The sequence below is a fragment of the Murinocardiopsis flavida genome, from assembly GCF_003014485.1.
Taxonomy (GTDB): Bacteria; Actinomycetota; Actinomycetes; order Streptosporangiales; family Streptosporangiaceae; genus Murinocardiopsis; species Murinocardiopsis flavida.
Genome location: NZ_PYGA01000001.1, coordinates 396,895 through 454,140 on the forward strand (window position 1 = coordinate 396,895; position 57,246 = coordinate 454,140).

Annotated in this window: 47 protein-coding genes (2 of these 47 cut by a window edge); 21 read left to right on the forward strand and 26 right to left on the reverse strand. The window is 73.4% G+C overall.

Going from position 1 to position 57,246, the window contains the following annotated elements; all coding sequences use genetic code 11:
• From CLV63_RS01765 to CLV63_RS01780, 4 genes are all read right to left on the reverse strand, one after another.
• On the reverse strand, positions 1-1,373 hold the 5' portion of the coding sequence (locus CLV63_RS01765) for a DUF2207 domain-containing protein (RefSeq protein WP_106581047.1). Its footprint begins 346 nt before the window's first position; only the first 1,373 of its 1,719 coding nucleotides appear in the window; the start codon lies at positions 1,371-1,373; its stop codon lies beyond the left edge, outside the window.
• A gap of 193 nt (positions 1,374-1,566) precedes the next feature.
• On the reverse strand, positions 1,567-2,607 hold the full coding sequence (locus CLV63_RS01770; protein ID WP_106581048.1) for a hypothetical protein: 1,041 nt from the start codon (positions 2,605-2,607) through the stop codon (positions 1,567-1,569).
• A 211-nt stretch (positions 2,608-2,818) separates the two neighbouring features.
• The gene (locus tag CLV63_RS01775) at positions 2,819-3,697 is read right to left on the reverse strand and encodes an alpha/beta fold hydrolase (protein WP_211301092.1); all 879 of its coding nucleotides are present in this window, start codon (positions 3,695-3,697) and stop codon (positions 2,819-2,821) included.
• Positions 3,698-3,850: 153 nt separating this feature from the next.
• Positions 3,851-4,780 (reverse strand): aldo/keto reductase, encoded by a 930-nt coding sequence (locus CLV63_RS01780; protein WP_106581049.1) that lies wholly within the window; start codon positions 4,778-4,780, stop codon positions 3,851-3,853.
• Positions 4,781-5,131: 351 nt separating this feature from the next.
• On the opposite strand from CLV63_RS01780, the gene CLV63_RS01785 reads away from it, so the two are divergent.
• Positions 5,132-7,996 (forward strand): penicillin acylase family protein, encoded by a 2,865-nt coding sequence (locus tag CLV63_RS01785; RefSeq protein WP_106581050.1) that lies wholly within the window; start codon positions 5,132-5,134, stop codon positions 7,994-7,996.
• A gap of 115 nt (positions 7,997-8,111) precedes the next feature.
• Here the strand turns inward: CLV63_RS01785 and CLV63_RS01790 are convergent, their stop codons facing one another.
• The gene (locus CLV63_RS01790) at positions 8,112-8,633 is read right to left on the reverse strand and encodes an AAA family ATPase (protein WP_106581051.1); all 522 of its coding nucleotides are present in this window, start codon (positions 8,631-8,633) and stop codon (positions 8,112-8,114) included.
• Between the two features lie 135 nt (positions 8,634-8,768).
• Between CLV63_RS01790 and CLV63_RS01795 the strand changes: the two genes are divergently transcribed.
• Positions 8,769-10,061: an AI-2E family transporter gene (locus CLV63_RS01795; RefSeq protein ID WP_106581052.1), complete on the forward strand. Its 1,293-nt coding sequence runs from the start codon at positions 8,769-8,771 to the stop codon at positions 10,059-10,061.
• A 31-nt stretch (positions 10,062-10,092) separates the two neighbouring features.
• Here CLV63_RS01795 and CLV63_RS01800 read toward each other — a convergent pair whose 3' ends face one another.
• Positions 10,093-10,461, reverse strand: a complete 369-nt coding sequence (locus CLV63_RS01800; RefSeq protein WP_106581053.1) for a winged helix-turn-helix transcriptional regulator — start codon at positions 10,459-10,461, stop codon at positions 10,093-10,095.
• Positions 10,462-10,541: 80 nt separating this feature from the next.
• Between CLV63_RS01800 and CLV63_RS01805 the strand changes: the two genes are divergently transcribed.
• Entirely contained in the window at positions 10,542-10,952 is a 411-nt protein-coding gene (locus CLV63_RS01805) for a RidA family protein (protein WP_106581054.1), read from the forward strand.
• 67 nt (positions 10,953-11,019) lie between these two features.
• On the opposite strand, the gene CLV63_RS01810 is transcribed toward CLV63_RS01805, so the two are convergent.
• Entirely contained in the window at positions 11,020-12,255 is a 1,236-nt protein-coding gene (locus CLV63_RS01810) for an MFS transporter (protein ID WP_245928519.1), read from the reverse strand.
• Positions 12,256-12,428: 173 nt separating this feature from the next.
• Here CLV63_RS01810 and CLV63_RS01815 point away from each other — a divergent pair, with 173 nt between their 5' ends.
• Positions 12,429-13,418 carry a phosphotransferase enzyme family protein gene (locus CLV63_RS01815; protein WP_106581056.1) on the forward strand — a complete coding sequence of 330 codons (990 nt, stop codon included), beginning with the start codon at positions 12,429-12,431 and terminating at the stop codon, positions 13,416-13,418.
• 101 nt (positions 13,419-13,519) lie between these two features.
• Positions 13,520-14,167 (forward strand): class I SAM-dependent methyltransferase, encoded by a 648-nt coding sequence (locus CLV63_RS01820; RefSeq protein WP_106581057.1) that lies wholly within the window; start codon positions 13,520-13,522, stop codon positions 14,165-14,167.
• Between the two features lie 69 nt (positions 14,168-14,236).
• On the opposite strand, the gene CLV63_RS01825 is transcribed toward CLV63_RS01820, so the two are convergent.
• From CLV63_RS01825 to CLV63_RS01835, 3 genes are all read right to left on the reverse strand, one after another.
• Entirely contained in the window at positions 14,237-15,640 is a 1,404-nt protein-coding gene (locus CLV63_RS01825) for an Nramp family divalent metal transporter (RefSeq protein WP_146165501.1), read from the reverse strand.
• An 83-nt stretch (positions 15,641-15,723) separates the two neighbouring features.
• Positions 15,724-17,577 (reverse strand): bifunctional sugar phosphate isomerase/epimerase/4-hydroxyphenylpyruvate dioxygenase family protein, encoded by a 1,854-nt coding sequence (locus CLV63_RS01830; RefSeq protein ID WP_106581059.1) that lies wholly within the window; start codon positions 17,575-17,577, stop codon positions 15,724-15,726.
• Between the two features lie 19 nt (positions 17,578-17,596).
• Positions 17,597-18,475, reverse strand: a complete 879-nt coding sequence (locus CLV63_RS01835) for a shikimate dehydrogenase (RefSeq protein ID WP_106581060.1) — start codon at positions 18,473-18,475, stop codon at positions 17,597-17,599.
• A gap of 231 nt (positions 18,476-18,706) precedes the next feature.
• Here CLV63_RS01835 and CLV63_RS01840 point away from each other — a divergent pair, with 231 nt between their 5' ends.
• Entirely contained in the window at positions 18,707-19,360 is a 654-nt protein-coding gene (locus tag CLV63_RS01840; RefSeq protein ID WP_106581061.1) for a TetR/AcrR family transcriptional regulator, read from the forward strand.
• A gap of 16 nt (positions 19,361-19,376) precedes the next feature.
• On the opposite strand, the gene CLV63_RS01845 is transcribed toward CLV63_RS01840, so the two are convergent.
• The gene (locus CLV63_RS01845; protein WP_106581062.1) at positions 19,377-19,706 is read right to left on the reverse strand and encodes a hypothetical protein; all 330 of its coding nucleotides are present in this window, start codon (positions 19,704-19,706) and stop codon (positions 19,377-19,379) included.
• Between the two features lie 117 nt (positions 19,707-19,823).
• Positions 19,824-20,426: a TetR/AcrR family transcriptional regulator gene (locus CLV63_RS01850; RefSeq protein WP_106581063.1), complete on the reverse strand. Its 603-nt coding sequence runs from the start codon at positions 20,424-20,426 to the stop codon at positions 19,824-19,826.
• Between the two features lie 133 nt (positions 20,427-20,559).
• On the opposite strand from CLV63_RS01850, the gene CLV63_RS01855 reads away from it, so the two are divergent.
• Positions 20,560-21,696 carry an epoxide hydrolase family protein gene (locus tag CLV63_RS01855; protein WP_146165502.1) on the forward strand — a complete coding sequence of 379 codons (1,137 nt, stop codon included), beginning with the start codon at positions 20,560-20,562 and terminating at the stop codon, positions 21,694-21,696.
• 29 nt (positions 21,697-21,725) lie between these two features.
• Here CLV63_RS01855 and CLV63_RS01860 read toward each other — a convergent pair whose 3' ends face one another.
• The 4 genes from CLV63_RS01860 to CLV63_RS01875 form a co-directional block, all read right to left on the reverse strand.
• On the reverse strand, positions 21,726-23,582 hold the full coding sequence (locus CLV63_RS01860; protein WP_106581065.1) for a C69 family dipeptidase: 1,857 nt from the start codon (positions 23,580-23,582) through the stop codon (positions 21,726-21,728).
• A gap of 178 nt (positions 23,583-23,760) precedes the next feature.
• The gene (locus CLV63_RS01865; RefSeq protein WP_106581066.1) at positions 23,761-24,882 is read right to left on the reverse strand and encodes a hypothetical protein; all 1,122 of its coding nucleotides are present in this window, start codon (positions 24,880-24,882) and stop codon (positions 23,761-23,763) included.
• 277 nt (positions 24,883-25,159) lie between these two features.
• Positions 25,160-25,909 carry a hypothetical protein gene (locus CLV63_RS01870; RefSeq protein ID WP_146165503.1) on the reverse strand — a complete coding sequence of 250 codons (750 nt, stop codon included), beginning with the start codon at positions 25,907-25,909 and terminating at the stop codon, positions 25,160-25,162.
• Positions 25,910-25,928: 19 nt separating this feature from the next.
• Positions 25,929-27,011 (reverse strand): hypothetical protein, encoded by a 1,083-nt coding sequence (locus CLV63_RS01875; protein ID WP_106581068.1) that lies wholly within the window; start codon positions 27,009-27,011, stop codon positions 25,929-25,931.
• A gap of 523 nt (positions 27,012-27,534) precedes the next feature.
• Here CLV63_RS01875 and CLV63_RS01880 point away from each other — a divergent pair.
• From CLV63_RS01880 to CLV63_RS01920, 9 genes are all read left to right on the forward strand, one after another.
• The gene (locus CLV63_RS01880) at positions 27,535-28,431 is read left to right on the forward strand and encodes a S1 family peptidase (protein ID WP_106581069.1); all 897 of its coding nucleotides are present in this window, start codon (positions 27,535-27,537) and stop codon (positions 28,429-28,431) included.
• A gap of 152 nt (positions 28,432-28,583) precedes the next feature.
• The gene (gene solA / locus CLV63_RS01885) at positions 28,584-29,705 is read left to right on the forward strand and encodes an N-methyl-L-tryptophan oxidase (RefSeq protein WP_170134116.1); all 1,122 of its coding nucleotides are present in this window, start codon (positions 28,584-28,586) and stop codon (positions 29,703-29,705) included.
• Between the two features lie 88 nt (positions 29,706-29,793).
• Positions 29,794-30,867 (forward strand): ABC transporter substrate-binding protein, encoded by a 1,074-nt coding sequence (locus CLV63_RS01890; protein WP_106581071.1) that lies wholly within the window; start codon positions 29,794-29,796, stop codon positions 30,865-30,867.
• A complete protein-coding gene (locus CLV63_RS33410) occupies positions 30,840-31,763 on the forward strand; it encodes an ABC transporter permease (protein ID WP_170134117.1) in 924 nt (307 codons plus the stop codon). Before CLV63_RS01890 ends, CLV63_RS33410 begins: the two co-directional genes overlap by 28 nt.
• On the forward strand, positions 31,763-32,554 hold the full coding sequence (locus CLV63_RS01900; protein ID WP_106581073.1) for an ABC transporter permease: 792 nt from the start codon (positions 31,763-31,765) through the stop codon (positions 32,552-32,554). Before CLV63_RS33410 ends, CLV63_RS01900 begins: the two co-directional genes overlap by 1 nt.
• Positions 32,551-33,669 carry an ABC transporter ATP-binding protein gene (locus CLV63_RS01905; RefSeq protein ID WP_211301094.1) on the forward strand — a complete coding sequence of 373 codons (1,119 nt, stop codon included), beginning with the start codon at positions 32,551-32,553 and terminating at the stop codon, positions 33,667-33,669. The genes CLV63_RS01900 and CLV63_RS01905 overlap by 4 nt, the downstream gene beginning before the upstream one ends.
• A 41-nt stretch (positions 33,670-33,710) precedes the next feature.
• On the forward strand, positions 33,711-34,388 hold the full coding sequence (locus tag CLV63_RS01910; RefSeq protein ID WP_106581074.1) for an HAD family hydrolase: 678 nt from the start codon (positions 33,711-33,713) through the stop codon (positions 34,386-34,388).
• 4 nt (positions 34,389-34,392) lie between these two features.
• Positions 34,393-35,355: a D-2-hydroxyacid dehydrogenase gene (locus tag CLV63_RS01915; RefSeq protein WP_106581075.1), complete on the forward strand. Its 963-nt coding sequence runs from the start codon at positions 34,393-34,395 to the stop codon at positions 35,353-35,355.
• A 77-nt stretch (positions 35,356-35,432) separates the two neighbouring features.
• Complete coding sequence (locus tag CLV63_RS01920; RefSeq protein ID WP_170134118.1) at positions 35,433-36,077, forward strand: GntR family transcriptional regulator; 645 nt, start codon at positions 35,433-35,435, stop codon at positions 36,075-36,077.
• Between the two features lie 18 nt (positions 36,078-36,095).
• On the opposite strand, the gene ligD is transcribed toward CLV63_RS01920, so the two are convergent.
• Positions 36,096-36,968 carry a non-homologous end-joining DNA ligase gene (ligD, locus tag CLV63_RS01925; RefSeq protein ID WP_106581077.1) on the reverse strand — a complete coding sequence of 291 codons (873 nt, stop codon included), beginning with the start codon at positions 36,966-36,968 and terminating at the stop codon, positions 36,096-36,098.
• A gap of 86 nt (positions 36,969-37,054) precedes the next feature.
• Between ligD and ku the strand changes: the two genes are divergently transcribed.
• Complete coding sequence (gene ku / locus CLV63_RS01930; protein WP_245928520.1) at positions 37,055-38,128, forward strand: non-homologous end joining protein Ku; 1,074 nt, start codon at positions 37,055-37,057, stop codon at positions 38,126-38,128.
• Between the two features lie 18 nt (positions 38,129-38,146).
• Here the strand turns inward: ku and CLV63_RS01935 are convergent, their stop codons facing one another.
• Complete coding sequence (locus CLV63_RS01935) at positions 38,147-40,039, reverse strand: ABC transporter ATP-binding protein (protein WP_106581079.1); 1,893 nt, start codon at positions 40,037-40,039, stop codon at positions 38,147-38,149.
• A 335-nt stretch (positions 40,040-40,374) separates the two neighbouring features.
• Between CLV63_RS01935 and CLV63_RS01940 the strand changes: the two genes are divergently transcribed.
• A complete protein-coding gene (locus CLV63_RS01940; RefSeq protein WP_106581080.1) occupies positions 40,375-41,166 on the forward strand; it encodes a PIG-L deacetylase family protein in 792 nt (263 codons plus the stop codon).
• A 24-nt stretch (positions 41,167-41,190) separates the two neighbouring features.
• Here CLV63_RS01940 and CLV63_RS01945 read toward each other — a convergent pair whose 3' ends face one another.
• The gene (locus CLV63_RS01945; RefSeq protein ID WP_170134119.1) at positions 41,191-42,018 is read right to left on the reverse strand and encodes a siderophore-interacting protein; all 828 of its coding nucleotides are present in this window, start codon (positions 42,016-42,018) and stop codon (positions 41,191-41,193) included.
• Between the two features lie 124 nt (positions 42,019-42,142).
• Here CLV63_RS01945 and CLV63_RS01950 point away from each other — a divergent pair, with 124 nt between their 5' ends.
• On the forward strand, positions 42,143-43,141 hold the full coding sequence (locus tag CLV63_RS01950) for an ABC transporter substrate-binding protein (RefSeq protein ID WP_170134120.1): 999 nt from the start codon (positions 42,143-42,145) through the stop codon (positions 43,139-43,141).
• Between the two features lie 114 nt (positions 43,142-43,255).
• Here CLV63_RS01950 and CLV63_RS01955 read toward each other — a convergent pair whose 3' ends face one another.
• Positions 43,256-44,236 carry an alpha/beta fold hydrolase gene (locus tag CLV63_RS01955; protein WP_245928521.1) on the reverse strand — a complete coding sequence of 327 codons (981 nt, stop codon included), beginning with the start codon at positions 44,234-44,236 and terminating at the stop codon, positions 43,256-43,258.
• A gap of 74 nt (positions 44,237-44,310) precedes the next feature.
• On the reverse strand, positions 44,311-47,187 hold the full coding sequence (locus tag CLV63_RS01960; protein ID WP_245928522.1) for a helix-turn-helix transcriptional regulator: 2,877 nt from the start codon (positions 47,185-47,187) through the stop codon (positions 44,311-44,313).
• Positions 47,188-47,823: 636 nt separating this feature from the next.
• On the opposite strand from CLV63_RS01960, the gene CLV63_RS01965 reads away from it, so the two are divergent.
• Positions 47,824-48,660 carry a TIGR03619 family F420-dependent LLM class oxidoreductase gene (locus CLV63_RS01965; RefSeq protein WP_106581083.1) on the forward strand — a complete coding sequence of 279 codons (837 nt, stop codon included), beginning with the start codon at positions 47,824-47,826 and terminating at the stop codon, positions 48,658-48,660.
• Between the two features lie 54 nt (positions 48,661-48,714).
• Here the strand turns inward: CLV63_RS01965 and CLV63_RS01970 are convergent, their stop codons facing one another.
• Together CLV63_RS01970 and wrbA are read right to left on the reverse strand one after the other, a co-directional pair.
• Positions 48,715-49,656, reverse strand: a complete 942-nt coding sequence (locus CLV63_RS01970; RefSeq protein ID WP_211301095.1) for an arylamine N-acetyltransferase family protein — start codon at positions 49,654-49,656, stop codon at positions 48,715-48,717.
• A 90-nt stretch (positions 49,657-49,746) separates the two neighbouring features.
• Positions 49,747-50,388 (reverse strand): NAD(P)H:quinone oxidoreductase, encoded by a 642-nt coding sequence (wrbA, locus tag CLV63_RS01975; RefSeq protein ID WP_106581085.1) that lies wholly within the window; start codon positions 50,386-50,388, stop codon positions 49,747-49,749.
• Between the two features lie 118 nt (positions 50,389-50,506).
• Between wrbA and CLV63_RS01980 the strand changes: the two genes are divergently transcribed.
• A complete protein-coding gene (locus CLV63_RS01980; protein WP_106581086.1) occupies positions 50,507-53,896 on the forward strand; it encodes an AfsR/SARP family transcriptional regulator in 3,390 nt (1,129 codons plus the stop codon).
• Between the two features lie 245 nt (positions 53,897-54,141).
• Here the strand turns inward: CLV63_RS01980 and CLV63_RS01985 are convergent, their stop codons facing one another.
• From CLV63_RS01985 to CLV63_RS01995, 3 genes are all read right to left on the reverse strand, one after another.
• The gene (locus tag CLV63_RS01985) at positions 54,142-55,953 is read right to left on the reverse strand and encodes a SpoIIE family protein phosphatase (RefSeq protein ID WP_170134121.1); all 1,812 of its coding nucleotides are present in this window, start codon (positions 55,951-55,953) and stop codon (positions 54,142-54,144) included.
• A gap of 79 nt (positions 55,954-56,032) precedes the next feature.
• Entirely contained in the window at positions 56,033-56,716 is a 684-nt protein-coding gene (locus CLV63_RS01990; protein WP_106581258.1) for a class I SAM-dependent DNA methyltransferase, read from the reverse strand.
• 317 nt (positions 56,717-57,033) lie between these two features.
• On the reverse strand, positions 57,034-57,246 hold the 3' portion of the coding sequence (locus tag CLV63_RS01995; protein WP_106581088.1) for an SDR family NAD(P)-dependent oxidoreductase. Its footprint extends 468 nt past the window's final position; only the last 213 of its 681 coding nucleotides appear in the window; its start codon lies beyond the right edge, outside the window; the stop codon is at positions 57,034-57,036.

The window sequence follows — 57,246 nt, forward strand, 5'->3', positions numbered from 1 at the left end:
AGCGCCGCGCCGAACGCGTAGGCCGTCCCGTCCAGGACCGACCACGGCTGGGCGCCCAGCATGGAGAGCAGGCAGGCGCCGGTGCCCAGCACGGCCGCGACCTGGGCTGCGGTGATCCAGCCGAGCAGCGGGGAGCGCTCGCCGCGGAGCAGTCCGCGCCGCTCCGCCTCCTTGCGGGCCCCGGCGACGGTCTTCTGCGGGATCGACCAGGACCTGCACAGCGCGCCGAGGGTCTGGCCGTTGCCGTCCTTGCGCATCACGATGTGGTCGACCAGCGGCCGCTCGAAGGTCGCCGCCCGCTCGGACGGCTCCCCGGTGGCGTCCTCGCCGGGGCGGATGCGCCACCCCGACCCGCTGCGCTTGATCAGCACGAACCCGCGTACGTGCAGGTCCACCAGTGTGGCCGCGACGAGGCGGCGGTACTGGTCGGGGCGCCGTGCGCCGCGCGAGTCCACCATCAGCGCGACGGCCGGCGGGAGGTCCTCCAGCGACGGCGCCGCGGTGCCGTCGCGCGGCGCCCGGGGCCTGCCGAGGAGCGGCAGGAACGGGAGCGGCAGGAGCAGCGCCGCAGCGGCCGCGGCACCCCATGCGGTCGGGGTGTACGGACTGGGGGTGCCCACGCCCGCCGGGTCGACGGCGCCCTCGGGCAGCAGCAGCCGCAGCGGGGCGCCGGACCACTCGCCCGTGTCGCCCTCGACCACGGTGGCGGTGCGGCCGTCCGTGTCGGCCCGGCAGTCGCCGCCGGACCCCGTGCCGCAGCTCAGGCCGGCGGCGGGGACCGGTGTGCGCACGGTGGTCTCGACGCGTTCGATGGGCACCTCCCAGCCGTCGCCGATGAAGTCCCAGTCGAGCTCGGTTCCGGCACCGCTGTCGGCACGGGCCAGGGCGCCGGTGACGACGTAGGAGATGACGTAGTCGCGCCGCCCGCTCACCTCGGTGCCGGGGTCGCCGATGCGCAGTGTGAGGCGGTGGCCGTCGTCCTCGGTCTCGACGCCGTCGGGCGCGTCGGGGCTGGCGACCTCGATGTCGCGGTACTCGAACGACTCGCGCTGGAACGTGCCGCCGCCGCGCTCGCGCAGCAGCAGCCGGAGCAGGCCGTGCCGGTCGGGGGCGTCGGCGAAGTCGTAGGAGATGCGCTCCGTGACGCGCATGGAGCCGTCGCGGCGGACCTCGGCGTCGACATCGTAGGAGGTGATGCGCTCAACGCCGGGTTCGGCCGCGGCGGGTGCGGCCTGGGCGGCCTGGGCGGACGGGGCGGCCTGGGCGGACGCCGGCCCCGCGAGGGCGGTGGCGGCGACCACGGCGAGAGCGGCCGCGCCGCAGGCCCCGCGCAGCGTTCGCCGGAGCGGGGCGGAAAGGACGTGCAGCGGCATGTGGGATCGGTACCCGGGGTCGCCGGCGGGTCGGCTCGGCCGCCGATCCGCCGTCGGGCGCTGGAACAGTACCCGGACCAGCGGGGCCGCGGCCAGCCGCCGAACCGCATCCGGCCACCCGCGCCCGCGCACCCCGCTCCGCCCCCTCCGCCGACCGTGTACTCCGCGCCGCGGTCGCCGCCGTGCGGCCGCGTCAGGGCGTGGGCCGCGACCGCTCCCCCTCGCGCGCGGCCAGACCCGTGTACAGGACGCAGAGCAGGACGCACACGGGCGGCATGACCACCACCGGCAGCACGCAGGCCGCCGCCGCGGCGGGGATGTGCTGGGCCAGTGTTCCGGCGGTGTGGACGTTGCCGCCGCTCAGCCACATCATGGCCGCACCCGCCGGACGGGCGAGGGGCGTCGCCGCGTACCAGAGGAGGGCCGCGGCGAGGGCTACCGCCGCGGTGATCGGCAGCCAGGCGCGGAACACCCGGGCCGGGGAGCCGCGGGTCAGCGTCCAGGAGCGGCGCAGCGCATCGCCCGCGGTGGAGTCCTCGAACACCACCGCCGCGCCGGCCAGGGAGAGGCGGATGAAGACGAAGGGGCCGACGCATGCCGTGATGAGCGGCAGCCCCAGGCCCGCCACCCAGTCCAGTGGGCTGAAGCCGGTGAAGGGCGAGCGCGGTCGGGTGATCCCGGGCAGCAGGTCGCGGGCCAGTGCCTCGAACAGGTCGACACCCGCGACCAGGGTGATGGCGACGCCCAGCACCATCAGCAGCTGGATGCCGAGCACGCGGGCGAGGTAGGGGCGGATGCCCCGCCACAGCCCGCCTGCACCGGGCGGTCCGCGGCCGTCCAGGGCGGTGCGGACGGCGACGGCGTGCGCGCTGTATTGCAGGGCGAGGACCAGGGAGAGGAGCAGGAGCAGCAGGACCACGACGAGGACGGCGGTCAGCCCGAACGCGGGCTCGGTCTCGCCCGTGGCGGAGAACGGGGGGTCCTCCGCGGCCTTGTTGCGCGCCACGATCTCCCGGAGGGTCCCGAACGCGTCCCACGCCAACGCGAACCCCAGCGCCGCGATGGCGCCCACGGCACCGGCCGCCAATGCCGACACCGCGAAGGAGAAGCCGTACAGGGGGCGGCGGAGGCGGCCGACGAGCGCGAACGTGTCGGCAAGGGGGCGCCACCCGTCGCCGCCGCCCGGCCGCCTGCCGTTGGCCGCTATCTCGTCGCCACCGGGTTCGGCGGTCACCGCATCGACTCCTGTCCCGTCGCGGGTTCCGGTCCCGCGTTATCGCGCGGTGCCGAGTGTGCCGGCGTCCCGGCGGGCCGAGGTCGGCACGCCCCGGGACGACCGAGGAGCGGCCCGCCCCGTACCGCCCGCGTCCTCGCCGCGCATCAGTATGGCCCAGGTCGGCCCTCGCGGAGCGTTCCGGGCTCGCGGCCACGCCCTGGCGGCGCGGTCATCGCGTGGCGCCGCGCGGCGGGAGCATGCGGGTGATCTCGCGGACGACGATCTCGGGCTCACTGAACATGACGTAGTGGCCGGAGCCGGGCGCCGCGACGAACCGGCCCTGGGCGAGGTGGGCGGCGGTGGTCCGGTGGGCGCGGTTGATCGCGGGGCGCTGCGCCCTCTCCAGGAGGCCGGCCTTCGTGCCGCTGACGACGGCGGTCTCGATGCCGTCCAGCCGCGGCCGCCGTTCGCGGAGCGTGCGCATCGCGGCGAGGAACTCGCGCATCTCGGCCCCCATGGTGCGCGCGCCCCGGACGCCGAAGTCGTTGCGGCGGAGGTCGGCGTAGACATCGGGCGGTTGGCTGCGGCCCACGCGGGAGAACGGCCGGTACAGCCCGGTGCGGGCCAGGAGCAGCGTGAGCGACGCGGCCTGCACCGTGCGCTTCTCCATGGCCGGGGTGAAGAACTCCGGCGCGTTCTCGTCCGACTGGTCAACGAGCACGAGCCCGCGGACCGCGAACTCGCCGGTGGCGGCGAGGGTGCGGATGATCGGCCCGCCCCAGCTCGCCCCGACCAGCACCAGCGGGCCGGGGAACGCGCGCAGGAGCTGCGCGAGGTCGGCGACGATCCGTGCCAGGGTGCGCGGCGCGCCGTCGTCGTCGCTGCCGCCCGTGCCCGCCCTGTCGTACACGACGGTCGTCGCCCGTTCGGCGACCGCCGGTTGCACGAGGCCCCAGATCGAACCGGAGAGGCCCATGCCCGACTCGAACACGACGGTCGGGGCGCCGGTGCCGCGGATGCGGTAGTGCAGGCGGCGGCCGTCGTCGAGGGTCGCGAAGCGCGACGCGCCGAAGGTGTGCCCGGCGCCGGTGCCCTGCGGTGCGGTCATGTCGCGTCCTCGCGTCCTCGTCGCCGTGCCCTTCGGAAATGGCGGCCGCGTCGGCGCGGGCGCCGTGCGCCGCTCGCCGCGGTGGCTGCCTGGGAGCGGGCGGGGCGGCGCCGTGCCGGGCGGTGCCGGCCCCCGGCGCCGCCGCTCCCGCTCCTACGGCAGCGTGTGGCCCGCTGCGCGGAACAGCCGGTACCACTCCTCCCGCGTGAGCGGCACCTCCGAGCCCGCCGCCGACTCCGTGACGCGGCCCGGCTTCGTGGTGCCGAGCACCACCTGCATGTCCGCGGGGTGCCGGGTGATCCAGGCGACGGCGATCCCGGTCGGCGTGACGCCGTATGCCGCGGCGAGCTCGTCGATCACGTCGTTGAGCTCCGCGTACTCCTCCCTGTCGCCGAGGAACACGCCGTCGAAGAAGCCCTTCTGGAACGGCGACCACGCCTGGAGCGTCATGCGGTTGACCCGCGAGTAGGGCAGCAGCCCGTTGTCGCGGTCGACCGACTGGTCGAGTCCGCCCATGTTCGCCGCGACCCCCGCGGCGATGAGCGGCGCGTGGGTGATGCTCAACTGCACCTGGTTGGCGACCAGCGGCTGGGTCACGGCGGTCTTCAGCAGCTCGATCTGGCCGGGCGTGTGGTTGGAGACGCCGAAGTCGCGCACCTTGCCCGATGCCGCGAGCGCGTCGAACGCCGCGGCGACCTCCTCGGGCTCGACGAGGGTGTCGGGCCGGTGCAGCAGCAGGAGGTCGAGGTAGTCGGTGCGCAGCGCGGCGAGCGACTCGTCCACCGAGCGGAGGATGTGCTCGGCGGAGAAGTCGAAGAACCCCTCCCTGATCCCCACCTTGCTCTGGATGATCACCCGCTCCCGCTCGGCGGGGGTGAACGACACCGCCTCGCCGAAGCGCGCCTCGCACTGGTGCCGCCCGTGGCCGTAGATGTCGGCGTGGTCGAAGACGTTCACTCCGGCGTCGCGCGCGGTCCCGACGAGGTCCCGGATCTCCTCGTCGCGCATCGCGCCGATCCGCATGAGCCCGAGGACGACGTTGGACGCCCGCAGTTTGGAGTTCGGCAGGTCGAGCATCTTCATCGCTGCTCCCAGTGTGAGTCGGGTGGACGGGTGCGCCTCCAGTGGCATCATGCCGCCGCGCCGCGTGGCCGCGCCGGGCGGGGCGGCGAATGGCGCGCCCGCCCCGCCGACCGCCGTGGCCGGTACCGGCCACGGCTCTTGCGCGGTCGCGGGCACGGGTATTCGCGCTGGCCGGGTGTCGCGTGCGGCGGGAGTGCCGTCGTGGGCCGCATGAGCAGGCCGAACCGTCGAACGTGAAAGTCTTTCGCAAAAGCGGACCGGCTGCGTAACCTGCCGACGACCCGCCGTGCACGACCCCCGCACTCCCCGCACTCCCCCACCCCTCGCGTCCCCCCGATCGAGGTGCGACACATGGCCCCCCACACACTCCGCCGTACCGCGGCCGCCCTGGTGGCGATCGCCTGCGCCGCCCCGCTCGCCGCGAGCACCCCCGCGGCAGCCGACGAACCCGATGCCGCCGCGCTCATGGCCGCCGTCGAGGACTACTGCGGCGACAACGGATGCCACGACATCCTCCCGCCCGGGCAGAACGGAAACGCCACACTCGTCGAGATCCTCGGCAACCAGGCCTTCGGCACCCGCCCCAAGCACTCCTCCGACCAGCTCGACATGTACGACGACCTCGTGCACGACTACGAGGACCTCGACGACGCGAAGCTCGGCGAGTACTTACAGGACGCCTCGTTCGGGTCGCCCGACGGCAAGCCCTACAGCCCGCGCGACGACGTCTCCATCGTCCGCGACGACGCCTACGGCGTCCCGCACGTCTACGGGGAGACCCGCTCGGGCACCATGTTCGGCGCCGGGTACGCGGTCGCCGAAGACCGCCTGTTCGTCATGGACGTCCTGCGCAACCTGGGCCGGGGCAAGGTGACCCCGTTCGCCGGCGGCGCCGAGGGCAACCGCGCCTTCGAGCAGATGCTGTGGTCGACCGCCCCCTACACCGAAGAGGACAAGCAGGCCCAGATCGACCGGGTCGCGGCGTCCGGCGAACGCGGCGCCCAGGCGCTGGAGGACGTCGGCTCCTACATCGAGGGGATCAACGCCTACATCGACGAGTCCCAGGACGACCGGGACTACCCCGGCGAGTACGTGCTGACCGGCCACAAGGACGCCATCACCCAGAAGGGCGAGATCGAGCCGTTCACCCGGACCGACGTGGTCGGCATCGCCTCGCTGGTCGGCGCGCTCTTCGGCGGCGGGGGCGGCGGCGAGGTCCAGTCGGCCGTCGTCCGGCTGTCCTTCCAGAACCAGTACGGCGAAGAGAAGGGCGACCGCCTCTGGGACGCCTGGCGGACGGAGAACGACCCCGAGGCCACCGTGACGGTCGACGGCGACTTCCCCTACGGCGCCAGCCCCGACGTCGCCACCGGCGTCGCGCTGCCCGACGCCGGGTCGGTCGAACCGTACGACATCGTCCACGACGAGCAGGGCTCCGCCGCCGGCGACGCCGGGGCCGAGTCCGCGCCGAAGGCGTCGGCGGCGAGCACCTCCGAGGGCGACAAGACCCTCGCCGACCTCGGCAAGGGCGACCGCGCCGCCCTCGCGGACCGCGCCGAGAAGGGCGACCTGGCGGCGGTCGAGGGGATCTTCAACGAGGGTGTGCTGCCCGCCGACCTCGCAGAGCCGCGCGGCATGTCCAACGCCCTGCTCGTCTCCGGCGAGCACACCGCCAGCGGCCACCCGGTGTCGGTCATGGGCCCGCAGACCGGCTACTTCTCGCCGCAGCTGCTCATGGTGCAGGAGTTGCAGGGGCCCGGCATCAGCGCCCGCGGCGCGTCCTTCCCCGGCACCAGCTTCTACGTGCAGATGGGCCGCGGCCCCGACTACGCGTGGAGCGCGACCTCCGCGGGCCAGGACATCACCGACACCTTCGCCGTCGAGCTGTGCGAACCGGACGGCTCGGCGCCCGACACCTCCTCCCGCGGCTACGTCGACACCGACGGCTCCTGCGCCGCCTTCGACGAACTCACGGTGAAGAACGCCTGGAAGCCGACCGTCGCCGACCAGACCCCGGCCGGCTCCTACCGGCTGACGGCCCTGCGCTCCTCCTACGGACTGGTGGAGTCCTTCGCCACCGTCGGCGGCGACCCCGTCGCCTACGTGTCGCGCCGGTCGACCTACCAGCGCGAGGTCGACTCGATCATCGGCTTCCAGCAGTTCAACGAGCCGGCCGCCATCACCTCTCCGAAGGCGTTCCAGGACGCCGCCGCCGACATCGGCTACGCGTTCAACTGGCACTACGCCGACGCCGACACGATCGCGTTCCAGAACTCCGGCGCCAACCCGGTCCGCAGCGCCGGCACCGACCCGAACCTGCCCATCTCCGCCGGTTCCGACGCCGGCTGGCAGGGCTGGGACCCCGCGGACAACGGCGCCGACTACACCCCGGCCGCCGAGCACCCCAACACCGTCGGCCAGGACTACCTCGTCAACTGGAACAACAAGGTGGCCCGCAGCTACAGCAGCGACTGGGGCAACGGCTCGGTACACCGCGGCGACCTGCTCGACGGCCGCGTCGCCGGGCTCATCGACGACGGGCACTCCTTCACCAAGTCCTCGCTCACCCAGGTCATGGCGGAGGCCGGGCACACCGACCTCCGCGGCGAGCAGGTGCTGCCGGTGCTGCTGGACGCACTGGCCGACGCGGACACCGGCGACCCCGATGTCGCCGCGGCCGTCGAGGCGCTCACCGCCTGGCAGGAGGCCGGTGCGCCGCGGCGCGAGGCCGAGCGGGGCGACGGCACCTACGCCCACGCCGACGCGATCCGCATCATGGACGCCTGGTGGCCGCTGCTCGTGTCGGCCCAGTTCGAACCCGGCCTGGGCAAGGACCTGTTCACCGAGATCACCCGCTCGGTCGCCATCGACGAGACGCCCTACGGCGACGGCGAGCACAAGGGGTCATCATTCCAGTACGGCTGGTACTCCTACGTCGACAAGGACCTCCGCTCCGTCTTCGGCGAGGACGTCGAGGGCGGGCTCGGCGCGAAGTACTGCGGCGGCGGCGACCCCGGCGCCTGCCGGACGGTGCTCACCGACACCCTCGCCGAGGCGGCGGGCACACCGGCCGAGGACGTCTACCCCGGCGGCGACCAGCTCGGCGCCGACACCGTGCAGCAGCGGCCCCTCGGCGGCATCAACATGTGGCCCATCGCCTGGCAGAACCGGCCGACCTACCAGCAGGTCGTGGAGTTCGAGGGCGGCCGCGACTGACCCGCCCGGCCCACCCGCGGCGCCCGTGACCCTCCCCCAGCGCGGAGAAGGGTCACGGGCGCCACCGCCCACCATGGTCGGTTCAGCGGAGCGCGGCGGTGCCGGCGCCAGGCGGTCACCAGGCGGCGGCGCGGCGGGCCTCGTGGGCGATGTCGGCGACGGAGCGGCCGTCGGTGCGGATGCGCACGGTGCCTCGGGGGGCGTTCTCGGCGAGGTGGCCCGCCATCCAGGCGCTGCGTTCGACGTGGTGGTCGAGCTGGGAGCCGATCTCGCGCCGGGCCAGGCGCGCGCGGACGGTCGCCGGGTCGGCCTGGAGCAGCACGGCGGTCACCGCCACGCTGCCGCCCATCGCCCGGACGACCAGGTCGGCGTCCAGGACGGCGGCCGTGTTGGGGTAGACCAGCAACCGCCGGCCGAGCGCCGCGTAGTTGGCCCAGACCGCGGCCAGGTTGCGTTCGGTGATGGCCGAGCGGTGGGGGTCGCCGGGCGGGGCGGGGTGGATCTGGTCCATGGTGTCGCCCTCGATGTGGCAGTGGGCGCGGCCCTCGCCTTGGAGCTGGGCGGAGACCTCCCAGGCCACACTGGACTTGCCGACCCCGGCGCAGCCGCCGATGAGCAGGACTTCGTAGTCGGTCACAACCGCGCATCCTCGCACGGGGCGCCGGGAGGCGCACCGGGTTTTGCGCCGGGGACCACTACCGTGGACGGGGTCCTGGAGCGCCGCACATCCGGGCACCCGACCCGACTCACGACACTGGTAGGTGCATTTCCCATGCTCGATCGGCTGCGGTCGCTGCTGTCCAGCACAGGCGGGCGCGGATCGTCCCCGGACGACCCACGGACCGCCCCACCGGCGGGGGACGCGCCCGCTCCGCCGCCGACCGCGCGCTCCGCCCGGACGTCGTCCGCGACCAGGGTCGACGGCGCACTCGGGGTGGTCGCCACGTGGGCGTTCCGGGTGATCGTCATCGCCGCGGCGCTCTACATCGCCGGCTGGTTGATCCAGCAGACGTGGTCGCTCCTGCTGCCGCTGGTGCTCGCGCTGCTGCTGTCGACGATCCTCTGGCCGCTGATGCGGCTGGCGAGCCGCGCGCTGCCACCGAGCTTCGCGGCGTTCGCGGTGCTGCTCGCCTTCGTCGCGCTCCTCGTCGCGATCGTCTCGCTGCTGGTCCCCCGGGTCGCGGCGGAGGGCGAGGGCCTGGTCGACCAGCTCTACAAGGCGGCCGACGACCTCCGCAAACTCCTCAGCGGCCCCCCGCTGAACCTCGACGCGGACCGGCTCGCGGAGATGATGGACGGGGCGCTCGGCCAGCTCCAGCAGCACCAGCAGGCCATCGCGACCGGTGTGCTCAGCGGGGTGAGCTCCCTCGGGACCTTCCTCGTGAACTTCGTGCTCGTGCTCTTCCTGGTGTTCTTCCTGCTCAAGGATGGCCCCAAGTTCGTGCCGTGGCTGCGCCGGTGGCTGCCCAGCCAGGGCGGTGCGCACGTCGACGCCCTCGCCGGGCGGATCTGGGCGATGCTGACCGGCTTCATCTGGTCGCAGGCCGCGGTCGCGCTGATCGACGCGGTGGTCATCGGCATCGGGCTGTGGGTCCTCGACGTCCCGTTCGCGTTCCCGCTCGCCGTGGTGATCTTCTTCGCCTCGTTCATCCCCATCATCGGCGCGATCGCGACCGGTGTCCTCGCCGTCGCGGTCGCACTCGTGGACCAGGGGGTCTGGGTCGCGCTGGCGGTGCTGGCCATCGTGCTGGTCGTCCAGCAACTGGAGGGCAACCTGCTCCAGCCGTTCCTGGTCGGCAGGGCGCTTTCGCTGCACCCCGCCGTCGTCCTCGGCGCGGTGACCATCGGCGGCACGGTCTTCGGCATCGTCGGGGCGTTCCTCGCCGTACCGGTCGCGGGCGCCGGGGTGACCGTCCTGCGCTACGCGCGTGAACGGGCCGTCGAACCGGAACCCGCCGCCGCGGACGGGCCGGTGACCACCGCCGGGGCGGCGCCCGAGGAGGCGTCGGACGAGGCGGCCGCCGCCTCCGACACCCCCGCCCAGGGGCCCGAGGCGCGGGACTGAGCGGGCCGGGGGCGCAGGTCCCCCTCGCCTGCTATGCCTCGGCGTCGAACCGCGCCCGTGCGCGCTCGACGTCGGGCATGGTGGCGGTGGTCCAGTCCAGCAGCGCGTCGATGAGGTCCTGGAGCGTCTTTCCGAGCGGCGCGATGCGGTACTCGACCGCGACGGGCCGCGTGCTCGTGACGACGCGCTCGACCATCCCGTTGCGCTCCAGGCGCCGCAGCGCCGCCGTGAGCGACTTCTGCGTCACGCCGGGGATGGCCCGGCGCAGCTCGTTGAACCGGGTGGGCCGCTCGCACAGCTCTTCGAGCACCTGAAGCGACCACTTGTCGAGGACCTGGTCGAGCAGCTCGCGGTGCGGAGCGGTGATCTGGGAGCGGTCGGCGGGGGCGGTTTCCGGCATGACACCTGGTCTCGTTGAAGTTCCCTTTCAATACCAGGTATACCTCGGATACCAGTCCATCGACAAGCAAAGGACGCTCCGTGACCGTGCAACTGCTGTCTCCCGAGGGCATGTTCCAGCCCGTCCCCTACCACCACGTCTCGATCGGCACGGGCTCCCGCCAGGTGCACGTGGCCGGCCAGATCGCGCGCGACGCCGAAGGGAACCCCGTCGCAACGGGCGACCTCACCGGGCAGGTCGCGCAGGCCCTGCGCAACACCGCGCGCGGCCTGGCCGGCGCCGGGGCGGACTTCTCCGACGTCGTGCGCCTCAGGTTCTTCGTCACGGGCTGGCGCCCCGAGAAGATGGCCGGCTTCATGGCCGGCATCGAACGCGTCACCGGCGAACTCGGCATCCCGCAGCCCTTGCCGCCGGTGTCGCTCATCGGCATCGACTACCTGTTCGAGCCCGACGTGCTCGTCGAGGTCGAGGCGTTCGCCGTCCTCGACTAGACCGCAGGTCGGCCCCTTCTGCGTCTCGCTGCGGGCGCGCGCCGCCGCTGCACCGACGGCACTGCCGTCAGTCGGCCGCGCTCGCGCTGAGACGCGTGATGGGGCGGCCCGCGACGCACACGAGTACCAGGATGACGGCCGCGGTGAGGGCGTAGGGCAGCCTGAGGGCGTCGCTCTCGGCGAGCCGGCGTTGGGCGAGGCTGACAAGGGCGCCGCCGGCGCCCATCCCGACGGTCGCGAGGCCCCACGACGCCGTGCCCGCCGCCGCGTTGACCCGGCCGAGCAGATGGGCCGGGACGACGCGCTGGCGCAGCGAGGACGCCGAGACGGTGTAGGCCAGCACGCACGCACTGGACACGAAGAGCATGGCCGCGACCACCGGCACCACGGGCGCGGCCGCCATGACGAGGAAGCAGCACCCGGTGGCGGACAGGCTGGCCATGGGGAGCCACCCGGCCGGCAGGCGCGCGGCGAGCACGCCGCTGACCTGCCCCCCGACGACACCGCCCGCTGCGGCGGCGAGCATGAGCAGGCCGAACTGCGCGGCGTCCAACCCCAGCGTCTGCTGGGCGAACAGCACCTGGGTCGCGAGGATCGTCGCGTAGGCGACGTTGAAGGCCATCGTCACCCCCACCAGGCGCCGCAGCAGTGGGGAGGCCCAGATCGCCGCGACCCCGGCGCCGGCCCGGCGCCACCCGGACTGCCGCTCGCCGGGGTCCGGCGGCTCCCGGCGCTCGCCCTTGTGCAGGCGGGCCAGCACGACCGCGACCAGCGCGCAGATCCCTGCGCTGCCGAACAGGGCCGGGGCGATCCCGGCGGTCAGCGCGAATCCGCCCACGGGGCGCCCGAGGAACTCCTGCGCGGTGATCTCGGCCGTGCGGAACTGCCCGTTGGCGGCCTCCAGGCGTGCGCGCGGGACCAGGTCGGGTATCGCGGTGACGGCGGCGGTGTCGTAGCACACCTCCGCCAGCCCGAGTGCGAAGGCGGCGGCGAGGAGCACGTCGAGGCGCAGGCCGCCGGTGAGCGCCAGCGCCCCAAGTCCGCCCCACAGCACCGCCCGGACGACCGCGGCCGCCGCCATCGTCGGCAAGCGCGGGTGGCGGTCGATCACGGCACCGGCGGGGATCGCGGCGATCAGCCACGGCAGCCGGCCCGCAGCAGCGACCGCGCCGACCCAGAACGCCTCGTCGGTCACCGTGGTCGCGATCCACGGCAGGGCGATCAGCGCGATGCCGTCGGAGAGGTTCGAGGTGAACGACGCACCCCAGAAACGCCAGAACCGCCGCCCCAGACCGGCAGCCACCGGGTCCCTCCCTCCCCACGACGCCAGGGCGGCGAAATTACCAAGCGCCGACCGTACGCCGCACGCTATTATCCGGGCCGCCCCGCATGCCGCGGGGCCCACGACGTGTGCGCCGTCCCGGCCCGGCATCGCGCGGCCGCCGGGAGCGGCCCACCTGCCGGCAAAGGAGCTCCATGACCCGGGCGGACGTCATCGCCGTTCTCGACGAGCACTACGACCTGCACGTGCGCGACCTCGAACCGGTCGCGGCCGGTGCCGACCTCGCGGCCTCGCTGTGGCGGGCGACCGATCGGGACGGCCGGGGGTTCGCGGTCAAATGGACCGGCGGCGGGTCACCGGCCGGCCTGGTCCTGCCCGCCGCGCTGAGTGCCGTCCGCCCCGGGAGCACCCCCCGCCCGCTGCCGTCGCGGACCGGTGCGCTGTGGGTCGACACCGGCGGGCGGCGCCTGTCGGTGCTGGAGTGGGTCGCCGGCCCCGGCGCCATGGACGCCGCGCTCGACCGCGACGGCTGGACCGCAATGGGGCGGCTCCTCGCCGCGCTGCACGCCCTCCCCGTCACCGGCGAACTGCGCCGATCGGTTCCCCGCGAAGGCTTCGACCCGTCCCGGTGGGTCGACCTGTTCGACCGCGTCGACGCGGCGGTCGACCGGCCCGCCGACGGCGCGGCGCGGCGGCTGGCCGAGGCATGGCGGGAGCGGCGCGCCGACCTGCGCGCACTGCGCGAACACACGGCCGGCCGCGCCGAGGCCCTGCGCGCGCGGACCGACCTCCCCGGATTCGTCCCGTGCCACGCCGACCCGCACCTCGGCAACGTCATCCGCGCCACGGAGGGCGGCCTCGTCCTGATCGACTTCGACGACGCCGTCATCGCACCCCGCGAACGCGACCTGATGTTCGTCATCGGCGGCGGCGTGCTCGCCGACATGCCCGCGACACCCGAGCAGCAAGCCTGGTTCCTCGACGGCTACGGCCCGCACGACATCGACCGCGACCTGCTCGGCTACTACCGGGGCGTGCGCGTGCTGGAGGACGTCGCCGAACCCGCGTCGGTCGTCCTCGACCCCGGGAGCACAGCAGACGACCGGACCACGGGCCTCGGCTACGTCACCGACGTCCTGTCGCCCACCGGCCTGCTGGCCCAGGCGCTCGACGGCCACTCCTGAGGGCGCGCGCCCCGCCGGTCCGGCGCGCGCGTAGTATCGGCTGTCCACCAGCGGGAGCCGCGGCGCGGCCGCCGTTGCCGACCGCATCGGAGGCCATCGCCATGGACCGGTCCAGCAGCGGCCCGAACGACCGGATCCGCCGGCATTGGGACCGGCAGGCGGCGCGCTACGACGCGGCGATGGACCGGCTGGAGCGGCTCGTCTTCGCCGACGGGCGGAGCTGGGTGTGCTCCCAGGCGTCCGGGCGCACCCTGGAGGTCGCCGTCGGCACCGGCCGCAACCTGCCGCTGTATCCCCCGGACGTGGAGCTGACCGGCATCGACCTGAGCCCGCGGATGCTCGACATCGCCCGGGAGCGCGCCCGCCGGGACGGCCATGCGGTGGACCTCCGCGAAGCCGACGCCCAGGACCTCCCCTTCCCCGATGAGCACTTCGACACCGTGGTCAGCACGCTGTCGCTGTGCTCGGTGCTCGACCTCGACGCCACTGTCGCCGAGATGCGGCGGGTCCTGCGGCCCGGCGGCCGCCTGGTGCTGCTGGACCACGTGCGGCCGAGCGTGGCACCCGTGCGCTGGGCACTGACCGCCGTGCAGTGGCTGATGAACCGGCTCGATCCGGGCAACGGCGAACAGCTGCTGCGCCGGCCGCTGACAACGGTGCGGGCGCACGGGTTCGCCGTCGAACGGCGCGAACGCTCCAAGGCCGGCGCGGTCGAACGCCTCGCGGCACGCCGACCCGCCGAGCAGTAGCGGCGGCCTACCCGCCGCGGTCCCGCCCGCCGCGGCGGGCGGGACCGGACAACGGGGCCGGGCAACCGGTCAGAGGTAGCCGCCGATCTGGCTGACGAGCGTGGCGACGGCGAAGAACCCGTAGAACCCGATCGCCAGCAGGATCCCGACGAGCCGGACGCCCTTCATCCGGACGGCCGTCGGCACGTCCCTGCGGTTCAACCGGACGAGCAGGATCGCGTACGTGAGGGTGACGATCGAGGCCGCGCAGGTGGAGATGAGCAGCAGCTCGACGGGCTGGTCGATGCCCGAGAGCAGGATCAGCGAGCCCAGCAGCACCTCGGCCCAGATGACGGCGAGGTAGAGCTTGCCCTCGGTCCAGAACGCCGAATCCTCCAGGTAGTTGCGTTTGACGAAGTCGCTGATCACCCGGCCGATGATGTCGAGGAGGCCGAGGGCCGCCGCCCACAGGGAGACGGTGGCGACGGCGAAGAACAGGATCTCCATCCAGTCCCCCACCCGCGCGCCGAGGAGGTCGCCCTGGATGCGCAGGAACTCGGGGCTGTTCTCGACGTCGTCGCGCCCGAAGAGCGTCTCGTAGGCCAGCAGGCACATCAGTCCGATGGTGACCATGCAGACCAGGAAGAACGAGACGAAGTGCTCAAGGTTCGCCCGGCGCCACCACACCTTCCACCGTGCGAGGTTCCGCTCGTCCTGCGGGAAGGTGTACAGGTCCGCACCGGTGGGCTCGGTGCGCCCGGTGATCGGCGAGACCAGCACCGGGACGTGGGCGCCCATGCCGTAGCCCTTGTCCCTGATCCAGTTGCTGAGGACCAGGTTGTGCACGCCGCCGGCGCCGGCGGCGCCGATCGCGCTCAGCATGAGCACGAACGGCACCTGCCCGGGGACCTGCGCGAAGTCGGTGACCGTGTGCGTCCCTGCGGCCGACCACGACTGCCAGGTGATGACGGCCACGACGATGACGGCGAGGAAGAAGAGCGTGAGCCCGACCTTGAGCAGCTCGACCTTCTCCACCGTCCGGTACACGACCGGTGACGCCGTGAGCAGGATGCCGATCACGAACAGCGAGCCGATCGTGATCCACAGGACGTTCCCGCCGCCGATCGCGAACGTGAAGACCGTCGCCGCGCTGCTGGCCCAGCCCGGCCAGACGTACTGGAACGCCCCCGCCGCGCAGATGAGGATGCCCCAGCCCTTCCACCACCGGGAGAACCCCGCGACGACCGTCTGGCCGGTGGCGAGCGTGTACCGCTCGATCTCCATGTTGATCACGGATTGGAACATCACGGTGACGATGGCGAGCCAGAAGAGGCCGAACCCGGCGATGGAGGTGATGTAGGGCCAGAGGATGATCTCGCCCGCTGCCAGTCCGATCCCGGCGGCGACGACACCGGGGCCGATCATCGAACGCAGGGGTACGGGCTCCGGCAGGTCGCGCGTCAACGGGGCTGTTCGCCGCTCGGTGGTGGACATGGGGGCTCCCGGGGTGGGAATGGGCGGACGGGGCGGCACCTCGGGACCAAGCGGTGGCGGGTGCGCCTGCGGACCCCGCGGGGTCAGGGTGTGCTGTCGTGCGCCTGCTGGGCGGCCCGGCGGACCGGTGTGTTCGCCGCCCCGAAACCGGCGTAGCGGTCGATGCGCTGCACGAGCTCGATGAACACGCGGCCCACGGCGAGCGTGTAGCAGTGCAGGAACGCGCCGTTCTCGTCCCGGTCGTAGAGCAGGCCGAGGTCGCGCAGCTCGCGGCTGAGCGCGGGCGGCAGGTCGTGGCGTGCGTCGGCGTCGTCGTAGTAGTTGTCGGGGATGGGCAGGAAGGCCGCGCCGTTCTCGCGCGCGCTGCGCACGTCGGCGGCGATGTCGTCGGATCGCAGCGCGATGTGCTGGAGCCGCAGGTGCGGCCCTGCCGCGTGCTCGCCGACGTTCTCGATGCTCAGCGCGAGGCGGACGCCGCCGTCCTCGCTCTCCATGGCGCGGCTGCGCACGAGCCCGAACGGGTCCGCGAGCTCCAGGCTCTCGCTGGGGCGCAGGCCCAGGACACTGCGGTAGAACAGCGCCGCCTCGTCGTAGTGGTGCGGCGGCTGGGTCAGGCCCAGGTGGTCGATCCGCAGCGGCCCCGCCGCTGTCGGGGCGTCGGCGGGGGCGAAGTCGCCGGTCCAGGACGGCGCGTCCGCGTGCCCGGTCCGGCAGAAGAAGACCTGGGTGCCGTCGGGCGCCGCGACGGCGTCGAGCGGGGCCTCGTCCGCCTCCTTCGCCCGGGGCAGGACCGGGGCGAGCAGCGCTTCGGCGCGCGCGACCGCCTCGGTCGGCGCCGCGGTCTCAAGTCCGATGGCCGTGACCTCCGCAGCGGCGCCGGACTCCCCTGCCGCCGCGTTGAGGAGGACGCGGGCCTGGCCCCGCTCCCAGAGGGCGACCGGCTTGGAGGCGTGGGTCCCGGTGCGGGCGAATCCCAGCGCGGTGAGCAGCGCGGCGACGCGCTCGCCGCCGACCGGGGAGACGGCCACTTCCGCGAACGCGAACCCGGTGGCGGGCACCGGCGGGGGCGGGACGCGCAGGTCCACCGGCGCGGCGGCGCCGCGCGTGCGGGGCGCGGCGGACGGCAGGCCGGCGGTCTGCTCCTGGAGCGCGATGAGGGACCGCATCGCGTCGACGGCGGCGCGTTCGGGCTCGGTGCGCCGGTACACGTCGTTGAAGACCTCCAGCGACGCGGGCCCGGTGTAGCCGGCGCGCAGGGCCGCCGCGAGGACCCCGGCCACGTCGAGCCCGCCCTGGCCGGGGAAGCACCGGTAGTGCCGGCTCCATTGCAGGACGTCCATCGCCAGGAGCGGGGCGTCGGCCAGTTGCAGGAAGAAGATCCGGTCGCCGGGGATGGACTCGATGGCGGCGGGGTCGGCCCCGCGCGAGAGGATGTGGAAGCTGTCGAGGCAGGTGCCGAGCGCCGGGTGGTCGGCTGCGCGCACGATGCGCCAGGCGTGGTAGTAGTCGCTGACGTTGCGCCCCCAGGCGAGCGCCTCGTAGGCGACGCGGATCCCGTGCTCGGCGGCGAGCCCGGCGAGCCGGTGGAGCTGCTCGGCGGCGAGCGCGTCGTCGTCGACGGACCACGCCGCGGTGTTGGAGCACACCAGGACCTGGTCGACACCGAGGCGCCGCATCAGCGCGAACTTGTGCCGGGCCCGGCGCAAGCTCTGGTCGAGCCGGGCGGGCGGCGCCGCCTCGAAGTCGCGGAACGGCTGGTATAGGGCGATGTCGAGGCCGAGGTCGGCGGCGCGGGCCCGGATCTCCTCCGGCGGCGCGGTGGAGGCGACCAGATCGTTCTCGAAGACCTCCACCGCGTCGAAGCCCGCGGCGGCGATGGCGTCGAGTTTGCGGGTCAGCGGGCCGCTGATGGACACGGTGGCGATTGAGGTGCGCATGTCGGCCTCCTGCTGCGGCTCACGGGGTGGTGGACGGGGCGAGGAGCGCGGCCATGTCATCGAGCATCCGCTCGGTGTCGGGCTCGGCCCCGGTGATGAGGCGGAAGGCGTCGGCGGCCTGGAACACGGCCATGCCCGTGCCGCCGAGGGTCCGGCAGCCGAGCGCGGCCGCGTGGTCGAGCAGGGGGGTCAGGGCCGGGCGGTAGACGACGTCGGCCACCCAGGTGCGGGGGTCCAGCAGGCCGGGCGGCACCGGGGTGCCGGGCTCGGCGGCCATGCCCACCGGTGTGGTGTTCACGAGTCCGTCGGCGCGGGCGAGCAGGCCGGGGAGCGCGCCGCGGTCGGCGCCCGCCACGCGGTCCCCGCCCGGGTGCGCGCGGAGGGCGGCGGCGAGGCCGCGGGCCCGCGCGGGTTCGGCGTCGACGACCGCGATGTGCTCGGCACCGAGGCCGAGCAGGGCGTAGGCGACGGCGGCCCCGGCGCCGCCGGCGCCCATCAGGACGACCGTGCCGAGGGGCGCGCCGGGCAGCCCGCGGGTGAAGGAGTGGGCGAACCCGGACCAGTCGGTGTTGTGGCCGACGGCCTGCCCGCCGGTGAACAGCACCGTGTTGACGGCGCCGAGGAGGGACGCCTCGGCGGAGAGCCGGTCGAGGTGGCGGGGCGCGGTCCGCTTGCACGGGTGGGTGATGTTGAGCCCGTCGAACCCCAGGCGCGCGGCCGCACCGATGAGCGCGCCGATATCGTCCGGGCCGCGCCCGGCGGCCGCGACGTCGATGGTCCGGTAGACGTAGCGCAGCCCGTGGCGATCGGCCTCGCGCTCGTGCAGCTCGGGCGTGAGGGACGGGCCGACTCCGGCGCCGATGAGCCCCACGAGGTAGGAGCGGCGGTCAGGTGGCATACAGGTCCCTACGTCGGGCTGCCGGGGGCCCGCGCGCCGCAGGGGGCACGCAGGCGCTCATGTACTAACGGCACTTATGTACTAACTAGTACGTTAGTAATCCACATCACCGTCCTCCTGTAAAGACCCGGCGGGGCACTTTCGTCGGGACCGGCACCCACGCAAGCGCCGGGGCCGACCGCCGCGCCGCCGCTAAACTGGGCGTCCACCCCCGGTGACCCGAGGAGCCGAATGCAGGACCCGCCGCCCCCCGCCCCGTACGGCAGCGGCCGTGCGCGGGACCCGGTCCGGACCCAGGCGGAGATCATCGAGGTCGCCGTGCGCGAGTTCGCCGACCAGGGCTACTCCGGGGCGCGCGTCGACCGCATCGCCGAGCGCACCCGCACCACCAAGCGGATGATCTACTACTACTTCGGCGGCAAAGAGGGCCTGTACACCGCGGTCCTCGAACACGTCTACTCCGGCATCCGCCAGCGCGAGCAGGCCCTCGACGTCGCCGGGCTCAGCCCCATCGACGCGATCAGGCGGCTCGCCGAACTGACCTACGACCACCACGTCGCGCATCCCGACTTCATCCGGCTGGTCAGCATCGAGAACACGCACCGCGCCGAGCACCTCGCCAAGTCCGAGGCGCTCAGCAACCTGCGGATGCCGGTCCTCGACCTCATCGCCGGGATCCTGGAGAAGGGCCGCGCCGACGGCACCATCCGCGCCGACGCCGACGCGGTCGACGTGCACATGCTCGTCAGCTCCTACTGCGTGTTCGCGGTCGCCAACCGGCACACCTTCGCCACGATCTTCGCCCGCGACCTGCTGGACCCCGAGCGGCGCGGGCACTACCGGTCAATGGTCGGCGAGCTGCTCGTCCGCTACCTGACCCCCTGACCCGCGCGCGGCAGGGTCAGCCGCGCACGTACCCGGTGACCCGGCTCCCGGGCGCACGGGTGGTGTCGGCCGCGCGGCGTTCGCGGGCGGTGTCGACCCTGCTCAGGTCGTAGATCCCGCCGATGCACACGGCCGTGCCCGAGTGCGAGAGCACCGCGCCGCCGCCAGCGGCGCACTGGTCCGCCGTGACGTCCTTGCCGCGGTGCGGGTGGTCCGCCGTCCGGACGTCGAGGCCCTGGTCGACCGGCCAGTCCCAGCGCGGGTCCTCGGCCGCGGCCGGCACCCCCGACAGGGCCAGGGCCCCGGCGGCGCACGCGATCAGGGCGGTGGCGAGCAGGCGCTGCATGCGTCCTCCGTAGCTCGGTGCCAGCGGCTCGGGCCGCCACGGACAGACACAAAGAGTAATGCAAAAACTACGAAGAGCGAGAATCGAGGTATCGGCCGCGGTTCGGCCGCCCGCGGTTCAGCCGCCCGCGACGGCGCGGTCCAGCAGGACCCGCGCCGCGGCGCGGGCCTCGGCCGCCGCCCCGCGCTCGCCGGCCATGGAGTACGCGACGACGGCGCCCTCGTGCAGGCTGAGGAGCTGCACGGCGAGACCGTCCGGACGCGCGGCGCCGGCCTCGGCGAGCAGGGCGCGGAAGCGGTCGCGCAGCCAGGTCTTCTCACCGATCACCACGGCCCGCGCGGGATGGTCCGGTTCGGGGAGCTCGCCGAAGGCGTTGAGGAAGGCGCAGCCCCGGGCGCTGGGCGGCGGCGCCGTCCACTCGGCGAGGGCGTCGAACGGCGCGAGCACGCGGGCGGGCGACCCGGCGGGCACCGCGGCGATGCGGGATTCGACGAAGGCCCGCCACCGCTCGTCGCGGGCGCCGAGGTAGGCGGCGACGAGGGCCTCCTTGGAACCGAACCGGTCGTAGAGCGTGCGCTTAGTGATCCCGGACTCGGCGGCGATGGTGTCGACGCCGACCGCCCGGATACCCCGCTGGTAGAACAGCTCCGACGCGACGTCGAGGATGCGCCGTGCGGCGGGGGTGAGCCCGCCGTCCCCGGCGGCGGTGGCATCGGCCATGGGTCTCCTCCGCGGCATGTTCACAGACCGGTAAGCTCAGTGATGTTCACAGATCAGTGTAGTGATCGACGGTGAACCCGGGACGCCCCGCGCACGGGCGGCCACCGCACCCGACCCGCTGAGGGACCGCAGCATGGACGCGACGACCGCGGCACAGCCGTTCACCATCGACATCAGCGCCGACACACTGGCCGACCTGCGCGCACGCCTCCGGCGAACCCGATGGCCGGACCCCGCACCGCGCCCGGCGTGGCACAGCGGCATGGACTCCGACCTGCTCGCCGCGCTCGTCGCGCACTGGGCCGACGGGTTCCGCTGGGACCGGGTCCAGGCCGACCTCAACCGCCTGCCGCACTTCCTGGCCCCCGTCGACGGCCTCGACGTGCACTTCGTCCACTGCCGCGCCGACGCGGCCGACGGCGTGCCCGTGCTGGCGCTGCACGGCTGGCCGGCGACGTTCGTCCAGATGACCCGGCTCATCCCGCTGCTCACCGCCCCCCGGCCCGGCGCGGGCCGGGCCAGGGACGTGGTCGTCCCCTCCCTGCCGGGGTTCGGGTTCTCCGCGCGCCCCGGCGAACCGGGGTGGAACATCGACGCCATCGCCCGCGCCATGCACCGGCTGATGACCGGGGTACTCGGCTATCACCGCTACGCGGTGCGCGGCAGCGACTTCGGGCTGGCCGTCGCCCTGCGCCTCGGCGCGCTCTACCCCCGCCACGTGGCGGGGGTCCACGTCGGCGGCACCCACCTGCGCGTCGACGAGGTGCCCGGCGACCTCACCGGCGCCGAGCGCACCTTCGTCGCCGCCGCCCGCGCCTGGTACGCCGAGGAGGGCGGCTACATCGACATCCAGTCCACCAAGCCGCAGACACTGGGCCACGCCCTGGCCGACTCGCCGGCCGGGCTGCTCGCCTGGATCGTGGAGAAGCACCGGACGTGGTGCGCGCGCCCGGCCGACCTGCTGTCCGTGTTCTCGCCCGACGACCTGCTCACCACGGCCACCGTCTACTGGGCCACGAACACCGTCACCTCGTCGCTCCGCCTCTACCAGGAGGAGCGGATCTCCCCGGCGCCGCACGACCCGGTGGCCGTGCCGCTCGCCGTCAGCCAACCCGCCGAAGAGGAGTACCGGACCCCCGTCGAGTGGTGGGAGCGGCGCCACCCGGTCGCCCGGTACAGCGTCCTGCCCGGCGCCGGCCACTTCCCCGAATGGGAGGCGCCCCGCGCGTTGGCGGCCGACCTGCACGCCTTCCTCGCCGCCCTCGACTGAGGGCGACCGGTCGGCCGCCGCGCGCCGGGTCAGTTCTCCGCGGACTCCCCGGCGGACTCGCCGGCAGGTTCGCCGGTGCGCCTGCGTCGGATCAGGAAACCGATGGCGAGCCCGACCGCACCGCTGACGGCGATGGGGATCCACGGCACCGCGGCCATCCCGCTCTCGTCGGAGGCCGCACGGAAGTCGGGGACCTTGTCGGGGTCTCCCACCTGGCCCTTGCGGTCCAGGGTGCTGCCTTCGGCCCAGCCGCCGCCCATGTCGCAGTTGACCCGGTCCCTGGAGCTGACGGCGTCCTCGGGCAGCGCCATGTCCTGGCTCCGCTCGGACGCGGTGGTACCCGAGGGGACCTCGCGCTCCGGCGCGCGGATCCCCCACGTGTCCTTGGTCCGCTGCTCGACGTCGTCGACCAGGTGGTCGCCGAGGTCGAGTGCGTCCATGGCCCAGGTGTTGCTGGACTCGGTGAGGATCTCGCGGCCCTTCTCGTCGTCGCCGGACTCGTAGGCGTCGAGGGCCCGCTTCTCGACGTCACCGAGGTCCGCCGAGATCTGCGCCTCGTAGCCTTCGAGGGCGTCGGTGACCTCGCCGAGGAACTCCTCCGGGTGGTCGCAGGTGTAGTACATGAGCCGTTTGAAGGTCCGCACCGGATAGCGCGTGGCCTCCTGCGGCGCGAACTCGGGATCGACGTAGGAGTCGGCGGCGCCCGACGTCAGGTACCGGTGCTGGCTGTACTCCGGCGGGATCTCTTCGGTGCCGATGTGGTACGGGATGTACGGCGCGGTGACCGACGCGGTCGGCGCCACCCAGAGCGTGTTCAGGTCGGGGTGCGCGACGTCCTTGTCGAGAGCGGCGGCCTGGCCGTAGCCCGACCGGTCGTCGGACCAGCGGGGGTCGCGCACCAGCCGCTTCATGTCGTCGAGGCTGACCGGTGCGAGCTGCCGGAGCTCCTTCTCCAGCCGCGGCGGGTACCGGTACGGCGCCTCGTCGTCGTCGCCGGGTTGGCCGGGGAACGGCAGGGCGTAGGCCTTGTGCAGGTTGAACGGCTCGCCGCTGTCGGGGTCCCACCACTTCTTCTCGACCGCGTGGTCGACGATGTTCGCCGACCCCATGTAGTCGGGGTCGTCCTCGAAGTCGGTCGGGAACTCCCCGATGTAGCCGGGGTAGGAGACGCGCACGTCGTCGGGGCCGAGCCGTTCGGCGGCCCAGAGGCCCTCGCCGCCGGGGTACTCGGTGAGGACCCAGCCCTCCTTGCCGTCGGCGAAGAGGTGGGAGTTGCCGCCGTAGGTGGTGTACCCGTACTCGTCGATCAGGCCGCCGACGATCTCAACGGCCTCCTCGGCGGTGTGCGCCCGCTCCATGGCGATCCTCGACAGGTCGCTGTACTGCGGCCCGGTCTGCGGGGTCTTGGTGTCCTGGACGAGCTCGTCGCGGCCGTCGAGCCAGACGTCGCGGGCAGCGACGCCGTGCTCGTTCAACCCTCCGTTGGTCAGCGGGGCGGGGAAGCCCGCGAACTCGGAGTAGTTCATCGTGATGTACTTGGCGGTCTCTTCGACCTGGGGGATCTTCGTGAGCTTGCCGGGGATGTCGGCTTCGCCGGTGGCGCCGACCGTGATCTCGGCGTCCTCGGCGTGTTTCCGGCGGGGCACGACCTCCAGCCAGTGGCTCGACGGTTCGTGGCCGAATCCGCCGAGCAGGACGGAGCCGTCGTCGGTGAGGTTGCTGCCGACGTAGAAGGCGATGCTCTTGTCGCGCGGGTCGGGGGGCGTGATCCGCTGCTCTGGCTCGGCCTTGGGCGGTCGCTCGTCGGCCGCCGCAGTGGGCGTCGTCACGGCGGCGAGCGCGAGCACCAGCGACACGGCCGCGGCGGCGGTGCGCGCGGGGAACATGGTCCTCCAAAAAGGATGAATTGGTACAAAGGTAGTACTAACGTAAGAAGTACCTAAAGACCAAACCGAGGACCGGGCGCCGCCGCACGACACCGCCGCAGGTGCGCCCCGGGCCCGCGCCGCACTCGGCGGTGGACGGGGCGGGGGCTGAGGGCGACCGCGGCACGCGCCCCCGCTGTCAGGTCTCCGAACCGCAGCTCCTGATCCAGCGCTCGCCGTTGCCGAGGTGGTTGGTGTTGACGAAGTCCACGCCGGCCTCCTGCTGCGCCTCCCAGAAGTCGCGGCGCGCCTCGCCCTCGCACTCCTGGCGGCCGGGGGTGATCTGGCCGTGGCAGGGGATGAACTCCCCGTTGGAGCCGTCGCGGTACTGCTCGTCGGGGCCGCCCCAGAATCGCGTCTTCAACCCGGACCGGTGCGCCTGGTCGACGAGCCGGTTCAGCTCCTGCTGCTCGCGGTCGTCGATCTTGTTGTTGCCCTGGTCGCCGCAGTGGCCCTTGCCCCATTCGCCGTTGAGCATGGAGAAGTTCGCGGCGTACTCGCGGTCGTACTCGGGGCTGTCGATGTTCACCTTGGGCGGCAGCTCGCACCCGTTCACCGGGGCGATGTCGAAGCTGACGTTGCCGGGCCTGTTCGCCAGGACGTAGTCGTCGCTGGGCCGGCCGCCGCTGAAGACGACCTCCACATCGGGCGGCAGGTCCTCGATCTGCTCCAGCGTCGCGTCGTAGGCGCGCCGCTTGTCCTCCTCGCTGTCCTGCCCCTTGATCTCGACCACGAGCTGGAACGGCTCCTCGCGCCCGGGGTAGATCTCGCCGCCGTTCTCCGCCGCCCGCTCCTTCAGCGCGTCGACGTAGGTCTGCTTGAGGGAGCCGCGGGGCCGGTCGGTCGCGTCGTGCTTGAGCACGAGGTCCCCCTCCTCGTACCTCAAGGGGTCGTGCTCCTTGCCGAACCAGGTGTCGTCGTCGCTGTAGGGCCACACGTCGGCCTCGACGCTGGTGGCGCCGTGCCCGAGCGCGTCCTCCAGCGGGTTCTTGTTCTCGTAGTCGTTGTGGGCGTGCAGCCCCTCGGCCCACTCGGCGTCGGGGTCGGCGCAGCCGGGCTTCTCGATCGGGTCGCGCGGCGGCAGGGGCACCAGCGGATCGGGGCGGACGGCCTTCGCCTCGACGTCCGACCGCGGGCCGCCCTTCGCGCAGTCGGCGCCGCCCATGAGGCTGCACAGCGCCTCCTCGCACGCCGCGAGGACCCGCCCGGGGATGTCGGTGAAGGTCAAGCCGGCGAACACCGCGCCGACGAGCACGACCACAGCGGCGTATTCGGCGATGGAGGCGCCGCGGTCGGCCCGGCGCCGCGGGCGTCGAGGGGGCGAGAGGCGAGGGGATAAGTGTCGAGGGGGTAAGAACGGCATCCTGACCACTCCGGTTTCCGGGGGCACTGCGCTGAACGGCACTGCGCGACTGGGTGGCGCGAGTGCGGCGCGCCGTCTCAGGCCCCATCATCCCCGGCCCCTGCCGGGACCCGGCAGGGGCCCCGGAATCAGCGGGGTCCCGTTCCATCGGGGGCGGCCGCGTGCCGCGCCCCGCTCAGAGGGAGACGGGGGTGGGGAGGTCGTCGGCGAGGGTGTCGACGTTGTCGTCGACGGCGCCGTCGGGGCCGAAGGCGATGGTGTGGCGTTGCAGGGACATGCCGTACACGGTGTAGGCGGTCACGGTGTACTCACCGGAGGAGCCCTCGGCGGCCTTGGGGGGATGGACGTCCTCGCCGTGCTCCCGCTCGATGCGGGGGCGCTCCTTCTCCTCCTCGGACTTGCTCAGCTTGATGTCGTCGGTGCCGTCCACCACGTAGGAGTGGAAGTCGGTGGGACGGGTGGCGTAGAGGTAGTCGCGGGCGATGGTCTCGGCGGTGGTGCCGCTGTCGATCTCGACGCCGTCCTCGGCGAGCATCCGGGCGAAGGAGTCGGGGTCGGCCCGCAGGAACAGGGCTTCGTCGGGGCCGTCGCCGACGATGTACTCGAGGTCCTGGGCGGGGCCGCGGTGCGCGATGCGGTAGAGGGTCCAATCGGTGAGGTAAGGGGCCTCCAGTGCGGTGACGTCGGTGTTCTCGCGGTCCTCGACGATCTCGGCGATGTTGTCGCGGCCGAGGTCGGCGAGGTGCCCGGCGAGCCGGTCGATGTCGGTGTCGTCGGTCACCGGTTCTCCGCTTTCGTCGGCGATGCCGGGTTCGGTGGAGGGGGCGCCGCCACCGCCGCAGGCGGCGGTGGCGGCGAGCAGGAGTGCGGTGACCAGTGCCAGGAGCACACGGACCGGCGCTGTCGGAGTGGGGTGGTGTGTCATGGTGTCCGCCTTGTCCCTGTCACCAGCACTCGTGCCAGAGGAACCCGCCGCAGCCGCCGCCTGAGTCGCCCTCGCCATGCGCTTCGTCGTACCGCCTGTCCCACACATCGATGTACGCCTCCCCGGAGTTGGAGCCCACCGCGTCGCCGTCGAGGAAATGGTCCATCATCGCGTCGTACCTGGCGTCCTCGAAGGCCCTGTCAGCGGCCCTTTCGGCGGTCCGTTCGGCCGCCGCGACGGCCCCCTCGCGGTTCTCACCGTAATTGCCGCTCTCGACCTGCTCCTCCAACGCCCGGTTGTACTCCTCCTCGTATGCGGCCTTGGACGCCTTTTCCGCCTGCGCCATGAAGACGCGCTCGTACTGCGCCTGCCGCGGGGGCTTCACCCAGTCGTCGCCGCGGGCCTCCTCCAACTGCTCGAACATCTCCAACTCGTTGAGCTGGGCCTGCACCTCGAAGTCGGCCATCGCCTCGCGGTACTCCTCGCGGGAGTCGAAGTCCTCGGGGTCGATATGGCCCATCTGGTCGTGGGTGAGCTCGTGGATCACCGTGGACGCCCGGAACTCGGGATCCCATGAGCCGTCGATCTGGATCTTCTCGCCGTTCCAGTACCCTCCCTCGCCGTCCTCCCAGGTGACGTCGAGGTCGCTGTCTTCCAGGTACTCCAGGTACTCCCGGCCGATCTCGGTCTCTTCGAGGATCGCCTCGGTCTCCTCCCGGACCTCCTGATCGGGGTCTTCGGGCTCCGGCGGCGCGGACGGCGGCGGGCCGGGGCTGGGCGAGGGCTCCCGGTCGTCGCGGTCCGGCGGGTCCCCCGGGTCCGAGGGGGTCGGGCCCGGGCTGTCGTCCGGCCTGGGCTGCTCGTCGCGCCCTTCCTCGTCCCCGGGATCCGCCGGGTCTTCGGGGGCGCCCGCCTGGGACTCCGGAGGCTCGCACTCGCCGCCGGTGAGCGTGCAGACCGCGCGGTCGACTCCGGCGAGCATGCCGCCACCGGAGTTCAATGCGAAGACGAGCCCGCCGAGCAGCGCCGCCACCAGGATCACCACGGCGCCGTACTCGATCGCCGAGGCTGCGCGGTCGTTGGGGGAACGCGGCCGCTGCATGGGCGCCTCTCTTTTCAAGAATGGGGTCTCACGCGTTGGGAGCCGAACCCAGCCTTCCAATGGAGCCGCGCCCTTGAATAGTCCCAATCCGCCCTTATGTAGTCCTTATTTATCTCGGACATATGGGACCACAGTCCCGGTCGGGTCCCGCCGGTGCCGCACCCAACGTGATTCCCGCGGGCCACAGGCGGTCCCGGCCCCGGGCCCCCAGAGCGGCGGCCTCTTCGGCGGGCCGGGCATCCCGGGAACGGACGGGACACCGAAAGCCCCTGACCGCCCGCTTCCGCAGCGGCAGACGGCACGCCCGGACGACAATTGGCCGGATTGCCACGACACGGCTTAGCAATTCATCCGAAAAACGGTAACCTCCGCGCGGAATCGAGCGCTTCGGACATCGCGTCCGGAGACCTCGGTGGCACCGCGGTAACGCAACGGCACCACCGAGGTGCCGTACCGGCGCTCAACATCAGGGCCGCCCCGGCGTTCCGGGGCGGCAGCAGACGAACTGGGCGGAAACAACAGAATGACCACGGATCTCCACTCCTCCCCCGGCGCCTGGAGGCGGGCGCTGACCCGCGCGGCCCTGGGGGCGGTCCTCGCCGGCGGCCTCCTCGCCGGCGCCGGCACCGCGCACGCCGACACGTCCCCCGCGGACGCCACCCCCAAGATCATCGGTGGTGAGCCGGCCGACCAGACGTACTCGTTCATGGCCTCGCTCCAGTACGAGCGCGACGGCGACCCGAACTCCCACACCTGCGGCGGCGCCCTCGTCGACAAGGAATGGGTGCTCACCGCCGCCCACTGCGTGACCGAGGCGGGCAAGGACGGCGCGCCCTTCACCGTGAAGGACCCCGAACTGTTCCACGTCCGGGTCGGGACCACCGACCGGACGTCGGGCGGCAGCGTCGCCGAGCTCGCCGGCATCGAGGTCCACCCCGGCTACCAGTGGCTGGAGGACCGCGAGCTCGGCAAGGACATCGCGCTGCTCAAGCTCGACACCGAGCTGGCGGAGCGGCCGATCACCCCGGCGTCCGAGGACGCCGAACCGGGCACCGAGGTGCGCGAGGTCGGCTGGGGCTACACCTCCAACGACGACGCGGGCGACCCGACCAAGCTGCCCAAGGGGCTCCGGCAGCTCGACACCGCCATCATCCCGCCCACCACCGAGAAGTGCCGCGTGGACGAGGACGGCGACGACTCCTGGGGCATCCGCGACGGCGACGTGTGCGCCGACAACCCCGGTGGCACCTTCGGCCCCTGCGGCGGCGACTCCGGTTCGCCCCTGCTCCGGCGCGACGGCGACGACTGGGAGCTCCTCGGCGTCGACAGCCGCGGCGTCGGCGGCGTCTGCGGCGCCTCCCCCGACATCTACACCAGCGCCGGGTCCTACGACGACTGGATCGCCGGAGTCATCGGCTGACACCCCTTTCGAGCCCGGTGGCGCGGCACGCGGCCGCGCCGCCGGGCTTTTGTACGCATGTGAGCAGGATCTCTGTCAACTGTTGACAGAAGACAATGCACTCTGCTGCCATGAACCGCACACGTCGGGACTCCTCCTCGAAAGGAACGGTCATGCCGCGGCTCAGGGTGGGCGTCGTCGGAACCGGGACCATGGGCGCGCAGGTGCTGTGGCAGCTCAGCAAGCGCGGTGTCGACGCGACCGGGTTCGAGACCCATGCGCCGGGGCACCCCAGGGGCGCAGCGGGCGGCGAGACCCGGCTCTTCCGCACCATCGAGATCGAGGACCTCCGCTACGCCCCGATCGTCACCCGGGCACACGAGATCTGGGCCGAACTGCACGAGGCCACCGGCCGGGAGCTCCGGGTGCTGGACGGCTCCCTCGTCCTCGGGTCGCCCGCGGACCCGCAGATGCGGACCGCACTGGAGTCCGCGCGGCGGTCCGGGCGGCCCTACGAGGTCTACGACGAGGCCGAGCTGCGGGCGCGGCACCCGCAGCACGCGCCGGACCCCGGCGACATCGCCATCTGGGAGCCGATCGGCGGCACGATCAAACCCGAGTTGACGGTCGCGGCGACCGCCGGGCTCGCCGAGCGGAACGGCGCGACGATCCACCGCCACTCGCCGGTGCGCGAGATCCGCGAGACCTCGCGCGGTGTCACCGTGGCGACCGACTCGGGCGAGTCCGAGTTCGACCGGGTCGTCGTCGCCGCCGGCGGCTGGACGAACCAGCTGCTGCCCCGGTTCGCCGACCTGCTCACCGTGCGGCGACTCATCTCCGCCTGGTTCTTCGCCAAGGAGGCCGGGCACCTCGACACCATCCCGCCCTTCATCCGCACCGTCCCGAACTACTGCTACGGGCTCCCCGTGCCCGACCGCACCGCGATGAAGATCGGCCTCGGCTACGACCACCACATGGCGGCCGACCGCCCCGACGAGGTCGAGCGCGTCGCCCGGCCCGCGGAACTCGCGCCGTTCCGGCGGATCGTCGAGCGCTACCTGCCCGGCCTCGACCCCGACCCGATGCGCACCGACACCTACATCGAGACCTACACCCCCGACCACCGCGAATGGGTCGGCGCGCACCCGGACATGCCGAATGTGATCGTCCTCGCCGGGTTCTCCGGGCACGGCTTCAAGATGTGCCCCGCGATCGGCGAGGCAGGCGCCCAGCTGGCGATCGACGGCGCGCCGGCACTGGACGTCGGCTTCCTGCGCAACCCCGGCTCCGGCTGAACCCGCCCCTCCCCACCGATCGCTGGCGTCCGCGGCGACCCTGACGAAACGAGGTGATCGATCAATGCCCCATCCACCGGTCCGACGTGTGGAACCCCCGAGTCGCACGCTCGACCGCCGACAGCTCCTCCGGCTCGCCGGCCTGACCGGCCTCGCCGGAACCGGCGCGCTCTCGCTCGCCGGCTGCGCGTCCGCCTTCGGCACGCAGCGGGCCGACTCGGTCGTCTTCGTCTCCGACGGCGGCGAGTACCAGCAGGCGGAGCGCGACGTCTGGCTCACGCCGTTCCAGGAACTCCGCCCGGACCTGCGGGTCGCCGAGGACGTCCCGAAGAACTACGCCAAGTTGCAGGCCATGGTCGCCAGCGACAACGTCCTCTGGGACCTGGTCACCGCGACCGGCGACTTCGGCTACGGCGGCGACCGCGACTTCCTGGAGGACTTCGCGGGCCACGGCCTGCCCCTCGACGAGCTGATGCCCGAGTACACCAACGAGTCGATCGTCGGGCACACCATGTTCTCCAACGTGCTGGCGTACCGCACCGACAAGCTCGGCGGGAAGAAGCCCGAAGGCTGGGCCGACTTCTTCGACCTCGACAAGTTCCCCGGCAAGCGCGGCCTCCGGAACTTCCCGTCGGGCGCCGTCCTCGAGATCGCGCTGACAGCCGACGGCGTCGCGCCCGGGGACCTCTACCCCCTCGACTTCGACCGCGCGTTCCGCAAGCTCGACACCATCAGGCACGAGACCGTCTTCTGGACGACGGGGGCGCAGTCGGCCCAGCTCATCGCCGACGGCGAGGTCAGCATGACCCAGGTGTGGAACGGGCGGGTCTTCAACCTGCAAAAGGAGGGCGCCCCGATCGAGATCCAATGGAACGAGCATTTCATCCAGGCCGACTCGATGGTCGTCCCGCGCGGCTCCAACGTCGAGCACGCGATGGCACTCGCCAAGCACTGCCTTTCGGCGGAGAACAACGCGAAGCTGTCGCGGCACATCCCGTACGGGCCCACCAACCTGGAGTCGCTGAAACTGGTCGAGAAGTCGATGCTCGACCACCTGCCGACGAGCTACCTCGACATCGGCATCGACTTCGACAACAAATGGCTGAACGCGCACCGCGCCGAGGTCGACTCCAAATGGCAGAACTGGGTGAGGTCGACATGAGCGGCGCCACCAATGCCACCAATGCCACCGCCACCACCACCGGCGCCGCGGCCGCCCCCGCCCGGCGGCGGCCCGGCGGCACCGGGTGGAACCTCCTGGTGTGGCCCGCGCTGGTCTTCCTCGCGGTCCTGTTCCTGCTGCCGTTCTTCCAGACGGCGCTGCGCTCGGTGACCGACCCCGGCCCGGCGAACTACGCGATCTTCTGGACCGACCCGGTCTACGCCCGCTCGCTCGTCACGACCTTCCTGACCGCGCTCGTGGTCACCGTGTCGGCGCTGCTGATCGCCTACCCCTACGCGTACCTGATGTACCGGTCGACGCCGGTCATGGCGGGCGTGCTCACGCTCCTGGTGATCCTGCCGTTCTTCACCAGCCTCCTGGTGCGGACCTACGCGTGGACCGTGTGGCTCCAGCAGACCGGCGTCATCAACTCCGCGCTGCTGGACCTCGGGGTCATCGACGCGCCGCTGCCGCTGATGCGCAACCTGCTCGGGGTGGCGATCGGCATGACGCACTCGCTGCTGCCGTTCATGGTCTTCCCGATCTACGCGTCGATGCGGCGCATCTCCCCCGCGCTGGTCCCCGCCGCGCGGAGCCTCGGCGCGACGGGGGCGTTCGCGTTCCGCACGGTGTTCCTGCCGCTGACCGCCCCGGGCGTCATCTCGGGCAGCCTCATCGTCTTCGTGATGTCGCTGGGCTACTACGTCACACCGGCCCTGCTGGGCTCGCCGAACAACGCGATGCTCTCCGAACTCATCGTCAACCAGGTCGAGCAGCAGGTCGAGTTCGGCATCGGGTCGGCCATCGGCATCGTCCTCCTCGCCCTGACGCTCGTGTTCCTCTTCCTCGGCACCCGCGTCGTCCGGTTCAAGGACATCGTCACAGGAGGCCGCTGATGCGCGGAAAACCGTCTCCCGGCCTCAGGGCCTACGGGGTCGTCGTCGGGACGCTGCTGATCCTGCCGACGCTCGTCGTCATCCCCATGTCGTTCTCCGCCAGTGAGTTCCTGAGCTTCCCGCCGAAGGGCCTCTCGCTGGTCTGGTACCGCGAGTTCTTCGCCGACCCCGTGTGGATGGCGGCGGTCGGCCAGAGCCTCCAGGTCGCGGCATGCACGACCGTGCTGTCCGTGGTCCTGGGGATCATGACGGCGCTCGGCCTGATCCGCGGCCGGTTCCGCGGCAAGAGCGCCCTCCAGGTGCTCGTCCTGAGCCCCATGATCATGCCGCTCGTCGTGCTCGCCGTCGGCCTGTTCTTCGTCTACAGCGACTGGCGAATCCTCGGCTCCCTCGGTGGCCTGATCCTCGCCCACACCGTGATCGCCTACCCGCTCGTCTACATCGCGGTCTCGACGAGCCTCCAGGGCATGGACCAGACGCTGGAGCAGGCGGCCGCCAGCCTCGGGGCGAACCGGTGGTACGCGTTCCGCACCGTCACCCTGCCCCTGATCGCACCGGGGGTGCTCACGGGTGCCCTGTTCGCGTTCACCACGAGCTGGGACGAGCTGATCCTGTCGATCTTCCTGTCCAGCCCGATCGTCAAAACACTCCCCGTCGTCATGTGGCAGCAGGTCCAGACGGAACTCTCGCCGACGCTCGCCGTCGCCGCGACGCTCGTGATGGTCACGACGATCGTCCTCGTCGCCGCGGCGGCCTGGGTCGCCACCCGCAGGAAGGTTGTGCAGCCGTGACCGAGAAGACCCTCGGCGGAGAACTGTCCCTCACCGATGTCCGCAGGTCCTACGGCGGGCAGCGCGGCGTCGACTCCGTGAGCCTCGACGTGCGCTCCGGCGAGTTCCTCACCATGCTCGGCCCCTCCGGGTCGGGCAAGACCACCACGCTGAACCTCATCGCGGGGTTCCTCGACACCGACTCCGGGTCCATCACCCTCGACGGCAGGGAGCTCGCCGGGATCCCCGCGCACCGCCGCGAACTCGGCGTCGTCTTCCAGCAGTACGCGCTGTTCCCGCACATGACGGCGGCGCAGAACATCGCGTACCCGCTGCGCGTCCGCGGCGTCAAAGGCGCGGAGCAGCGGCGGCTCGTCGCCGAAGCCCTCGACCTGGTGCACCTCGCCGAGTACGGCGACCGCACCCCGGCGCAGCTGTCGGGCGGCCAGCAGCAGCGGGTGGCGCTCGCCCGCGCCATCGTGTTCCGGCCGCGGCTGCTGCTGATGGACGAGCCGCTGGGCGCGCTCGACAAGAAGCTCCGCGAGGCCATGCAGATCGAGATCACCCGGATCTGCCGGGAACTCGGCGCCACCGTGATCTACGTGACGCACGACCAGGAGGAGGCCCTGGCCATGAGCGACCGGATCGCGATCTACAACGCCGGCCGGATCGAGCAGCTCGGCACGGCCGAGGAGCTGTACGAGCGGCCCGCCTCCCTGTTCGTCGCCGACTTCGTCGGCGAGTCGACCGTGCTGCACGGCACCTACTCCGCCGGCGCGCTCGCGTTCGGCGGCGCGCGGCTGACCGCGGCCGCGGCGGGCACCGCACCGGCGGACGGCACCGCTGCGGCGCTCGTCCTGCGCCCCGAGAACGTCGCCGTGTACCCGGCGTCGGCAGAGGGCGACGTGCCCGAGGGCCACAACCGGGTCCGGGCCACGGTCGAGGAGTGGATCTACCTCGGAGTCGCGAAGAAGTGCCTGCTCGCGTGCTCCGACGGCACGGTGGTGACGGCGCGGACCGCCACAACGGTGGACGAGGGCCCCCTCGGCCCCGGCGCCGAGGCGGTCGTCGCGTGGGACCCCGAGAAGTCGGTGGTCGTCCCGGACCACCGCGAGACAGCGGCAGCGAACCAGTGACCGCAGCACCCACCTTTTCTCGGTTAGGGGAGATCAGGACAATGGCCCACAAGCCCGTAGTGACCTTCGACTGCTACCGGACCCTCGTCGACTTCGACCTCAACCGCGCCACGCTGCCGATCGTGCGCGACCGGCTGGACGAGGTCGGCGTCGACCACGCGGAGTTCCTCGACAACCTGCGGGTCATGCGCTTCCAGGGTGTCGCGCAGCCCTACCGGCGCTACGCCGATATCGTCAGGGAGTCCCTGGAAGTGTGCATGCTGCTGCACGGTGTCGTGTTCCGCGACGAGGACTTCGAGCGGCTCATGGCGAGCGCCCGCGAGTTCCCCGCGTTCCCCGAGGTGCCCGGCGCCCTCCGGCTGCTCAAGGAGAACGGCTACGAGATCGCCATCATCACCAACAGCGACGACGACCTGATCCCCTACCACGTGGCCAACATCGGCGTGGAGTTCGACTACGTGGTCACCGCGGAGCAGGCCGGCGCGTACAAGCCCCGCGACCAGGCGTTCCAGCACCTGTTCTCGGTGCTGCCACAGTCCATGGACCGGATCACGCACGCCGCCCAGGGCTGGGAGTACGACATCATGCCGACCAAGAAGTACGGGATCCGGCGGGTCTGGGTGAACCGCTACAACCGCACGGGCAGCGCCGCCTACCAGCCCTACGACGAGATCCCCGACCTGGCGGGGCTGCCGCCCCTCCTCGGCGACGCCCGGTGACCGCATGGCACCCCTGACCCTCGCCGTCGCGGTCGAGGACACCCGGCCGGACCTCTCCGCCATCGCCGCCGGCGCCGACGTGGCGATCCGGTACGCAACCCCCGCGGAGCTGCCCGACGCGATCGACGGCGCCGACGCGCTGCTCGTGTGGGCCTTCACCGCGGGCGGGGTCGCCGACGCGTGGCCGCGCGCCGCGGCGCTGCGGTGGATGCACGTCAGCAGCGCCGGTGTCGACCGCGTCCTCACCCCGCAGGTCGTCGCGAGCGACGTCGTGGTCACCAACGTCCGCGGCGTCCTCGACGACGCCATCGCCGAGTACGTCCTCGGCCTGGTGCTCGCGTTCGCCAAGGACCTGCCGGGTACGCTGCGCCGCCAAGGCGAGCGGCGGTGGGAGCACCGGCCGACCGAGCGGCTCCGCGGTGCGCGGGCGCTGGTCGTCGGCCCGGGCGCCATCGGCAGGGCCATCGGGTCCCTGCTCGGCGGGGTCGGAATGGGCGTCGACGCGGTCGCCCGGTCGCGCAGGGACGGCGACGCCACGTTCGCGGCGGTGCACGGCCAGGCCGACCTGGGGGCCGTCATCGGCGACTACCACTATGTGATCGTGGCCGCACCGCTCACCGACGGCACCCGCGGCATGCTCGACGCGGGCGCCATCGCCGCGATGGCGCCCGACGCGCGGCTGATCAACGTCGCGCGGGGGCCCATCGTCGACGAGGAGGCCCTGACCGCCGCGCTGCTCCGGGGTGACATCGCGGGTGCGGCGCTCGACGTCTTCCACGACGAGCCGCTGCCCGCCGAGCACCCATTGTGGCGGTGCCCGAATGTTATTATCTCGCCGCATATGGCCGGTGATTTCGTCGGCTGGCGCGATTCCCTGCTCGGCGTCTTTCTCGACAACTTCGCACGCTTCAGGTCCGGCAGGCCGCTGCTGAACGTCGTCCGCAAGGAACTGGGATTCGTCGTGTGAACGCGATCCACGACGGAACGCCCCGGCCGACCGCTGGGAGGAGAACAACGATGGGCGGGCTGGACTCCGTTGGACCGATGAAAGCCCAAGGCACCGCCGACCTCATCGCCGATCTGCTGCGCGAGCGGATCCTCGACGGCGTCCTCGCCGCCGGAGAGCAGATCAACGAGGTACACCTGGCCGCGCGGCTGGAGATGAGCCGGGGGCCGGTGCGCGAGGCGGTCCAACGGCTCGTGCAGGAGGGGCTGCTCACCTCGGTGCGCAACCGGGGGACCTCCGTCGTCCAGCTCGGCATCGAGGACATCGCCGACGTCTACCGGGCCCGGCTGGCGGTCGAGCGCGAGGCGGCGCGCGTGGTGTTCACCGGCGACCACGTGCGGCTCGCGGCGGCCCTCGAGCGGGTGCTCGGCGACATGCGCGTCGCGCTCGACAACCGCGTGTGGGCCGACGTCTCCCGCGCCGACCTCACCTTCCACCAGACCATCGTCGACGCCGCGGGCAGCCGGCGCATGAGCAAGATGTTCGGCACCCTGGTCGTCGAGACCCTCCTGTGCATCCACAAGTTCGAGAACATCTACGACCCGCCCGACATCATCCTCGACCACCACCGGCGCCTGGCCGACCTGCTGCGCGCCGGCGACCTGGACGACTACCTGCGCGAGATCGACTGGCACCTCCAGAACTCCGTGCAGACGATCTCCGCGGCCGACCCCGCGCCGTGACCCCCGCCCCGGGCCCGCTCAGCCGGGTAGGCGGTCGATGGCCTTGCGTGGCGAGCGGGCGTGGCGCGCCATGCCCGCGAACGGGCAGTGCTCGCGCCGCGACGCGATGGTGAAGTCCCCCGCCGTGGTGAGCGCGTCCAGTTCGGCCCAGGTCACGGGCGCGGCGATCGGCGCGCCCGGGATCGCCCGCACCGAATAGGGCGCCACGGCGAGCTGGGCGCGCCCGTTGCGCAGGAAGTCGACGAACACGCGGCCGCGCCGCGCCTGCTTGCGGAACCGCGTCGTCAGCTCCGCCGGGCGCCGCGCCACCGCGAGCTCGGCGATGATGCGGGCCAGGTCGCGCGCCGACCGGTCGGTGAGCTCCGGGCGGATCGGCGAGACCACGTGGACGCCGCGCGAACCCGTGATCATGGCGAACGCCGCGAGCCCCAGGTCGTCCAGTACCGCGCGGACGTCCAGCGCCGCCGCGCGGGCCGCATCGAACGCCGCCGCGCCCTCGCCGGGCGGGTCGAGGTCCAGGACGAGGCGGTCGGGGCACCCGAGGCGGGGCGTCCGCGACAGCCACGTGTGCAGCGTGATCGCCGCCTGGTCGGCCCACCAGACGAGGGTGGCCGCGTCGTCGCAGACCACCATGGTCCGCTCCCCGGCGAGCACCGTGCGCACCCATTCCGGTGTGTGCGGGTGCTTGGCGTAGAACCCGTCGCCGCCGATGCCGTGCGGGAAGCGCTGCGCCGCCATCGGCCGGCCGCGCACCAGCGGCAGCATCAACGGTGCGACGCGGGCGTAGTAGCCGGCCAGGTCGGCCTTTGTCGCCGATCCGGGACCGAACATCTCCTTGCCGGGACGGTGCACGGCCACCGTGCGGCCGCCGACGGTCCACTGGGTCTCCATACCCGGGGCTTTACCCGCTGACAGGAGAGTTTTACCTGGTGAAGGGCACGAGTAAGGGGTGAGGACCGTGAGGGGGGAGGACGGCCGTGGCGGCTGGGTCGGTGTGGAAGGGAACGCTGTCGTTCGGGCTCGTCTCGCTGCCCGTGCGGCTCGTCAACGCGCACCAGCGCCACGGCCCCCAGTTCCACCAGTTCGTCCGCGACACCAACGCCCGGGTGCGGTACCGCAAGGTCAACGAGGAGACCGGCGAGGAGGTCCGGACGGCCGACATCGTCAAGGGCGCGCCGATCGACGACGAGGACGAGTACGTGGTCCTGGAGAGCGAGGAGCTGGAGGAGATCGCGCCGGGGCGGTCCAAGGCCATGGAGGTCGAGCGGTTCGTCCCCGCGGGGGCGGTGGAGGCGCGCTACTTCGACGGCGCCTACTACCTCGTGCCCGACTCCAAGGCCGCCGCGAAGCCGTACACGCTGCTGTGCTCCGTGCTGGAGCGGCAGGAGCGCCTGGCGCTGTCGACGCTGGTGCTGCGCGACCGCCAGCACCTGGTGCTCATCGGCCCGCAGAGCGGCGTCCTGACCCTCAGCACACTGTGGTGGCCCGACGAGATCCGCGACCCCGCCGAGATCGTCCCCTCGTTCCCCGACGTGTCGGTGGCCGACCGCGACCTCGACCTGGCGGGGCAGCTCGTCGACGCCATGGCCGAACCCTGGCGGCCCGAGGAGTACACCGACGGCTACCAGGAGCGGCTGGAGGAGCTGATCCAGGCCAAGGCGTCGGGACGGCGGATGCACCACCCCTCGCGGCCCGCGCCGCGCGAGAACAAGGTCGTGGAGCTGACCGACGCCCTGCGCGCCAGCCTGAAGGACGACCGCAAGGGCGACCGCCCCGCCAAGGGCACCAAGGGGAAGAAGACGGCGGGCAAGTCCTCGGAGCCGAGGTCGAAGGCGGGGTCGAAGGCGGGGTCGAAGGCCGGGGCGGGGGCCGGCGCGAAGCGCACGCGGTCGGGGCGGACGAAGTCCTCGGCGGCGGACCTCGAATCGATGACGAAGCGGGAGCTGATGGGCGAGGCGTCGAAGGCCGGGATCCCCGGCCGCTCCACGATGACCCGCGACCAGCTCCAGGACGCGCTCGCCGGGTCGCGCCGCTTCGCCGGGGCGTCCTGACCCTGCCCGGCGGGGCCGTCACCGCCGCGGCGGCTCGGCCACCACCGCCTCCGGCGGCTCGGCCGGCGCCGCCCCGGTGTGCGTGTAGGCGTCGGCCTGCATGCGGAACAGCTCGGCGTACAGCCCGCCGCACGCCATCAGCCGCGCGTGGTCGCCGTGCTCGACCACCCGGCCCTTGTCCAGCACATAGATCCGGTCGGCCATGCGGACCGACGCGAGCCGGTGCGTGATCAGCAGGACCGTGCGCCCCTGGGCGTGCGCGTGCAGGCTCTCGAACAGCCGCTTCTCCGCGCGGGCGTCGAGGGCCGCCGTCGGCTCGTCGGCGATCAGCAGGTCGGCGTCGCGGTACAGGCCGCGCGCCGAGGCGATGCGCTGCCACTGCCCGCCCGACAGGTCCGCACCGTTCACGAACCGCTTGTCCAGGACGGTGTCCCAGCCGTGCACGAGCTCGGCGACGACCTCGTCGGCGCCGCTGAGCCGGGCCGCCGCACCCAGCCGGGCGTCGTCGGCCGCGGCGGACATGGCGACGTTGCGCGCCGCCGACAGGGGCCACTGGGCGTACTCCTGGTTGATGAGACCGATACGCCCCCGCAGCGCGTCGGGGTCCATCCCGGCGGTGTCGGCCCCGTTCCAGCGGATGGCGCCGGCCTGCGGCGTGTAGAGACCGGCGAGCAGCCGGGCGAGCGTGGACTTGCCGGACCCGTTCTCCCCGACGAGCGCCACCACCTCGCCTCGGCGGATGTCGACGTCGACCCCGTCGAGCGCGGGCGCCTGCTCACCCGGGTACGCGAACACCACCCCGCGCGCCCGCACCTCGACCAGCGCACCGGGGGGTTCGGTGTCCGGTGCGGGGGGCAGCCGGCCGCCGGCCTGGCGGGAGAACTCCAGGAAGTCGGAGAAGTACAGCCCGGACTCATAGGTGGTCGACAGCGAGAACAGCAGGGTGGCCAGCGACGCCTGCGCGGTGCGGATCGCGAAGACCGCGGTCCCCGCGACGGCCAGCGGCATCGCGCCCGTGACCAGCAGCGCCCCCAGTGCCGCGAACGTCGCCGCGGTGGCGACCCCGCCCGCGGCCTCGCCCACGAGCCGCGTCGTCGTCTGCCTGCGCGCCACAGTGAGCATCGCCGCGCGCTCGATGTCGGAGATGCGGGTGTACTCGTCGATGAGGAAGCCGCGCATGGTGAACGCCCGCAGTTCGGCGGCCGAGTCGCGGGACGCGAGCATGTCGCCCAGCGCCCATTTGCGGCGCCGCCCGGTGGTGAGCTCGCGGATCCGCTCGTAGCGCATGCGCGCGGCGCGGGCCGCCGCCCACCCGTCGGGCACAACGGTCAGCACCAGCAGCGGCAGCAGCACGGGGTGCAGCACAGCGAGCACTCCCGCCGCCGCGACGATGCTCACCAGCCCGGTCAGCACGTCGACGGCGGAGGTGATGACGCGGGACACCTCGAACTGGCCCCGGTCGCGCGCCCGGTACATCGTGTCGTTAAAGGCGGAGTCGTCGAACGCCTCCAGCCGGATCCGGCTGGTGAGGTCGAACAGGTGCAGTTCGGTGCGGCGCTCGACCTGCGGGCGCAGCCGGGCCTGCGCCCACCCCGCCCCCGCCTGGAGCAGCGCTCGGGCGGCGTAGGCCGCCGCGACCAGCGCGAGGGACGGCAGCGCCGCCTGGACGCGCTCAGGGGTCGGGCCGCCGGTGAACAGCGGCTCCAGCACGCCGGTGACGGCGAACAGGCCCACGGCGGTGAACACCCCGGCGGCCAGGTTCAACCCGATCGTCGCCGCGGTGTCCCACCGGTCGGCCCGCCACGCCCAGCCGAGCGCGAGTCCGATGAGGCGGGGCAGCCGGGTGGCCATGCGCCACATCGAGGTCGAGGTGAGTTCGTCGAGGAACGGCAGGTACTTCGACACCGTCATCTGCGGTTGCGGTGTCGGGGCGGGTGCGGGTACGCGTTTCCTGCGGCGCGGCGCAAAGCGCATGGGTCTCCCATCGCGGGCATCGTCGGAGCAGCGATGATGTCCGCTCGCGCCGGGGACCGCCAGCGGGTTTCGGCGCGTTCGGGGTATCGGACGCGTGTTCGACCGGCGTCTTTCGGATGCGCCGCCGGGGGCGTCGGGCGGCCCCGCGCGTCCGCGGCCGCGCGCCGGGGATACGGTCACACCCCAACACCGCCGGATGTGGCCGCGCCCCGCGCAGCGCGGGGCCGCCGTGCGCGGCTGCGGCGGGCCGCGGGGCCCGCCATACTGCTGCGATGGCGACCATCGTGGCGTTCCACGCCCACCCCGATGACGAAGTCCTGCTGACCGGGGGCACACTCGCCCGCGCCTCGGCCGAGGGGCACCGGACCGTGATCGTGGTCGCCACGGACGGCCTCATGGACGAGGCACCCGAGGGGGACACCCCCCGCATGGGCGAACTGCGCGCGAGCGCCGCGGTCCTCGGTGTCGAACGGGTCGTGCACCTCGGCTACGCCTCCAGCGGGCACGGCCCGGTGCTCTACCCGGACCCGCCGGACCGGGCGCGCTTCGTGCGCGCCGGCACCGAGGAGGCGGTCGGGCGGCTCGCCGAGGTGCTCCGCGAGGAGGACGCCGCGGTGCTGCTCGGCTACGACCCCAACGGCGGCTACGGCCACCCCGACCACGTGAAGGTGCACGAGGTCGGCAAGCGCGCCGCGGAGCTCGCCGGGGTCTCACGCGTGCTGGAGGCGACGATGCCGCGCGACGTCGTGGCGCGCCTGGTCCGGCTGATCCGCGCACTGCGGATCCCGTTCCGCTTCGACACTGAGGCGCTGCTCGCCGCTTACAGCCCCGGCTCCGCCATCACGCACCGGATCGCGGTGCGCGGGTACGCCCGGCAGAAGCAGGCCGCGCTCGCCGCGCACCGGTCCGAGGTGACCGGCAGCGGACGGGTCGCGCCGGTCATGCGGGTGCTGGTGCGCCTGCCCGTGCCGCTGTTCGGGCTGCTGCTGGGGCGCGAGTGGTTCGTCGAGGCCGGCGCGACCAGGTCGGGCGCCCCGGCGTCGGACATCGCCGAGCGCGCCTGAGCAGGCCCCTGCCGCGGGCGGGCGCTACTGGGCGCGCCAGTACCCGCAGAAGTAGATCCGGTCCTTGGCGAATCCCCGCTCGTTGACGAGGTGCCGCCGCACCCCTGTGGCGAGTGACGACTCCCCCGCCGCCCACACGTAGGGCACACCGCCGGGCAGGGCCGTGCCGCGCACGAAGTCGACCGCCGGCGCGCCGAACGGGCGGTCGCCCCGGTGCAGCCAGGTGAGGTCGGCCCCCGCGGGGACGTCGATGGGGATCTCGGCCGACCGGTCGGCGACTTCGAGGACGACGATCGCGCGCACCCCGGGGTCGAGCGCCTCGGTCGCCGCGGCGACGGCGGGGAGGGCGGTCTCGTCGCCGACCAGCAGCTGCCAGTCGGTGTCGCCGGGCGGGAGGTAGCGGGCGCCGTCGCTGAGCAGGCCCAACCGGTCGCCGGGCCGGGCGCGCAGCGCCCACCGCGACGCCGGCCCGGCGTCGCCGTGCAGGACGAAGTCGATGTCGAGCTCGCGGCTGGCGTAGTCGATTCCGCGGACCGTGTAGTTGCGCACGACGGGGCGGCGGTGCTCGGGCAGCGCCTTGACCTCCGGCCACCACTGCTCGCCGCGGGGGAGTTCGAGCGGCGCACCGGGCTCCGGGGGCAGGAAGATCCGCACGAGCTGGTCGGGGCCGCGGTAGGCGAAGCGGTCGAGGTCGGGGCTGGTGAGGGTGACGCGGGTCATGTGGGCGTTCAGCGCCCGGTTGGCGACGACCGTGGCACCCATGGCGCGGTCGGCGTCGCGGGACTGCTGGAGAGGTGCTGCGGTGCTCATGTGCTCCAACTCGGGGTCGAACCGGACCGAGGAATACGCCAAGGTTAGGCTAACCATATTATCGAGGGCGGGGTCAACGGCCTGCCGCCGGGTACCGGCCGACGCGACCGCGGCGCCGCGCCCGGCGCCGCTCCCGTACCCGCTCCCCCTCCGACGGAAGGCGGCCATGAGGCCAGCACCGAGACCGACCCGGCGCACGGCACGCGACCTGCTCGCCCTCGCCGCGTGCGGCACCCTGCTCGCCGCCTGCGGGGCGCCCGCGCCGGAGGACCGGTCGGGCGACTGGCGGTTCGGCGACAGCGGTGACGGCGACGTCGCCGTGGAGCTGCCCGAGCGGCCGACCCGCGTGGTGGCCTACTCCGGGGTCGCCGCGGCGCTGTGGGACTACGGCTTCGAGGTGGTCGGCGTGTTCGGCCCGGTGAAGGGGACCGGCGACGACCGCGCACCCCAGATCGGCGACGTCGACACCGAGAAGGTCGAGGTGCTCAGCGAGACCTACGGCGAACTGGGCATCGAGCGCCTCGCCGAGGTCGAACCCGACCTGATCGTCACCCACGCCTACGACGACCTGCTGTGGTACCTGCCCGAGGACAAGACCGCGCAGATCGAGGCGGTGGCGCCCATCGCGGCCATCCAGGTCACCGGCGTCGAGTCGGAGAAGTCCCTGAAGAAGACCGCCGACCTCGCGGTCGCACTCGGTGTCGACGCCGAGAGCCCGAAGATCGTCGCCGCCCGCGACTCCTTCGAGGACGCCCTGGCGGGGCTCGACGACGCCGTCGACGCGAACCCCGACCTGCGCGTCACGGCGGTCTCGGCGAACGAGGCCGACTTCTTCGTCGGCAACGCCGCGGCAAGCGCCGAACTCGGCCTGTTCACCCGCCACGGTGTGCGCTTCCCCGAGACCGACGCTCCGGTGAAGGACTCGTTCGAGCAGCTCAGCTGGGAAGAGGCCGACAAGTACCCGACCGACCTGCTGCTCCAGGACTCCCGCCCCGGCAAGGTGACCCCCGCGGAACTCGCCGACATCGGCACGTGGCGCAAGCTGCCCGCGGTCGAAGCCGACCAGGTCGGCGCATGGGAGGTCGAGACCCCCTACAGCTACGACAGGTACGCGGGGGTCGTCACCCGGCTGGCCGGGGAGATCAACGACGCCGACCGCCTGTAGTCCCGCGCCCGGCCCGAGGACGTGCCGTTCCGGGCCGTGGTCTTCGGGAGCGGGGCACTCTCCCCCGGACGTCTTCGGGCCGGACCGGGGGCGCGTGGCCGGGCCTCGGCCGTACTACGCCGGCGGTCCGGCAGCGGTGTGCGCCAGGATCAGTTCGGCGAGTTCGGCGTGCGCCTCCTCCGGCAGCGTGTGCCCCATCCCCTCGACGATGTGCAGCCGCGCCCCGGCGATCTCCGCTGCGATGCGGGCGCCATGCCCCGGCTTCACCGGCTCGTGCGACCCCTCGACGACCAGGGTCGGCGCGGTCACCGCACCCAGCGCGCCCACCGGCTCGCAACCGGGGGCCGCGCCCGCGGCGCGGCGGTGGTTCCCGAACGCCCACGGGTCGCGGGCTCGGTCGAACAGGCGCTCCTCCACCCGCCGCTGCGCCTCCTCGTCGAAGGGCAGGGCCGTGCCGTGCAGCACCCGCGCCGCCTCGACCTGGAGTTCGACCAGCTCGGCCCGTGTGGCGGGCTGCGGAGCCGCCGCTGCACCGGCGAACAGCTCGGTGAAAGCGGGGAGGGGCGCCGGCAGGCTGCCGGAGGGCTGCTCCTCCCCCATGAGGGCGCGCACGAGCACCTCGCCCTCGCCTCGGCCCAGCGGCGAGGCGGCGATGGCGGTCAGTGTCGCCACCCGCTCGGGGCGCTCCGCCGCGACCCATTGGGCGAGCAGGCCGCCGGCGGAATGTCCGACCAGGTGGGCACGCTCGATACCGAGCGCGTCCAGCAGGCCCAGGACGTCGTCCTTGATGTCCACCCAGGTGTAGGGGGCCGCCGCGAAGTCGCACGCGGTCGACCGCCCGGTGTCGCGGTGATCGTAGCGGATCACCCGGCGGCCGCCCGCGGCGATCCGCCCGACCAGCCCGTCCGGCCACATCGGCCCCGGCGCCATGGACCCCATGATGAGGAGCAGCGGCGGGTGCGCCGGATCGCCGAACTCCTCCGTCCACAGTTCGATGCCCCGCGTCCGGACCAACCGCTCCTGCACCGCCATGTCCGCGTCCTCCCGTGCCGCCGTACCTGCCGTACCTGCTGCGGTGTTCCCGTTCGTCCTCATGGGACGACCTTGGCAGCGGATGCCGGGGCCGCCATCCGTAGGACCACTGGCGTCGGACACCGGTGCGCCCCGCCTCACGCGCCCGCAGCGCCCAGGCGCGCCAGCAGCAGGGACAGTTCGGTACGGGAGGCCACACCGAGCTTGGGATACACCTTGTACAGGTGGTACTCGACGGTGCGCGGGCTGAGGAACAACCGCGCCGCGACATCGCGGTTCGACGCGCCGTCCGCGACCAGCCGGGCGATTCGCAGCTCCTGCGGGCTCAGCGCGTCGAGCGCGGCGGCGCCGTCCGCCGCCGCGGCGCCGCCCGGGTCCGCTGACCCGCCGGCCGCCCGCAGCTCGTTGCGGGCCCGCTGCTCCCACGGTCGCGCGCCGATCCGGCCGAACGCCTCCGCTGCGGAGCGCAGGTGCGTCCGGGCGGCGCCGGTCCGGCGGGCGCGGCGCAGCCGCTCACCGAGCAGCAGCGCCGTACGGGCGCGCTCGTATTCGGCGCCGCTCTCGCCCGCCAGGAGCGCGAGCGCCTCCTCGAAGAGCGGGACGGCAGCGGGGTCGTCGGCGCAGATGGCGCGGCATCGGAGCAGGAGGGCACGCGACCGCGGGGCGGCCGTGCCCGCTGACCAGCGCTGGAGGAACCCGGTCGCCTCGCGGGCCGCGGCGGGGTCACCGGCCGCGGCCGCGGCCTCGACCCGGTCGCCGGCCGCCGTCCACGCGATGACGGGGTGGCCCGTGCCGGGCCCTGCCTCGGCGAGTGCGGCCAGGCGCTCATGGGCGCGCGCGAACCGGCCCGCGCCCAGGTCGAGCAGGCCCAGCGCGTAGGACGCCGCGCCGACCCGCAGGCCGACCCGGTGCGGTATGGCGATGGCGAGCGCTTCGTCGGCGGCCGCGCGGCACTCGTCCTCCCTGCCGCGCAGCGCGGCGACCACCGCGAGGTTCGCCAGGTGCGCCGCCGCTGAGTTGGCGGCCCCGGACTCGCGCGCCAGCGCCAGCCCCTCCGCGGAGATGGCGGCGCTCAGCGCGAACCCGCTGTTCATCCGCTCCCCCGTGGCGGCGTACTCCAGGACCGCCGGCAGTGTGCCGGTCATCCCGGAGACGCGCGCCACCCGGCCGGCCCGTGCGGCGAACCGCGCCGCGCTGTCGAACTCGCCGAGCAGGCTCGCCGCAGCCGCCGCCCACAGCAGCTCCGTCGCGCCGACCGGTGCGGTGCCGGTTCCGCCGGGAGGGTCACCGCTCTCCCGGATCCTGGCGAGCGCCGTCCGCAGCCGCCCGGCGCCGCGGGCGGCCGCGCCGCTGTGCATCTCGCCGACCCCCACCAGGACCGTGCGCAGGAAGCGGGGATCGGCGACCCTGCCGGCCCCCGCCCCTCCGGTGTCCTCGTCCTCGTCCGGGAGTGCCGCCGCGTACCCGCCGATGGCGGCGAACGTGGCCAGGTCGCCCACCTGCGAGGCCGCCTCACCGGCATCGCTGAGCAGGGAGACCAGCAGCGAGGCGCGCCCGGGACGGGGGCCGCCGCCGGTGTCAGCCGGGGCGTCCGCAAGGCGCACCGCGGCATCGAGGAAGACCCGCTGCGCCTCGGCGGCGTCACCCGAGATGAGCTCGAATCGGCCGCCGAGCTGGGCGGCCTCGGCCACCAGGCCCGGCTCCGCCGCGGTCTCGCGCGCCTCGGCGAGCCGGCTCTGGGCGTGTCCGACGCGCCCGCCCAGCCAGGACGCCTCGGCCGCGGCGACGAGCCTGAGCGCGCGTTCGCCGGGGTCGGGGGTCAGGTCGGCCGCGCGACCCAGCGCCTCGCCCGCGTCGGCGTAGCCGCCGCGGGCCCTGGCGCGCGCGGCCGAGGCCGCGAGGGCCCCGGCGGTCGCCTCGTCGGGTGCCACCGCCGCTGCGGCGCGGTGCCGGGCGCTCCGGTCCTCATCCGCCCCGCTCAGCAGGTCGGCGAGGACGCCGTGGACGTGCCGCCGCCGGGCGGGGTCTGCCTGCGCCGCCACGGCCGCGCGGATCAGGGGATGGCGGAACCGCAGCACGCCGTCCGCCACCGACAGGAGTCCGACGGCCTCGGCGGGGGCCAATGCCTCGGGGCCCGAACCGAGCCGCCGGGCGGCGTCGAGGACCACGGCGGAGTCGCCGCGGCCGTCCAGCGCGGCGGCGAGCAGCAGTGTGCGGGTGTCGGCCGGCAGGTCCCGGATCCGGTCGCCGAAGAGCGCGCCGATGGCATCCCCCGCGGGGAGCGGGTCGGGCAGCGGGGCGCGGCCGGCCGCCTGCTCCGCGGTCAGCAACCGCGCGATCTCACCGATGGCGAGCGGGTTGCCGCCGGTCGCGGCGGCGACCCGCGCGGCAACGGGGTCGGCGGGCGGTGCAGCCGCGCGCGCCGCGAAGAGTCCGGCGGACTCCGCCGGCCCCAGCCCGTCCGCGTGGATCTCGGGGACGCCGCGAAGGGTGTGCCGCGCCGCCGGTGTGTCGCGCACCGCGATGAGCAGCCCGGCACCGTCCGCGCCCAAGCGGCGGGCCGCGAACAGCAGGGCATCCGCCGACGCCCGGTCCAGCCACTGGAAGTCGTCGACGAGGCACAGCAGGCCGCTCCCCGCAGCGGCGTCGGCGAGCAGCGAGAGGACGGCGGCCGACACCAGGAAGCGGTCGTCGCTGCCCGACCCGCCGAGCCCCAGCGCGCCGCGGACGGCGTCGCGCTGCACCGGGGGCAGCCCGTCGACGGCCCCCGCGACGGGACGCAGCAGTTGGTGCAGGCCGGCGAACGCCAGACCGGACTCCTGCTCCGCACCCGCCGCGCGCAGGACGGTCATGGGGCCGGCGAGGCCTGCTGCGAGGTCGAGCAGCGCCGTCTTGCCGACACCCGGCTCGCCGCGCACCACGAGGGCACCGCCGGATCCGTCCCGGACACCGTCGAGGAAGCGGCGGATCGCCGCCGCCTCGGGACCGCGCCCCACCAGTCCTGCGTGCTCCACCGCGGTCCTTTCGTCCCTGCCCGTACGGCGCGGGGCGGCGCCCGGAGCAGCCTACCCTTCGGCGGCACGCGCCGACCGGCCGGTTCCCGCATGGCGGAACCCCGGGGCGGGGGCGGCGCTCGCCCGCCGGACGGGGCCCGTGCCGGTCATCGCCGGATCGGTGGCGCTGAGCGGCCGGACCGCCTCCGGTCGCGGACCGCTGACACAGCTCGGCCGCCGGGGTTCGTGCGATCACGAAACCCGGCGGCCGATGGCACTCGCATGCGGCGCCCATGGCGTTTGAGGCGCCGCCCGGCTCAACGCGTTCCCCCCAGTCCGCGGAGCCAGGGCGGGCCTAATGTGGATCTGCCCGATCAGCCGGTGGGAAACCTGCCAGTTCGGTAAAGGATCGGGCAGGAACTGGTATAGCCGCCGCTCGTCGGCCCGCCTGCCCCGCCCGACCGGGCGGGCCGCCCGCGGGAGGCGCCCATGATCGGCGGTGCTGCCGCCGCTGCGCCGAGAACACATTCCGTGTGCGATCCCGTGTGCGGCTGCCGCACGGGTCCGGGTGATCGTCCGCACACCGGGTTGACCCTCACACCAATGTGAGGGCATACCGTCGGCTCCGACCGAGCGGGGCCAGTAGAACGGATCGCCATGGAACTCCACGTCGTCCTCCCGGACGAGTCGCCTGCGATGGACCCGGGGACGCTGATCGGCCTCGGCACCGCTGCCGAACGGCTGGGATACGCCGCCGCGTGGCTGCCCGACCACCTCCTGCCGCCCGTCGAGTACAACGACTCCTACGGCGGGGTGTACGAACCGCTCGTCACCCTGTCCTACCTGGCCGCGGCGACCAGCACGCTGCGCCTCGGCACCTCCGTCCTCGTGCTGCCGATGCGCAGCCCGTTCGTCGTGGCGAAGCAGGCCGCAACACTCGACCGCCTCAGCGGCGGGCGGTTCACGCTCGGTGTCGGTGTCGGGTGGGACCGCACGGAGTTCGCGTCCGTCGGGTCCGACTTCGCCACGCGCGGCGCCCGCACCGACGAGGCGATCACGCTGCTGCGGCACCTGTTCCGCGGCGGCGGCCCGTTCACCGGCCGGTACTACGGCCACGACGCCGGGGCCTTCGCCCCGATCCCCGCGTCCGGCGTCCCGATCATGGTCGGCGGGATGTCCGACCGCGCGCTGCGGCGGGCCGCGGAGCACGCCGACGAGTGGCAGGGTGTCGGCCTCGCCCCCGCGGAGTTCGCCCGGCACGTCGGCCGGCTCCGCGAGCTCACCGACCGCCCCCTTCGGGTGGGCGCCCGGATCGCGTGGCGGGGCGGTGCGGCGGAACTCGCGGAGCGTGTTGCCGAGGTGCACGCGTTCGCCGAGGCGGGCGCCGACTCCGTGGCGGTCTGGTTCGGCCCCGAGGCGGGCGCCCACGACCGGATGGCCGAGTTCGCCGAGGCGAGCCGGTACGCGGGCGCCGAACGCGGGCCTACCGGCTGACGCCACTGGGGCCCGCCCGCGGGCGGGCCCCAGCAGCCCATCACCTGCCGCCCGTCAATCGCCGCCCGTCAACTCCTGCCCGTCGGGTGCCTCGGCGACGACGCGGACGAGTTCGCGCTCCTGCCACTCCGCCAGGTGCAGGCCGAAGATCGACCGGAGGACGTGCGGCAGCTCCTCGGGGTCGATCTCGCGCTCCCGCTGCTCGCTGTCGGCCGGGGTCGTGATCAGCGTGCGGCCGGCGAGGCCGTAGCGGACGTCGGGCCCGTTGCGCTGGGCCACGACCATCCTGGTGAACGGCGACCTGGGGTGGGTCGAGGCGATGTAGTTGTGGTCGGCGAAGTCGGCGCGGTAGTAGCGCTCAAGGGTGAACTTGTACAGGGTGAACCACCCGCCCGGCTCGCGCACGCTCAGCATCCACCAGCCGCCGGGCGACCGGTCGACGCGGTACGTCCACCCGCCCTGGCGCGACTCGGCGCCGTCGGCGAGCGGCACCGGCTCCAACGGGCCTTTGCCGCCCACGCCCACGTCGACGATCCAGTCGGCCCCGTCGATCTCGATCCGCAGGATCGTGTGGCCGACCGGCCGCAGCGCCTCCGGCTCCGCGCCGAACAGCATCCGGGCGCTCAACCCGGTCACGCGGAACCCGATCCGGTCGAGCACGGTGCCGAAGAGGGTGTTGTGCTCGTGGCAGTAGCCGCCGCGGCGGTCGCGGACGAGCTTGGCCTGGAGGCTGCCGATGTCGATCCCGATCGCGCCGCCGAGCATGATGTCCAGGTTCTCGAACGGGACCGCCGCGGCGTGGGCCCGGTTCAGGCCCCGCAGCGTCTCCAGGTCCGGGGTCAGCGGCCCGTTGTAGCCGATGCGCGCCAGGTAGGCGCTTAGGTCGAGGTGTTCGGACTCCCATCGGTAGTCGGCGCCGTGCGCCGGGTCTGCTCCGGGGTCGGTGGTCGTGGCGGTCATAGTGGTCGTGGCGGTCATAGTGGTCGTGGCGGTCATGCTGGCTCCTACGGGTGTGGGTCGGCCGGGTGGGGCCGGAACCGGGTGCGGTCCGATGTGCGGCGAGGGGCGCCTTCGCGGCGCGCGGGCTCAGCCGGTGGGGGCGGCGCGCATGGCCGCCATCGCCGCGGCGGCCCGCGCGAGCCGGCCGCCCTGGGTTCGGGCGGCCTCCAGCACCGCCTTGGCGTACTCGGCGTCCGCCGCGGCCAGTCCCTCGGTCTGGCTGACCCCGTAGGGGTTGCCGCCTGCGGCGCTACTGATCTCGTAGTCGACGTATCCGGTGGGCACCACGACGCACCCCCAGTGGTACATCGTGTTGTACAGCGAGAGCAGGGTGGATTCCTGGCCGCCGTGGACCTCGTAGCTGCCCGTGAACGCGGTGACGGCCTTCTCCGCCATCTCCCCCGCCTCCCACAGCGCCGACGTCGTGTCCAGGAACTGCCGGAGCTGCGAGGCCATGTTGCCGAACCGGGACGGCGTCCCGAACGCGTACCCGTTAGCCCAGGTGAGGTCCTCATGGGCGACCGCGGGAATGTGCGCGGTGGCGTCGAGATGGGCGCGCCACGCCGGATTCGCGTCCACAGCGGCGTCCGGCGCGAGCTCGGCCGCCCGGCGCAACCGCACCTCCGCCCCCATGTCCGCGACACCATCGGCGAACGCCTCGGCGAGCCGGTGGATGTTGCCGGTGGAGGAGTAGTAGATGACCGCGATCCTGGTGTCTTCGATGGCCATGGTGTCGCTTCCCTTTCGCTGTCGTGGTCCGGTTCCACCGTGTCCCGCGGCGCTTACCGCCCACTGACCGCCGGCTTACGGTCGGCCGACCCGGCCGCGGTCGGCTAGCGTTGGCGGCATGCGATTCGGGGTGCTCGGACCACTCGCCGTCTGGGGTCCTGACGAAGCGCCGGTCCGGGTACCGGGCGCCAAGGTGCGCGCCCTCCTCGCCGACCTCCTGCTGCACGAGGGGCGGCCGGTCCCCGCCGACCGGCTCATCGACGACCTCTGGGGCGACGACCTCCCCGGCAACCCCGCGGGCGCGCTCCAGGCGAAGGTCTCGCAGCTCCGGCGGGTCCTCGACGGCATCGAGCCGGGCGGCCGCGCCCTGGTCGAGTCGCGGCCGGCGGGCTATGCGCTGCGCGTCGCGGCCGAGGCGGTCGACACCGGGCGGTTCGCCGCGCTCACCGCCGCGGCGGGCGGCGCCGAACCCGCGGAGCGCGCGGCACTCCTGGCCGAGGCGCTGGCGCTCTTCCGCGGGCCCGTGTGCGCCGAGTTCGCCGACGAGGAGTTCGCGCGGGCCGCCGTCACCCGGTGGGAGGAGCAGCGCATCACGGCGGTGGAGGACCTCGCCGAGGCGCGGCTCGAACTCGGTGCGCACCGGCTCCTCACCGGCGAACTCGGCGCGCTCATCGAGCGGTACCCGCTGCGGGAACGGCTGCGCGCCGCCCAGATCCGCGCCCTCTACCAGTCCGGGCGGCAGAGCGAGGCGCTGGCGGAGTTCGACCGGCTGCGCGGCCACCTGCGCGCCGAACTGGGCGTCGACCCCGGCCCCGAGCTAATGCGGCTCCACCAGGCGGTCCTGGAGCAGGACCCCGGACTCCAGGCTGCGCCCGCTCCCGCCGCCCGCCCCCGGACCAACCTCCCGGCACCGCTGCTCGCCGAGCCGCACGGCGGCCTGGTCGGCCGCGAAGGCGCCATGGCCGATGTGCGCGCGCGGCTCGCCGCCGGGCGGCTGGTCACCCTGTCCGGGCCGGGCGGCGTGGGCAAGACCCGCCTCGCCGTCGAGACCGCGGCCCAGGCCGCGGACGACTTCCCGGACGGTGTGTGGCTCGTCGAGCTGGCGTCGCGGCGCCATGGCGCCACCACGGTCGAGACCCTCGCCGGGGCGGTGTCGGCGGTGCTGGGGATCCGCGAGGACGCGGGGCTCGGCGTCCCGCACGGCGGCGAGTACATCGGGCCGGTCGACCGGCTGACCGGTGCGCTGCGCGCCAAGAGCCTCCTGCTGGTCCTGGACAACTGCGAGCACGTGGTCGAGGCCGCGGCCGCGCTCGCCGGGTCGCTGCTCGGCTCGGCGCCCGAGGTGCGCGTCCTCGCCACCAGCCAGGAGCCGCTGGGGCTGCCCGGCGAACTCGTCCACCCGGTGCAGCCCCTGGACCTGCCCGATCCCGCCGCCGGTCCCGAGGCGCTCGCGCGGACGCCCGCCGTCCGGCTGTTCACGGCGCGCGCGGCGGCGGCCGCCCCCGGGTTCGCCCTCGACCCGGGAAACGCGCACGCCGTCGCGGCGATCTGCCGCCGGCTCGACGGGATCCCGCTCGCGCTGGAGCTCGCCGCGACCCGGGTACGGGCCATCGGAGTCCACGACCTCGCGGCCCGGCTCGACGACCGGTTCCAGCTGCTCACCGCCGGAAACCGCAACGCTCCGGCCCGCCAGCAGACGCTGCGGGCCATGATGGACTGGAGCTGGGAACTCCTGCCGCCCGAGGAACAGGCGGTCCTGCGCCGACTCGCGGTCCACGCCGACGGCTGCACGCTCGCCGCGGCCGAGGAGGTCTGCGCCGGCGGCGAAGTCCCCGCCGCCGACGTCCTCGACCTGCTCGCGCGGCTGATCGACCGCTCACTCGTCATCGCCGTCGACACCGCCGAGCCCCCGCCGGCCGAGGACGGCGGGCGATCGGGAGAGAATTCCGCGGCGCCTCGCGCCCCCATTGAGGGTGGTGGCGGGCGACGGGAGGGCGGCGGGCGACGGGAAGAAGATGCCGTAGCGCCTCGCGCCTCCGTTGCGGGTGGACGGGTGGGAAAGCGCTACCGGCTCCTCGAATCCGTCGCCGCGTACTGCCTGGGCCGCTTGGACGAAGCCGGGGAGGCCGACGCGGTGCAGGCCCGGCACGCGGAGTTCTACGCGCGGCTGGCCGAGCGTGCGGAGCCGCTGCTTCGCGGCCACGGGCAGCGCGAATGGTTGGAGCGGTTGGACGCGGAGGAGGGGAACCTGCGCGCGGCGATCGACTCTGCGGTGCGGCGCCGATCCGTGCCGCTCGCGCTGCGGCTGGTGAACGCCCTCGCGTGGTACTGGCTGCTGCGCGGGCGCCTTGGCGAGGCCCGCAGGTCGCTGTGCGCGGCGCTGGGCCGGGACGGCGATGCGCCCGATTCCGCGCGCGCCGCGGCGATGTCGTGGTCGGCGGGTATCGCGTTCATGACCTACGAGTCCGATCCCGTCCCGCAGGCCCAGGCGGCGCTGGAGTGCTACGACGGGCTCGACGACCCGGACGGCCGGGCGCGGGCGCTGTGGCTGCTGGCGTTCTGCCGCTCGGGTTCCGGGGACCTCTCGGGCACGGTGCGGCTGGTGGACGAGGCGCTCGCGGTGTTCAGGGCGCGTTCGGACCGGTGGGGGATCGCGGCGGCGCTGAGCACCCGGGCCGATCTCGCGCTCGTTCAGGGCGACCTCGCGACCGCGGGCCGTGACAGCGAGGCGGGCGAGTCGCTGTTCCAGGCGCTGGGCGACCGTTGGGGCCAGGTGTACGCGGCGAAGCCGCGCGCCACGCTGGCGGAGATCACCGGCGACCACGCGTTGGCAGCGGAGCTGCACCGGCGGTCGCTCACCATGGCCGAGGAGCTGCGCTTGTGGCCCTCGGTCTCCGAACAGCTGGCCAAGCTGGGGCGGCTGGCCCTGCTCGCCGGGGACTTCGAGAGCGCCGACGACCTCCACGAGCAGGCGCGGCGGCTCGCGGCGGAGCAGGCGGACGGTTCAGGTACGGCGTTCGCCGAGACCGGCCTCGCGCTGAGCGCCCGGCGGCAGGGGCGGTTCGACGCCGCCGAGGAGTATCTTCAGCGGCTCCTCGACTGGAACCGCCGCACGGCGTACCAGCCAGGGGTCGCCCTGACACTGACCGAACTGGGATTCGTCGCCGAACTGCGCGGCGACGCCGCTGCCGCCGAGGGGTGGCACGCCGCGGGGCTCGCAGTGGCCGAGGAGAGCGGCGACCCGCGGGCGGTCGCGCTCAGCTTGGAGGGGGCGGCCGGGGTGGCCGCTCTGACGGGTGCGTACGAGCGGGCCGCGCGTCTGCTGGGCGCCGCCGCGGCCGCACGCGAGTCGGTGGGCGCGCCGCTGCCCGTCGAGGAGCGCGGCGACGTCGACCGCGTCTCGGCGGCGGTCAACGAGGTGCTCGGCGACACCGGGTTCGCGGCCGCCTTCGAGCACGGCCGCGCGATGGGACCTGAGGAGCGGACGCGGGCCGGCACGGGTCCATGACCGCACGAGTGTGACGGCGTTTCACGACCCTGGTGCCCTCTGGTGAGGGGGGAGAGCTGCCGCCGCGCGAAGCAAGCGCAGACGTCCGGAGGCGAGGGCGTCCCTTACCCCAGGAGACGGCGCCCAGGTCCGCTGGGGAAAGGGCGCTCTTGGCCTGTACCCCGGCGCGGAGCTGAGGCCGCAAACCCGGTCTGCACCGGGCCGAAACCCGCCCCCCGATGTCAACGCATCGCGGCGGGCGTCGCTCACAGCAGGGGGTCGGACGACGGCAGGTGCTGCTCGAACCAGACGACCTTGCCGCTGGGGGTGCCGCTGCTGCCCCACCGTTCGGCGAGCCTGCTGACCAGTTGCAGGCCGCGCCCGCCCTCGTCGGTGTCGGCGGCGTGGCGCAGGACGGGACGGCGGTGGTCGTCGTCGGTGACCTCGCAGAGCAGCGCGTCGGTGCGCAGCATCCGGAACTGGATCGGCTTGGTGGCGTGCCGGACGGCGTTGGTGACGAGTTCGGTCGCGAGGAGTTCGGTGATGTCGCTGACCTCGGACAGGTCCCACGCTTCGAGCGTGGAGCGGACGATGCGGCGGACGCGGGCCGGTGTGGTCTCGCGGGGCTGGAGGAACCAGCTCGCGACGTTGCCCTGCGGGACCCCGCGCATGCGCGCCGACAGGAGGGCGATGTCGTCCTCGCGCTCGCGGCCGTCGAGTGTGGCGAGCAGGTCGTCGCAGATCACGTCGAGCGAGCGGTTCGGCCCGCTGAGGGCGTCGCGGAGCGCGGAGAGGCCCTTGCCGAGTTCCTCGCCGCGCACCTCCACGAGTCCGTCGGTGCACAGGACCAGGACGTCGCCGTCCGCCACGGCGATGTCGGCCGACTCGAACGCGACCCCGCCGACGCCGATGGGCGCCCCTGTGGGCGGTTCGAGGATCTCGGCCCGGCCGTCGCGGCGCAGCAGCAGCGGCGGGATGTGCCCGGCGTTGGCGATCGTGCAGCGCCGCGACACGGGGTCGTAGACGGCGTAGATGCACGTGGCGAGGTGGTTGGCGCCGAGCTGCTGGGCGAGGTCGTCGAGGTGCCGCAGCACCTGTTCGGGCGGCAGGTCGAGCGCCGCGAGCGTGCTCACGGCCGTACGGAACTGGCCCATGACGGCGGCCGAGCGCAGCCCGTGCCCCATGACGTCGCCCACGACCAGGGCGACCCGGCCGCCGGGCAGCCGGATGGCGTCGAACCAGTCGCCGCCGACCTTGGTCTGGCTGGCGCTCAGGTAGCGGTCGGCGAGCTCCACACTGCCCAGGCGGCGCGGCAGCGTGGGCAGCATGCTGCGCTGGAGCGCGTCGGCGACGGTGGCCTCGGTGCGGTACAGGTGGGCGTTGTCGACCCCGAGCCCGGCCTGCGCGGCGAGCTGGCGCACGATCAGGGTGTCGACCTCGTCGAACGCCGGGCGGTCGCCGCCGCGCAGCAGGATGGCGGCGCCCAGGATCCGGCCCCGGACGTACAGCGGCACGGCGAGCAGGGACCGTTCGTCGAGCAGGGCCGCCGTCGCGGGGTCGGTGTCGAGGTGGGTCCGCAGCACCTGCGCGGTCTCGCTGTCGATCCGCGGGATGAGCACCGGCTTCGCCTCGGTCATGACCCGCCGCAGGGGGCTGGTCTCGCGCGGCGAGTGCACGCCGCCCTCGGGGGCGATGCCGAGCCAGCTTCCCTCGTCCTCGGTGTGCAGCACGGCCACCCGGCGGAGCAGCACGTCGGGCGCAGGCGCCCCGATGGGGATGTCGCGTTCGAGCTGGTGCTGGTCGAGCAGCGCCTCGATGAGGTGGACGGTGACGACGTCGGCGAGTTCGGGAACCAGGACCGCGGCGAGTTCGCGGACGGTGTGCTCCATGTCGAGCGTCGTCCCGATGAGCCGGGTGGCGTCGTTCAGGAAGTGCAGGCGGTCGCGCAGCACGGCACGCTGCGCGTCGCGGGTGGGCAGCACGTTGGCGCCGCCGGGCGGGGTGACGGGATCGCCACCGGCCGTCCGCTCCGCGGCGGTATCGTGCGGCGGGCGCTGCGCGCCCGTCTGCTGGTCCATCAGCGCGTCCCCCTGCACTGGGTCGGTTCGGCGGCTCGGGCCGCGCTCCGGCTTCATGCCTTCGTGTGGGAAGGGCGGGTCAGTCGACGCGCCGACAGGTGACGAACAACTGCACCTCCGGGTATGCCTGGGTGGAATTGGGTGCGTAGACAACGGCGTTCTCGACCTCGATGCTGAATCCGGCACTGGTCAGTAAGGTGCGCAATTCGTCGCGCAGATAGCCGGTGACGTGAATGTCGTTGCCGAGGAACGGAATCGGGGTGTCGTCGACGTCGGCCTCGACCATCGATACGCAGAACATCCCTCCTGGCACCAGCGCCCTGCGGATGCGGGCGAGCGTCTCCGGAATGCGGTCGCGCGGCAGCATGAGCACCGAGAAGAACGCGACGACAGCATCGTACTGCCCCGTATCGGGGTCGAGGTCGACCATATCGGCCTCGACCAGCTCGGCTTTCGGCGCGTTGCTCCGTGCGAGTTCGAGCATGACCGGGGAGATGTCGGTTCCGGTGACCCGGAGGCCCGCCTCGGTCAGGCGGCGCATGGTCGGCACGCCGGTGCCGCAGCCGATGTCGAGCACGCTGCTCCCCGGCGGCAGCCCGCAGATCAGCGGCTCGACGGCGGCGAGCTGGCCCTCCTTGGCGGGGAACGCCTCGTCGTAGCGTTCGCCGATGTCGTCGAACGCCGCCGCCTGCGCGGCTTGGCGGTCGACCCAGGAGCGCACGTCGGAGTCGGGCTTGTCGCCGTCGTCGTCGTTGCCCAGCATCGTCAGGTGCTCCAGTCCATGCGGGACGTCGCGCTCGTGGGCGCGGGCGAGGCGGGGACGCGGCGGGTCGGGGCCCGGCTCGACCACGCCCGCTGCGGCGCACTCGCGCAGACGCCTTCTCTTGTGTACATCACCCGAAAGGGCTGGGACCACATCCCTTTTCAGGACTTATCGCAGCGATCTTACTCACCCGAAAAACCACCAGCCACTCTTGCCCACATAACATGACAAAAGCCCGATTTGACGCATATCACCGCGAATTCCGTTTTGCCCTACCCCGCGGAAACGGGTCGGAGCGGCCGTGGCGCGCCGGGCGCTCACACGGTCAGGTGGGCGCCGTTGACGGCGCTCGACCCCTCCCCGCAGAGGAACACCACGGTCTCCGCGATCCGCTCGGGCGGCACCCACCCCGCACGGTCCGAGTCCGGTTGGGCGTCCCGGTTCGCCGGGGTGTCGATGATCCCCGGCAGCAGGGCGTTGCTGCGGATCCCGTCCTTGCCGTACTCCGCCGCCAGCGCGCCCACCAGCCC

Bases quoted from the DNA above. Each gene is read 5' to 3' on its own strand.
- CLV63_RS01775 (WP_211301092.1), bottom strand. From the start codon at position 3,697: ATGACCGCACCGCAGGGCACCGGCGCCGGGCACACCTTCGGCGCGTCG.
- CLV63_RS01850 (WP_106581063.1), bottom strand. From the start codon at position 20,426: ATGGCCGATGCCACCGCCGCCGGGGACGGCGGGCTCACCCCCGCCGCA.
- wrbA (WP_106581085.1), bottom strand. From the start codon at position 50,388: ATGGCCATCGAAGACACCAGGATCGCGGTCATCTACTACTCCTCCACC.
- CLV63_RS01830 (WP_106581059.1), bottom strand. From the start codon at position 17,577: ATGCGCACCTCAATCGCCACCGTGTCCATCAGCGGCCCGCTGACCCGC.
- CLV63_RS01965 (WP_106581083.1), top strand. From the start codon at position 47,824: ATGGAACTCCACGTCGTCCTCCCGGACGAGTCGCCTGCGATGGACCCG.
- solA (WP_170134116.1), top strand. From the start codon at position 28,584: ATGCCGCGGCTCAGGGTGGGCGTCGTCGGAACCGGGACCATGGGCGCG.
- CLV63_RS01845 (WP_106581062.1), bottom strand. From the start codon at position 19,706: ATGCAGCGCCTGCTCGCCACCGCCCTGATCGCGTGCGCCGCCGGGGCC.
- CLV63_RS01990 (WP_106581258.1), bottom strand. From the start codon at position 56,716: ATGCTGGGCAACGACGACGACGGCGACAAGCCCGACTCCGACGTGCGC.
- CLV63_RS01910 (WP_106581074.1), top strand. From the start codon at position 33,711: ATGGCCCACAAGCCCGTAGTGACCTTCGACTGCTACCGGACCCTCGTC.
- CLV63_RS01840 (WP_106581061.1), top strand. From the start codon at position 18,707: ATGCAGGACCCGCCGCCCCCCGCCCCGTACGGCAGCGGCCGTGCGCGG.
- CLV63_RS01940 (WP_106581080.1), top strand. From the start codon at position 40,375: ATGGCGACCATCGTGGCGTTCCACGCCCACCCCGATGACGAAGTCCTG.
- CLV63_RS33410 (WP_170134117.1), top strand. From the start codon at position 30,840: ATGGCAGAACTGGGTGAGGTCGACATGAGCGGCGCCACCAATGCCACC.
- CLV63_RS01970 (WP_211301095.1), bottom strand. From the start codon at position 49,656: ATGACCGCCACGACCACTATGACCGCCACGACCACTATGACCGCCACG.
- ligD (WP_106581077.1), bottom strand. From the start codon at position 36,968: ATGGAGACCCAGTGGACCGTCGGCGGCCGCACGGTGGCCGTGCACCGT.
- CLV63_RS01950 (WP_170134120.1), top strand. From the start codon at position 42,143: ATGAGGCCAGCACCGAGACCGACCCGGCGCACGGCACGCGACCTGCTC.
- CLV63_RS01915 (WP_106581075.1), top strand. From the start codon at position 34,393: ATGGCACCCCTGACCCTCGCCGTCGCGGTCGAGGACACCCGGCCGGAC.
- CLV63_RS01820 (WP_106581057.1), top strand. From the start codon at position 13,520: ATGGACCGGTCCAGCAGCGGCCCGAACGACCGGATCCGCCGGCATTGG.
- CLV63_RS01815 (WP_106581056.1), top strand. From the start codon at position 12,429: ATGACCCGGGCGGACGTCATCGCCGTTCTCGACGAGCACTACGACCTG.
- CLV63_RS01935 (WP_106581079.1), bottom strand. From the start codon at position 40,039: ATGACGGTGTCGAAGTACCTGCCGTTCCTCGACGAACTCACCTCGACC.
- CLV63_RS01985 (WP_170134121.1), bottom strand. From the start codon at position 55,953: ATGGACCAGCAGACGGGCGCGCAGCGCCCGCCGCACGATACCGCCGCG.
- CLV63_RS01875 (WP_106581068.1), bottom strand. From the start codon at position 27,011: ATGCAGCGGCCGCGTTCCCCCAACGACCGCGCAGCCTCGGCGATCGAG.
- CLV63_RS01780 (WP_106581049.1), bottom strand. From the start codon at position 4,780: ATGAAGATGCTCGACCTGCCGAACTCCAAACTGCGGGCGTCCAACGTC.
- CLV63_RS01800 (WP_106581053.1), bottom strand. From the start codon at position 10,461: ATGCCGGAAACCGCCCCCGCCGACCGCTCCCAGATCACCGCTCCGCAC.
- CLV63_RS01835 (WP_106581060.1), bottom strand. From the start codon at position 18,475: ATGCCACCTGACCGCCGCTCCTACCTCGTGGGGCTCATCGGCGCCGGA.
- CLV63_RS01900 (WP_106581073.1), top strand. From the start codon at position 31,763: ATGCGCGGAAAACCGTCTCCCGGCCTCAGGGCCTACGGGGTCGTCGTC.
- CLV63_RS01955 (WP_245928521.1), bottom strand. From the start codon at position 44,236: ATGAGGACGAACGGGAACACCGCAGCAGGTACGGCAGGTACGGCGGCA.
- CLV63_RS01920 (WP_170134118.1), top strand. From the start codon at position 35,433: ATGAAAGCCCAAGGCACCGCCGACCTCATCGCCGATCTGCTGCGCGAG.
- CLV63_RS01980 (WP_106581086.1), top strand. From the start codon at position 50,507: ATGCGATTCGGGGTGCTCGGACCACTCGCCGTCTGGGGTCCTGACGAA.
- CLV63_RS01785 (WP_106581050.1), top strand. From the start codon at position 5,132: ATGGCCCCCCACACACTCCGCCGTACCGCGGCCGCCCTGGTGGCGATC.
- CLV63_RS01795 (WP_106581052.1), top strand. From the start codon at position 8,769: ATGCTCGATCGGCTGCGGTCGCTGCTGTCCAGCACAGGCGGGCGCGGA.
- CLV63_RS01825 (WP_146165501.1), bottom strand. From the start codon at position 15,640: ATGTCCACCACCGAGCGGCGAACAGCCCCGTTGACGCGCGACCTGCCG.
- CLV63_RS01855 (WP_146165502.1), top strand. From the start codon at position 20,560: ATGGACGCGACGACCGCGGCACAGCCGTTCACCATCGACATCAGCGCC.
- CLV63_RS01880 (WP_106581069.1), top strand. From the start codon at position 27,535: ATGACCACGGATCTCCACTCCTCCCCCGGCGCCTGGAGGCGGGCGCTG.
- CLV63_RS01870 (WP_146165503.1), bottom strand. From the start codon at position 25,909: ATGACACACCACCCCACTCCGACAGCGCCGGTCCGTGTGCTCCTGGCA.
- CLV63_RS01860 (WP_106581065.1), bottom strand. From the start codon at position 23,582: ATGTTCCCCGCGCGCACCGCCGCCGCGGCCGTGTCGCTGGTGCTCGCG.